Annotated in this window: 49 protein-coding genes, 3 tRNA genes and 1 pseudogene (1 of these 53 only partly in view); 28 read left to right on the top strand and 25 right to left on the bottom strand. The window is 68.0% G+C overall.

Going from position 1 to position 56,400, the window contains the following annotated elements; genetic code table 11:
- Positions 1 to 607, top strand: partial view of a DsbA family protein gene (locus BMW75_RS09025; RefSeq protein WP_092578724.1) — the 3' portion only. It extends 50 nt beyond the left edge of the window; 607 of the gene's 657 nt are visible here — the last part of the coding sequence; the start codon falls outside the window, past its left edge; the stop codon is at positions 605 to 607.
- A 16-nt stretch (positions 608 to 623) separates the two neighbouring features.
- On the opposite strand, the gene BMW75_RS09020 is transcribed toward BMW75_RS09025, so the two are convergent.
- The 3 genes from BMW75_RS09020 to BMW75_RS09010 all read right to left on the bottom strand — a co-directional run bounded on the left by BMW75_RS09020 (position 624) and on the right by BMW75_RS09010 (position 2,600).
- Positions 624 to 1,235, bottom strand: a complete 612-nt coding sequence (locus BMW75_RS09020) for a glutathione S-transferase family protein (protein ID WP_092578722.1) — start codon at positions 1,233 to 1,235, stop codon at positions 624 to 626.
- A gap of 106 nt (positions 1,236 to 1,341) precedes the next feature.
- On the bottom strand, positions 1,342 to 1,656 hold the full coding sequence (locus BMW75_RS09015; RefSeq protein WP_092578720.1) for a chaperone modulator CbpM: 315 nt from the start codon (positions 1,654 to 1,656) through the stop codon (positions 1,342 to 1,344).
- Between the two features lie 2 nt (positions 1,657 to 1,658).
- Positions 1,659 to 2,600, bottom strand: a complete 942-nt coding sequence (locus tag BMW75_RS09010) for a DnaJ C-terminal domain-containing protein (RefSeq protein ID WP_092578718.1) — start codon at positions 2,598 to 2,600, stop codon at positions 1,659 to 1,661.
- 215 nt (positions 2,601 to 2,815) lie between these two features.
- Between BMW75_RS09010 and BMW75_RS09005 the strand changes: the two genes are divergently transcribed.
- The 7 genes from BMW75_RS09005 to fabI all read left to right on the top strand — a co-directional run bounded on the left by BMW75_RS09005 (position 2,816) and on the right by fabI (position 10,116).
- On the top strand, positions 2,816 to 3,301 hold the full coding sequence (locus BMW75_RS09005) for a GNAT family N-acetyltransferase (RefSeq protein WP_092578716.1): 486 nt from the start codon (positions 2,816 to 2,818) through the stop codon (positions 3,299 to 3,301).
- 70 nt (positions 3,302 to 3,371) lie between these two features.
- Positions 3,372 to 3,701, top strand: coding sequence for a DHCW motif cupin fold protein (locus tag BMW75_RS09000; RefSeq protein ID WP_092578714.1), 330 nt, complete (start codon positions 3,372 to 3,374; stop codon positions 3,699 to 3,701).
- A 104-nt stretch (positions 3,702 to 3,805) separates the two neighbouring features.
- Positions 3,806 to 4,438: a glutathione transferase gene (gene yfcF / locus BMW75_RS08995; RefSeq protein ID WP_092578712.1), complete on the top strand. Its 633-nt coding sequence runs from the start codon at positions 3,806 to 3,808 to the stop codon at positions 4,436 to 4,438.
- A gap of 182 nt (positions 4,439 to 4,620) precedes the next feature.
- Positions 4,621 to 7,155: a DUF3141 domain-containing protein gene (locus BMW75_RS08990; RefSeq protein WP_092578710.1), complete on the top strand. Its 2,535-nt coding sequence runs from the start codon at positions 4,621 to 4,623 to the stop codon at positions 7,153 to 7,155.
- Entirely contained in the window at positions 7,152 to 8,096 is a 945-nt protein-coding gene (locus BMW75_RS08985) for a phosphate acetyltransferase (RefSeq protein ID WP_076516039.1), read from the top strand. The genes BMW75_RS08990 and BMW75_RS08985 overlap by 4 nt, the downstream gene beginning before the upstream one ends.
- Before the next feature lie 65 nt (positions 8,097 to 8,161).
- A complete protein-coding gene (locus BMW75_RS08980; RefSeq protein WP_092578708.1) occupies positions 8,162 to 9,346 on the top strand; it encodes an acetate/propionate family kinase in 1,185 nt (394 codons plus the stop codon).
- On the top strand, positions 9,343 to 10,116 hold the full coding sequence (fabI, locus tag BMW75_RS08975; RefSeq protein ID WP_092578706.1) for an enoyl-ACP reductase FabI: 774 nt from the start codon (positions 9,343 to 9,345) through the stop codon (positions 10,114 to 10,116). The genes BMW75_RS08980 and fabI overlap by 4 nt, the downstream gene beginning before the upstream one ends.
- A gap of 26 nt (positions 10,117 to 10,142) precedes the next feature.
- Here fabI and BMW75_RS08970 read toward each other — a convergent pair whose 3' ends face one another.
- The 4 genes from BMW75_RS08970 to tkt form a co-directional block, all read right to left on the bottom strand.
- On the bottom strand, positions 10,143 to 11,831 hold the full coding sequence (locus tag BMW75_RS08970; RefSeq protein ID WP_092578704.1) for a SulP family inorganic anion transporter: 1,689 nt from the start codon (positions 11,829 to 11,831) through the stop codon (positions 10,143 to 10,145).
- Positions 11,832 to 12,039: 208 nt separating this feature from the next.
- Positions 12,040 to 13,236, bottom strand: coding sequence for a phosphoglycerate kinase (locus BMW75_RS08965; protein WP_092578702.1), 1,197 nt, complete (start codon positions 13,234 to 13,236; stop codon positions 12,040 to 12,042).
- A gap of 93 nt (positions 13,237 to 13,329) precedes the next feature.
- On the bottom strand, positions 13,330 to 14,340 hold the full coding sequence (gap, locus tag BMW75_RS08960) for a type I glyceraldehyde-3-phosphate dehydrogenase (protein ID WP_076516049.1): 1,011 nt from the start codon (positions 14,338 to 14,340) through the stop codon (positions 13,330 to 13,332).
- Positions 14,341 to 14,355: 15 nt separating this feature from the next.
- Positions 14,356 to 16,392 carry a transketolase gene (tkt, locus tag BMW75_RS08955; RefSeq protein ID WP_092578700.1) on the bottom strand — a complete coding sequence of 679 codons (2,037 nt, stop codon included), beginning with the start codon at positions 16,390 to 16,392 and terminating at the stop codon, positions 14,356 to 14,358.
- Positions 16,393 to 16,598: 206 nt separating this feature from the next.
- Between tkt and BMW75_RS08950 the strand changes: the two genes are divergently transcribed.
- A complete protein-coding gene (locus BMW75_RS08950) occupies positions 16,599 to 17,357 on the top strand; it encodes a 16S rRNA (uracil(1498)-N(3))-methyltransferase (RefSeq protein ID WP_092578698.1) in 759 nt (252 codons plus the stop codon).
- Positions 17,358 to 17,373: 16 nt separating this feature from the next.
- Here the strand turns inward: BMW75_RS08950 and BMW75_RS08945 are convergent, their stop codons facing one another.
- The 4 genes from BMW75_RS08945 to BMW75_RS08930 all read right to left on the bottom strand — a co-directional run bounded on the left by BMW75_RS08945 (position 17,374) and on the right by BMW75_RS08930 (position 22,381).
- A complete protein-coding gene (locus BMW75_RS08945) occupies positions 17,374 to 17,841 on the bottom strand; it encodes a barstar family protein (RefSeq protein WP_076516055.1) in 468 nt (155 codons plus the stop codon).
- Positions 17,838 to 19,067: a patatin-like phospholipase family protein gene (locus BMW75_RS08940; RefSeq protein ID WP_175493128.1), complete on the bottom strand. Its 1,230-nt coding sequence runs from the start codon at positions 19,065 to 19,067 to the stop codon at positions 17,838 to 17,840. The genes BMW75_RS08945 and BMW75_RS08940 overlap by 4 nt, the downstream gene beginning before the upstream one ends.
- A complete protein-coding gene (locus BMW75_RS08935) occupies positions 19,048 to 21,336 on the bottom strand; it encodes an NADP-dependent malic enzyme (protein WP_092578696.1) in 2,289 nt (762 codons plus the stop codon). Before BMW75_RS08935 ends, BMW75_RS08940 begins: the two co-directional genes overlap by 20 nt.
- A gap of 133 nt (positions 21,337 to 21,469) precedes the next feature.
- Complete coding sequence (locus tag BMW75_RS08930) at positions 21,470 to 22,381, bottom strand: FAD-binding protein (RefSeq protein WP_092578694.1); 912 nt, start codon at positions 22,379 to 22,381, stop codon at positions 21,470 to 21,472.
- A 43-nt stretch (positions 22,382 to 22,424) separates the two neighbouring features.
- Between BMW75_RS08930 and BMW75_RS08925 the strand changes: the two genes are divergently transcribed.
- Positions 22,425 to 23,585 carry a pyridoxal phosphate-dependent aminotransferase gene (locus BMW75_RS08925; RefSeq protein ID WP_092578692.1) on the top strand — a complete coding sequence of 387 codons (1,161 nt, stop codon included), beginning with the start codon at positions 22,425 to 22,427 and terminating at the stop codon, positions 23,583 to 23,585.
- Between the two features lie 103 nt (positions 23,586 to 23,688).
- Here BMW75_RS08925 and BMW75_RS08920 read toward each other — a convergent pair whose 3' ends face one another.
- Positions 23,689 to 24,507 (bottom strand): lytic transglycosylase domain-containing protein, encoded by an 819-nt coding sequence (locus BMW75_RS08920; protein WP_092578690.1) that lies wholly within the window; start codon positions 24,505 to 24,507, stop codon positions 23,689 to 23,691.
- 81 nt (positions 24,508 to 24,588) lie between these two features.
- Here BMW75_RS08920 and ubiD point away from each other — a divergent pair, with 81 nt between their 5' ends.
- On the top strand, positions 24,589 to 26,133 hold the full coding sequence (gene ubiD / locus BMW75_RS08915; RefSeq protein WP_092578688.1) for a 4-hydroxy-3-polyprenylbenzoate decarboxylase: 1,545 nt from the start codon (positions 24,589 to 24,591) through the stop codon (positions 26,131 to 26,133).
- A gap of 128 nt (positions 26,134 to 26,261) precedes the next feature.
- Here the strand turns inward: ubiD and BMW75_RS08910 are convergent, their stop codons facing one another.
- The 9 genes and pseudogenes from BMW75_RS08910 to BMW75_RS08870 all read right to left on the bottom strand — a co-directional run bounded on the left by BMW75_RS08910 (position 26,262) and on the right by BMW75_RS08870 (position 35,311).
- On the bottom strand, positions 26,262 to 26,624 hold the full coding sequence (locus BMW75_RS08910) for a hypothetical protein (RefSeq protein WP_092578686.1): 363 nt from the start codon (positions 26,622 to 26,624) through the stop codon (positions 26,262 to 26,264).
- Positions 26,625 to 26,627: 3 nt separating this feature from the next.
- A complete protein-coding gene (locus tag BMW75_RS08905; protein ID WP_076516071.1) occupies positions 26,628 to 27,044 on the bottom strand; it encodes a phage holin family protein in 417 nt (138 codons plus the stop codon).
- Positions 27,045 to 27,112: 68 nt separating this feature from the next.
- Positions 27,113 to 27,430: an ElaB/YgaM/YqjD family protein gene (locus BMW75_RS08900; RefSeq protein ID WP_056326638.1), complete on the bottom strand. Its 318-nt coding sequence runs from the start codon at positions 27,428 to 27,430 to the stop codon at positions 27,113 to 27,115.
- Positions 27,431 to 27,514: 84 nt separating this feature from the next.
- Positions 27,515 to 28,240 (bottom strand): hypothetical protein, encoded by a 726-nt coding sequence (locus BMW75_RS08895; protein ID WP_092578684.1) that lies wholly within the window; start codon positions 28,238 to 28,240, stop codon positions 27,515 to 27,517.
- 66 nt (positions 28,241 to 28,306) lie between these two features.
- Entirely contained in the window at positions 28,307 to 31,045 is a 2,739-nt protein-coding gene (locus BMW75_RS08890) for a nitrate reductase (RefSeq protein ID WP_092578682.1), read from the bottom strand.
- Between the two features lie 6 nt (positions 31,046 to 31,051).
- Positions 31,052 to 32,269: pseudogene (locus BMW75_RS08885) on the bottom strand (NAD(P)/FAD-dependent oxidoreductase); the annotation flags it as partial.
- A 10-nt stretch (positions 32,270 to 32,279) separates the two neighbouring features.
- Positions 32,280 to 33,152, bottom strand: coding sequence for an ABC transporter ATP-binding protein (locus tag BMW75_RS08880; RefSeq protein ID WP_092578678.1), 873 nt, complete (start codon positions 33,150 to 33,152; stop codon positions 32,280 to 32,282).
- A gap of 4 nt (positions 33,153 to 33,156) precedes the next feature.
- Positions 33,157 to 33,987, bottom strand: coding sequence for a nitrate ABC transporter permease (ntrB, locus tag BMW75_RS08875; protein ID WP_076516081.1), 831 nt, complete (start codon positions 33,985 to 33,987; stop codon positions 33,157 to 33,159).
- 25 nt (positions 33,988 to 34,012) lie between these two features.
- Positions 34,013 to 35,311, bottom strand: coding sequence for a CmpA/NrtA family ABC transporter substrate-binding protein (locus BMW75_RS08870; protein ID WP_092578676.1), 1,299 nt, complete (start codon positions 35,309 to 35,311; stop codon positions 34,013 to 34,015).
- A 407-nt stretch (positions 35,312 to 35,718) separates the two neighbouring features.
- On the opposite strand from BMW75_RS08870, the gene BMW75_RS08865 reads away from it, so the two are divergent.
- Complete coding sequence (locus BMW75_RS08865) at positions 35,719 to 36,300, top strand: ANTAR domain-containing response regulator (protein WP_076516083.1); 582 nt, start codon at positions 35,719 to 35,721, stop codon at positions 36,298 to 36,300.
- A 115-nt stretch (positions 36,301 to 36,415) separates the two neighbouring features.
- Positions 36,416 to 37,825: a siroheme synthase CysG gene (gene cysG, locus BMW75_RS08860; RefSeq protein WP_092578674.1), complete on the top strand. Its 1,410-nt coding sequence runs from the start codon at positions 36,416 to 36,418 to the stop codon at positions 37,823 to 37,825.
- A 56-nt stretch (positions 37,826 to 37,881) separates the two neighbouring features.
- On the opposite strand, the gene upp is transcribed toward cysG, so the two are convergent.
- Positions 37,882 to 38,520 carry a uracil phosphoribosyltransferase gene (upp, locus tag BMW75_RS08855; protein ID WP_076516087.1) on the bottom strand — a complete coding sequence of 213 codons (639 nt, stop codon included), beginning with the start codon at positions 38,518 to 38,520 and terminating at the stop codon, positions 37,882 to 37,884.
- 121 nt (positions 38,521 to 38,641) lie between these two features.
- Entirely contained in the window at positions 38,642 to 40,090 is a 1,449-nt protein-coding gene (gene dacB / locus BMW75_RS08850; protein WP_076516089.1) for a D-alanyl-D-alanine carboxypeptidase/D-alanyl-D-alanine endopeptidase, read from the bottom strand.
- A gap of 265 nt (positions 40,091 to 40,355) precedes the next feature.
- On the opposite strand from dacB, the gene queA reads away from it, so the two are divergent.
- From queA to BMW75_RS08815, 7 genes are all read left to right on the top strand, one after another.
- Complete coding sequence (gene queA, locus BMW75_RS08845) at positions 40,356 to 41,414, top strand: tRNA preQ1(34) S-adenosylmethionine ribosyltransferase-isomerase QueA (protein ID WP_092578670.1); 1,059 nt, start codon at positions 40,356 to 40,358, stop codon at positions 41,412 to 41,414.
- A complete protein-coding gene (tgt, locus tag BMW75_RS08840; RefSeq protein WP_092578668.1) occupies positions 41,411 to 42,547 on the top strand; it encodes a tRNA guanosine(34) transglycosylase Tgt in 1,137 nt (378 codons plus the stop codon). The genes queA and tgt overlap by 4 nt, the downstream gene beginning before the upstream one ends.
- A gap of 231 nt (positions 42,548 to 42,778) precedes the next feature.
- Positions 42,779 to 43,123, top strand: a complete 345-nt coding sequence (yajC, locus tag BMW75_RS08835; protein WP_006221220.1) for a preprotein translocase subunit YajC — start codon at positions 42,779 to 42,781, stop codon at positions 43,121 to 43,123.
- A 120-nt stretch (positions 43,124 to 43,243) separates the two neighbouring features.
- Positions 43,244 to 45,124, top strand: coding sequence for a protein translocase subunit SecD (secD, locus tag BMW75_RS08830; RefSeq protein ID WP_092578666.1), 1,881 nt, complete (start codon positions 43,244 to 43,246; stop codon positions 45,122 to 45,124).
- A 54-nt stretch (positions 45,125 to 45,178) separates the two neighbouring features.
- Positions 45,179 to 46,114 (top strand): protein translocase subunit SecF, encoded by a 936-nt coding sequence (gene secF / locus BMW75_RS08825; protein WP_092578664.1) that lies wholly within the window; start codon positions 45,179 to 45,181, stop codon positions 46,112 to 46,114.
- A gap of 163 nt (positions 46,115 to 46,277) precedes the next feature.
- Positions 46,278 to 46,955: a VOC family protein gene (locus BMW75_RS08820; protein WP_092578662.1), complete on the top strand. Its 678-nt coding sequence runs from the start codon at positions 46,278 to 46,280 to the stop codon at positions 46,953 to 46,955.
- Positions 46,956 to 47,026: 71 nt separating this feature from the next.
- On the top strand, positions 47,027 to 47,737 hold the full coding sequence (locus tag BMW75_RS08815) for an alanyl-tRNA editing protein (RefSeq protein ID WP_076516107.1): 711 nt from the start codon (positions 47,027 to 47,029) through the stop codon (positions 47,735 to 47,737).
- Between the two features lie 88 nt (positions 47,738 to 47,825).
- Here BMW75_RS08815 and BMW75_RS08810 read toward each other — a convergent pair whose 3' ends face one another.
- Positions 47,826 to 48,593 (bottom strand): phosphatase PAP2 family protein, encoded by a 768-nt coding sequence (locus BMW75_RS08810; RefSeq protein WP_092578659.1) that lies wholly within the window; start codon positions 48,591 to 48,593, stop codon positions 47,826 to 47,828.
- A 171-nt stretch (positions 48,594 to 48,764) separates the two neighbouring features.
- On the opposite strand from BMW75_RS08810, the gene miaB reads away from it, so the two are divergent.
- The 5 genes from miaB to lnt all read left to right on the top strand — a co-directional run bounded on the left by miaB (position 48,765) and on the right by lnt (position 54,386).
- Positions 48,765 to 50,231 carry a tRNA (N6-isopentenyl adenosine(37)-C2)-methylthiotransferase MiaB gene (gene miaB, locus BMW75_RS08805; RefSeq protein ID WP_092578657.1) on the top strand — a complete coding sequence of 489 codons (1,467 nt, stop codon included), beginning with the start codon at positions 48,765 to 48,767 and terminating at the stop codon, positions 50,229 to 50,231.
- On the top strand, positions 50,228 to 51,253 hold the full coding sequence (locus BMW75_RS08800) for a PhoH family protein (RefSeq protein ID WP_076516111.1): 1,026 nt from the start codon (positions 50,228 to 50,230) through the stop codon (positions 51,251 to 51,253). The genes miaB and BMW75_RS08800 overlap by 4 nt, the downstream gene beginning before the upstream one ends.
- Positions 51,243 to 51,716: an rRNA maturation RNase YbeY gene (gene ybeY / locus BMW75_RS08795; protein ID WP_092578656.1), complete on the top strand. Its 474-nt coding sequence runs from the start codon at positions 51,243 to 51,245 to the stop codon at positions 51,714 to 51,716. Before BMW75_RS08800 ends, ybeY begins: the two co-directional genes overlap by 11 nt.
- Before the next feature lie 154 nt (positions 51,717 to 51,870).
- Positions 51,871 to 52,761 (top strand): HlyC/CorC family transporter, encoded by an 891-nt coding sequence (locus tag BMW75_RS08790; protein ID WP_092578654.1) that lies wholly within the window; start codon positions 51,871 to 51,873, stop codon positions 52,759 to 52,761.
- Entirely contained in the window at positions 52,758 to 54,386 is a 1,629-nt protein-coding gene (lnt, locus tag BMW75_RS08785) for an apolipoprotein N-acyltransferase (RefSeq protein WP_092578652.1), read from the top strand. Before BMW75_RS08790 ends, lnt begins: the two co-directional genes overlap by 4 nt.
- 6 nt (positions 54,387 to 54,392) lie before the next feature.
- Here lnt and BMW75_RS08780 read toward each other — a convergent pair whose 3' ends face one another.
- Positions 54,393 to 55,400, bottom strand: coding sequence for an aldo/keto reductase (locus tag BMW75_RS08780; protein ID WP_175493143.1), 1,008 nt, complete (start codon positions 55,398 to 55,400; stop codon positions 54,393 to 54,395).
- A 539-nt stretch (positions 55,401 to 55,939) separates the two neighbouring features.
- On the opposite strand from BMW75_RS08780, the gene BMW75_RS08775 reads away from it, so the two are divergent.
- The 3 genes from BMW75_RS08775 (at position 55,940) to BMW75_RS08765 (ending at position 56,279) form a co-directional block, all read left to right on the top strand.
- Positions 55,940 to 56,015, top strand: a tRNA-Ala gene (locus tag BMW75_RS08775).
- Positions 56,016 to 56,050: 35 nt separating this feature from the next.
- A tRNA-Glu gene (locus BMW75_RS08770) sits at positions 56,051 to 56,126 on the top strand.
- 76 nt (positions 56,127 to 56,202) lie between these two features.
- Positions 56,203 to 56,279, top strand: a tRNA-Asp gene (locus tag BMW75_RS08765).
- The last annotated feature ends 121 nt before the right edge of the window (positions 56,280 to 56,400 follow it).

Here is a 56,400-nt window from a genome sequence, read left to right as displayed (position 1 = left end):
CTGGTGCTATGGCGCCGCGCCGCTGGTGGAGGCCGCCCGCGGCATTGCGGGCCTGTCCATCGAGCCCCACGGCGGCGGCATGATGACCGGCGCCAACCGCCAGCCGGTCACCGAGGCCCTGCGCCGCTACGTCATGCCGCACGACGAGCGCATCGCCGGGCTGACGGGGCAGCCGTTCGGTCCGGGCTATTTCGACGGCCTGCTGCGTGACGGCGGGGCCGTGTTCGATTCCGAACCGCCCACCACGGCCATCCTGGCCGCGCAGACAATGGCGGGCCGCGGCCTGGACCTGCTGCGCCGGATGCAGCACGCGCACTATGTGGAAGGCCGGCGCATCGCCGACCCGGCGGTCCTCAGGACGCTGGCAACGGACATCGGCCTGGACGCCGGGGCCTTCGAAGCGGCGTATGCGGCCGCGCAGGGTGCCGAGACGGCCGCGCACATCGCCGCCAGCCGCCGGCTGCTGGCCCAGGTGGGCGGCACGGGCTTTCCCACGCTGGCGCTGGAGCAGGGCGGCGTCTACACCTTGCTGGAACCCAGCCGCTACCTGGGCCGTCCGGAACAATGGCGGGACCACCTGCAGGCGCGCATCGCGGGCCCGCGCTGACTTCGCGCGCCGGGCGTCAGGACTCTTCGATGTCGCCGTCGCGCTGCAACGCGCGGTGCATGGCCGGGCGGTCGCCCAGCCGCTCGACGTAGGCGGTGAAGACGGGCGTTTCGGGCACGACTTTCATCTGCATCATGTACTGCAGCGAGCCGCCCAGCACGATGTCGACGGCGGAAAACTTGTCGCCCAGGAAGAAGGGCCGCGCCTGCAGCACCCGGGCCAGCACCTGCTCGACCTCGTCCGCCGACCCCCACCCCAGCGCCGCCTGGTGCGGCGTCTTGTAGGCCCGCTCGACCATGGCCGGCTCGAACACGCCCGTGGAATAGGCCAGCCAGGTCAGGTAGGGGCCGCGCTGCCGGTCGCCGATGAGCGGCCCGAGGCCCGCCTCGGGGTGCAGGTCCGTCAGGTACAGCGCGATGGCCGGCGTCTCGAATACGGGCACCCCGTCATGCACCAGCGCCGGCACCTTGCGATGCGGATGGATGTCGATGTAATCGGCCGGCATGTGCCCCGTGCTGTCGTGGCCGCGGATCGACACCATTTCGGTGTCGTAAGGCACGCCCAGTTCCTCGAGCAGCCACAGTATCCGGAACGACCGCGATCGCGGCGCGTGATAGAGCGTAAGCATGGTCGGACTCCTTGGGGGGATCGGACCATTTTGCCTTGCGGATCGCTACGCCGCCAAGGCCAGCAATATCCCGTAGCCCGCCATGCCGGGCGTTGGCCGCGTGCCCTCAGGGCAGCCCCCCCAGCGCCCGCAATTGCGCCCTGAGGCGGCGCACCTCCTGGCTCAGGTCCAGGATGAGGGCCACGGCATCCAGCCCCGCGCCAAAGTCGCGTTCCAGCCGCCGCGCGTGCAGGGCGCGCTGCAGGTCCACGCTGTAGAAGCGCCATTCCGACGGGCCGCCGCCGCTGGCGTTGACGATGCCCACTTCCACCAGCCGGGCCACCCATTCCACTTCCGCCCCGCAGGCGCGGGCAAGGTCGTCGGCGCTGAGCGGTTGCGACTTGCCCACGACGGTGGCGCTGGCGATCACGATCTTCTTCATGGTCAGACCCCCAGGTTGCGGCGCGGGTTGAAGGGCAGGTCCTGCTGCAGCTTGCGGTAGGCGGCCTTGGCGGCGTCGCTGTCGGCCGGCGGCAGGACCAGGTCCAGGACCAGGTACAGGTCGCCGGGCGGATCGCCCGGGATGCCGCGCCCCCGCAGCCGGAGCTTGCGGCCGTTGCCGGACCCCGGCGGCACCGACACCTCGACCGTGCCTGCGGGCGTGGGCGCCTGGACATGCGCGCCCAGCGCGGCTTCCCAGGGCGCGACCGGCAGCGTCATGTAGAGATCGCGGCCATCGGCGCGATAGCGCGGGTGCGGCTTGAAGCGCACTTCCAGGTACAGGTCGCCGTTTTCGGCGCCGCCATAACCGGGCATGCCTTGTCCGACCAGCCGGATGTACTGGCCTTCGCGCACGCCAGCCGGGATCCTGACGCTGAGCGTGCGGCTCTGCATCTGCGGCCGGCCCTGGGCGTCCATCTGCATGGAGCGCAGGCTGATGTCGCGCGTTGCGCCCTTGAACGCGTCTTCCAGGTCGACTTCGATGGCGGCGTGGTGGTCTTCGCCGCGCGCGCGGAACTCCTGCTGCCGCGCCCCGCGCCGCCCGCCGTGGCCACCGAACAGCGACGAAAAGAATTCGCTGAATTGCGCTTCGTCGCCGGGCGCCGCGCCGCGGTGGAATTCGAAGCCCTCGTCCCAGCCCGGCGGCGGCTGGAAGCCCCCATCGGGTGATACGCCCGCCGCCAGGTTGTCATAGGCCTGGCGCTTTTCGGCGTCGCGCAGCACGTCATAGGCCTCGTTGACGTCGCGCATGCGCGACTCGGCATCGCTTTCCTTGCTGACGTCGGGGTGATATTTGCGGGCCAGCTTGCGGTAGGCCTTGCGGATGTCGTCGTCGGACGCGCCCTGTTCCACCCCGAGAATGCTGTAGTAGTCCTTGAACTCCATGTTCCAGCTCACGTAGAGGGTTGAGGCCGCGTCCGGCACAGCCGGATCCGGCCTTGAATAGCCAAAAGATAGGGGCTATGGACCGATTTTTCAATGCAATTTGCCAGGTTGGAAACGGCGCATAATGGTCGGTTTGGCGCGCGTCCGCCCCGGTCGCGCCGCTTCCCGACATCATCCATCGCGGGCCCCGCGTGCCCGCGCGAAGGAAACCGAACGTGCTGGACATCATCGACGTCAACTTCAACGACCCGGAACACGGCCGCCAGGTGCTGGCCATGCTGAACGAATACGCCAGCGGACCCATGGGCGGCAACACGCCCCTGCCCGCCCATGCGCAGGCCAACCTGATCGCGGAACTGGCCCGCCGCCCCACCGCCCACGCCCTGCTGGCCCGCGTCGATGGCCAGGCCGCCGGCGTGGCGATCTACCTCGAGGGATTCTCCACCTTTGCATGCCGTCCGCTGCTCAACCTGCACGATCTGGCGGTAGCGCCGGCGTTCCAGGGCCGCGGCGTGGGCAAGCAACTGCTGGCCGCGCTGGAGGACCGGGCGCGCCAGATGGGCTGCTGCAAGATCACGCTGGAAGTGCTGGAAGGCAACGCCGTCGCCCAGGGCCTGTACCGCAAGCAGGGCTTCGAGGGCTATGCGCTGGACGAGACCACCGGGCGCGCCATGTTCTGGCAGAAAAAGCTGGCCGCCTGAATGGCGTAGTATGTGTTTTCTGTTTTCGCCCCGGATGACCGGGGCCAGCACCCACACCGCAGGAATCACGATGAAGATGAGCAACATCCCCTTCGGCACCACCGACTGGTCCGAAGTGGAACGCACCGAACACGCCGGCGACACCGGAATGGCGTACTGGCGGACCCGCCATTTTGGCGATCTTCGGGTACGCATGGTGGAGTACACGGCCGGCTACCTGGCTGACCACTGGTGCACCAAGGGCCATATCCTGTTCTGCCTCGAAGGCGAACTGCACACCGAGCTGGAAGACGGCCGCCAGTTCGTGCTGACGCCGGGCATGAGCTACCAGGTGGCAGACCAGGCCGAACCGCACCGCTCATCCACCGCCACCGGCGCCAAGCTTTTCATCGTGGACTGACGCGCCGGCGCGACACGTCCGGGTTGCCGTTGCGTTACGCTTTGCAAACGCAGGCGCCCCGCGCAGCCTGACCATACGTTACCCGCCTGACCCGGAGACAAGCCTTGGGCGCCCCGATTACGCTATACGTCGACTCCCTGTTCCTCAGCCCCTTCGCCATGTCGGTCTATGTGGCGCTGACCGAAAAGCGCCTGCCGTTCGAAGTGCGTCCCATCGACCTGGACGCCGGCGAGCAGCGCATGCAGCCGTTCCAGTGCCGCGCGCTCACCTCGCGGGTGCCGGCCATGACGCACGCGGATTTCAACCTGACCGAATCGAGCGCCATCGCCGAATACCTGGACGAAGCCTTTCCCGCGCCCGACCACGCCGCCCTGTTTCCGGCCGGCCTGCGCGAGCGCGCCCGCGCCCGCCAGCTCCAGGCCTGGCTGCGCAGCGACCTCACGGCCCTGCGCCAGGAACGCCCCACCGAAACCGTGTTCTACGGAGAAGCCGGCCAGCCCCTGTCCGACGCCGGCCATGCCGCCGCGGCCAAGCTGATCCTGGTGGCCAGCCATCTGGTGGGCGTCCACCAGACCACGCTGTTCGACGAGTGGTGTATTGCCGACACGGACCTTGCGGCCATGCTCAAGCGCCTGGAGCAGGACGACCTGCCGGACACCCTGCGCGCCTACGTCGATGCCCAGTGGCAGCGGCCGGGCGTGCAGAAATGGCTGGAGCACAACGCCGCCGCCCGCTGACCCGATTGAAGCGGCTCAACCGGAAGCGGGCCGATCCGGCCCGGCTTGACGCCGCGCAAGCGATCGGATGTTGCACCGCAGCATCCATTGCGGTGTAATGGGGAGGTCAACTCCGCCGGTTCCACTGGGACCGGCTTGCCAGGCGGCGCTTTGCCGCCGGCAGCAATTTACAGGAGATCGCCATGGCCGGATCCGGCACCGATCACACACCCGTCCCGTCCTTCAACCCCTGGACGGCCGCTTATGAATATGCGGTGGACGCCTGGCAGCGCGGCGTGCTTTACGCTGACGTGATGCGCCAGCGCGGCAATCAGTACCACGATCACATGGCCAAGCGCGCGCCCAATGTGCTCAGCATGGAATTTGAGCTGGTGCTAGACGGCCGCGAGCTGCCGCGCCCCGTCAACTACGGCCTCTTGCGCATCACGCCCCCGGAGGGCGTGGAAGTGGACCCGATCAAGCGCCCCTTCCTGGTGGTGGACCCGCGGGCCGGCCACGGGCCGGGCATCGGCGGCTTCAAACCCGAAAGCGAAATCGGCGTCGCCGTGCGGGCGGGACACCCCTGCTACTTCGCGACGTTCCTGCCTCAGCCCATGCCCACGCAGACCGTCGAAGACGTGATGATGGCCGAGGCCCGCTTCCTGGAAGAAATCATCGCCCTGCACCCCGACGCGGAAGGCAAGCCGGTCGTCGTGGCCAATTGCCAGGCGGGCTGGCAGATCATGATGACCGCCGCCGTCCATCCCGAGCTCTTCGGCCCCATCATCGTGGCCGGCGCCCCCCTGTCGTATTGGGCGGGCTGGCGCGGTATGAACCCCATGCGCTATGCCGGCGGCCTGCTGGGCGGAAGCTGGCTCACCGCGCTGACCAGCGACCTGGGCAACGGCAAGTTCGACGGCGCCTGGCTGGTGCAGAATTTCGAGAACCTGAATCCGGCCAACACCTTGTGGTCCAAGCAGTACAACCTGTACTCCAAGGTCGACACCGAGGCCAGCCGCTACCTGAGCTTCGAAAAGTGGTGGGGCGGCCACGTCTTCCTGAATGGGCCCGAGATCCAGTACATCGTCGACAACCTGTTCGTGGGCAACCGCCTGGCCACCGCAGGTCTCGTGACCTCCGACGGCATCCGCATCGACCTGCGCAACATCCGCTCGCCCATCGTGGTGTTCTGCTCCAAGGGCGACAACATCACCCCGCCGCCCCAGGCGCTGGGCTGGATACCCGACCTGTATCAGAACGAGGCCGAAATCCTCGCGCACGGCCAGACCATCGTGTACGCCGTGCATGAAAGCATTGGCCACCTGGGCATCTTCGTGTCGGGCAGCGTGGCCCGCAAGGAACACCAGGAATTCACCTCCAACATCGACATGATCGATGTGCTTCCGCCGGGCATCTACGAAGCCGAAATCGTCGACAAGACGCCGGATACGCCCAACGCGGACCTCGCCTTCGGCAACTATGTCCTGTCCTTCGAACAGCGCAAACTGGACGACGTGCGCGCCATCGTCGACCGCAACGAAGAAGACGACCAGCGCTTTGCCGCCGTGGCCCGCATTTCCGACATCAATCTCGGCATGTACCGCAGCTTCGTGCAGCCGTGGCTGCGCGCCATGGTGACGCCGCAGTCGGCCGAATGGATGCAGCGCATGCATCCGCTGCGCCTGCCCTACGAACTGATCTCCGACCGCAATCCGCTGATCGCGCCGGTCGCCAAGGTGGCCGAACAGGTGCGCGAGAGCCGTCAGCAGGCCTCGCCCTCCAATCCCTTCCTGGTCGCGCAGGAGATGTTCTCGAACATGGTCGAGACCGGCCTGAACATCTGGCAGGAAATGCGCGACTCGGCCGACGAACGCGCCTTCATGGGCATCTACGGGTCGCCGGTGGTGCAGGATCTGGCCGGCCTGGGCGCCAAGTCCGGTCCGCCGCGCAAGCATCCCGGGGTGTCCCCGGAGCATCGCCGCTTCATGGAACAGCGCGCCGCGGAACTGCGTTCGATGCTGCAGGAAGGCGGCCTGCGCGTGGCCGCGATCCGCATGCTGCTGTATGTCTCGGGCGCCGAAGGCGGCCTGGACGAGCGCAGCTTCGCCCTGATCCGCAAGATGCGCGCCGAAGCCGACAACGCGCTGACCCTTGAACAGTTCAAGGACGTCATCCGCGAACAGGCCCTGATGATGACGCTGGATTCGACCGCCGCGATCCAGGCCATGCCGCACCTGCTGGAAGGATCGACGGCGGCGGAAATCCGCGCCGGCCTGGACGCCATGAAGAGCGTGCTGGAAGCCGCCGAGCCGCTCAGCGACGCGGCGCGTGAAAGCCTGAACGACATGGAGCGCATCTTCGAAGCGGCCGAGCGGCGCGCGCAGCGGCGCGAACAGCCCCAGCCGGTGGCCCGCCGGCGGACCGCCAAGGCGGCCGATGCGGGCAACGGCGCGCAGGATGCGGCCGAGACCGTGAACGGCAACGCGGTCGACGAACTGGTCCAGGCTGCCGCGCAGGTGCCGGCCAAGACGGCCAGACAGCACCCCGCCGCGGCCCGCAAGGCGGCTAACGGCGCCTCACCGGCCAAGGGCGCCGAGAAACCGGCGGCCAAGACCGCGGCCAAGAGCCGGTCTGGCAGCGCGGCCAAGACGTCCGCCAAGACGGCCGCCAGCACACCGGCGCGGCGCGCTGGCGGCAAGGCGGCTTCCCGCCAACCTTCGAAGGCCAAGACATCATGAGCCTGCCCACCTCCACGCACTACGACAAACTCATCGCGCGCGCCCAGACGCTGGAGGCGACGCCCTGCGCCATCGCCCATCCCTGCGACGAACCCTCGTTGTCGGCGGCGCTGGAGGCGCGCGACCTGGGCCTGCTCAAGCCCATCCTGGTCGGCCCCGAAGGCAAGATCCGCGACACCGCCGCGCAGTTCAAGCTGAACCTGGGCGATGCGCGCATCGTCGATGTGCCGCACAGCCACGCGGCCGCCGAAGCCGCCGTGGCGCTGGTGCGCAGCGGCGAGGCCGCGCTGCTGATGAAGGGCAGCCTGCACACGGACGAACTGATGCACGAGGTGGTGGCGCGCACCACCGGCCTGCGCAGCGGCCGCCGCATCAGCCACGTGTTCATCATGGAAGTGCCGACCTACCCGGAACCGCTCTTCATCACCGACGCGGCCATCAACATCTTTCCCGACCTGGAAACCAAGGCTGACATCATCCGCAACGTGATCGACCTGCATCGGGGATTGGGGCTGGGCGAGCCGCGGGTGGCGATCCTGTCGGCGGTGGAACAGGTCACCCCCAGCATCCCCAGCACCATCGAGGCCGCAGCGCTGTGCAAGATGGCCGACCGCGGCCAGATCTCGGGCGGCGTGCTGGACGGCCCGCTGGCGCTGGACAACGCCATCAGCCCGGACGCGGCGCGCATCAAGGGCATCCGGTCGCCCGTGGCCGGGGTGGCGCAGGTGCTGGTGGTGCCCGACCTGGAGGCCGGCAACATGCTGGCCAAGAACCTGACCTTCCTGGCGAACGCCGAGGCCGCCGGCATCGTGCTGGGCGCGCGCGTGCCCATCATCCTGACCAGCCGCGCCGACAGCCCGCGTTCGCGCCTGGCCTCGTGCGCGGTGGCGGCGATCTACGCCCACCACCTTGCCCAGGAGCAGGCCAAGCCCCTGGCCTGACAGCAGGCCCCCTGCCCGCTCGCGCGGGCTCCGAGCGACTTGTCTCAACGTGGAAGCACACCGCCATGAGCGACACCATCCTCGTCATCAACGCCGGCAGTTCCAGCATCAAGTTCTACCTGTACGACATCGACGACAAGCACGCGCTCGCGCCCAGGCTGGGCGGCCAGCTGGAGGGCATCGGCACCACGCATCCCCGGCTGCGGGTGCGCGACGCGGCGGGGCAGGCGCTGGTGGAGCGCGACATCGCGCCCAGCCATGCCCCCGACGTGCCCAACGCGCAGGAAGTCGTGGGCACCTGGCTGAGCGGCCATCTGGGCGGCGCGCCCCTGGCCGTGGGGCATCGCGTGGTCCACGGCGGGCCCGACCTGTCCGAGCCCGTGCTGGTCGATGACGACATCCTGACCAGGCTGGCCGCCTTCACGCCGCTCGCGCCGCTGCACCAGCCCAACAACCTGGCGCCGATCCGCGTCATCCGCGAGCGCCGGCCGTGGATTCCGCAGGTCGCCTGCTTCGACACGGCGTTCCACCGCAGCCACTCGGACGTCGCCGACCGCTACGCGCTGCCCGAGCGCCTGTACCTGGAAGGCGTGCGCCGCTACGGCTTTCACGGCCTGTCGTACGAGTACATCGCGCAGCGCCTGAAGCAGGCGTTGCCGGACATCGCCATGGGCAAGATCATCGTCGCCCACCTGGGCTCCGGCGTGTCGGCCTGCGCCATGCACCAGGGCAAGAGCGTGGACAGCACCATGGGCTTCACGGCGCTGGAGGGCCTGCCCATGGGCACCCGGCCGGGGCGCCTGGACCCCGGCGTGGTGCTCTGGATGATGGAACAAGGCATGAGCCACGATGAGATCGAGCACATGCTGTATTACGACTGCGGCTTGAAGGGCCTGTCCGGCATCAGCAACGACATGCGCGAGCTGCTGGCCAGCGATGCGCCATCGGCCAAGCGGGCGCTCGAATACTTCGCCTGGCGCGTGGCCGAAGGCATGATCGGCCTGGGCTGCGCCATGAACGGCATCGACGGCATCGTCTTCACGGCGGGCGTCGGCGAAAACTCCGCCGAGATCCGCCAGGCGATCAGCCAGCACTGGGGCTGGCTGGGCATCAAGCTGGACCCGGAACGCAATGCCCGGCACGGACCGCGCATTTCCAGCGACGACAGCCGCATCGGCGTGTACGTGGTGCGCACCAACGAAGAACTCATCATCGCGCAACACACCCTTGCCCTCGTGAGGCAGCAATGAGCGCGCACCTGCCGCTCGCGGGCAAGCGCGGCCTGGTGACGGGCATCGCCAATGCCGATTCCATCGCGTGGGGCTGCGCCAAGGCGTTTCGCGCGATGGGCGCGGAACTGGCCGTGACCTACCTGAACGACAAGGCGCTGCCCCACGTGGCGCCGCTGGCGCAGCAGGTGGACGCCCCCTTGCTGATGCCGATGAACCTGCTGAACGACGGCGAGCTGGAAGCCGTGTTCGACCGGATCGCGGCCGACTGGGGCGCGCTGGATTTCGTGCTGCACTCCGTGGCCTACGCGCCGCGCGACGACCTGCACGGCCGCGTCACGGATTGTTCGCGCGCGGGCTTTCTGCAGGCGATGGACGTGTCGTGCTGGTCCTTCATCCGCATGGCCCACCTGGCCGAGCCGCTGATGGCCCGCGGCGGCACGCTCTTCTGCATGAGCTATTACGGCTCGCAGATGGTCGTGGAGCACTACAACATGATGGGGCCGGTGAAAGCGGCGCTGGAATCGGCCACGCGCTATCTCGCGGCGGAGCTGGGGCCGCAAGGCATTCGAGTGCATGCGATTTCGCCGGGACCGCTCAAGACGCGCGCCGCCTCCGGCATCGCGGAATTCGACACCATGCTGGACCGCGCCCAGGCCAAGGCGCCCGCGCGCAGCCTGGTGTCCATCGACGACGTGGGCGAAGCCACCGCGTGGCTGGCCACCGATGCGGCGCGTTTGATGACGGGACAGACGCTGTATATCGACGGCGGCTATCACATCATTGACTGACCGCCCGGCCCGTCCTGGCCCGCCGATCAGGCCAGCGTGTCGGGCGCATCCTGGCGCCATCGTTCGATGGCTTCGACCGCCTGCTCGGGACTGCCGAAGATCTTGTTCTGGCCGATCTTGTTGACCAGGCCCGAGCGCTGCAGCGCCTCGCGGAACTTGCCATGCCCGCCCGCCACCACCAGCGTGATGCCGCGCTCGTCCAGCACGCGCTTGAGTTCGTACAGCGCCTCGACCGCGTCGGCGTCGGCCTGGGTCATGGCTTCGGCATCCAGCACGAACCAGCGCACGGCGCCCGCCTGCTCGATGACCTCGCGCGCCCGCCGGCGGAAGGCGTCGGCGTTGAAGAACCACACCGAGGACTCGAACAGCCAGATCACCACGCCGGGCACGGGCCGGGCCTCGGGGTTCAGGTGCAGCTTGCCCAGCACGGTTTCACCGGGCAGGCGGCCCAGCAGCGCATCGCGGGGATTGCCCGACACGTACATGGCGTACAGCAGCGTCGCCCCCACCGATACGGCCACGCCCTGCAGCACGCCGAACCCCACCACGCCCACCGCCGCCAGCACGCCGAAGGCCAATTCGATCCGGGATATCCGGGCCAGCCGCTTGAAGGCCTGCCAGTCGAACAGGCTGGCCGCGGCCAGCAACAGAATGGCCGACAACGCGAACTGCGGCAGCCAGTACAGCGGCGCGCTCAGCAGGCCCACCACGACCGCCAGCGCGGCGGCGGCGCTGATGCTGACCAGCGGCGACGAACCGCCGGCCACCAGTCCCACCGCCGTGCGCGAATCGGCGCCCGTCACGACGTAGCCCTGGAACAGGCCGGCCGCGACGTTGGCCGCCCCGAAGCCCACCAGTTCACGGTTCGGGTCCACGTGTTCGCCCGTGCGGGCCGCAAAGCTGCGCGCCGTCACGATGCCGCTGGAAAAGCTGACGACCAGCACGCCCGCGGCCCCCAGCAGGACCCCGTCCACGTTGTCCAGACGCACCGGCAGGCTGAGCGCCGGCAGCCCGGCCGGCACGTCGCCCACCACGGCAATGCCCAGCGCCGGAAAATTGAATAGCCACGACAGCAGGCAGGTCGCGACCACCAGCAGGATGGGGGCAGGCCACGCGGGGCGCCAGCGTTTGACGGCCACCAGGAATACGCACGACGCCACGCCGAGGAACAGTGTGGGCAGCCGGATCTCGGACAGCCGCTGCGACAGCTCCAGGAAGGGATTGATCAGGCCGCTGTTGCGCAGTCCCACGCCGGTCAGACCGCTGAGCTGCGACGTGGCCAGCGTGATCGCCACGCCCGCCATGTAGCCAATGAGCACGGGCCGCGACAGCAGGTTGGCCAGCACGCCCAGGCGCAGGACGCGCGCGATCAGGCAGCCCACGCCCACGGTCAGCGCGATGGCGGTGGCGCCCAGCAGGCGGTCTTCGGGCGTGGTCAGCGCCATGCCGGTCAGGGTGGCGGCGATCAGGGTGCAGGTGGCGGTGTCGGGGCCCACGATGAGGGTGCGCGACGACCCGAAGAAGGCGTAGGCGAGCATGCCCGCGATGGCGGCCCACAGGCCGGCGACGGGCGGCACGCCCATCATGGCGGAATAGGCCAGGCCGACGGGCAGCGCCACGGCGGCCACGCTCAGGCCCGCGGCGACGTCGCGACGCGCCGACTCACGGGAAATGCCCTGGAAGTTGGCCAGGCCGGGAATAAAACGGAAGTTCATGGTGCTGCGGGACGACCGGAAGAAGGGACTCCCGCAAGGCGCGGGTCGACCGCCTAGCCTACACCAACCCGATCGCACGGCGTGCGCGGGAAATCAAGACAATGGCATTGCAAGGGTGTCTGACACCCGTTCCGGTGTCTGACACCCTTGCGCGGGCCCCGGCATCACGCCGGCATCCCGGGGGTGTCAGACACCTTCCGCGGGCAGATCAGCCCGCGGCGCGGGCTTCCAGCACGGCCACGGCCGGCAGGGTCTTGCCTTCCAGGAATTCCAGGAACGCGCCGCCGCCGGTCGAGATGTAGCCGACCTGCTCGCCGATCTTGTACTTGGCGATGGCGGCCAGCGTGTCGCCGCCGCCCGCGATCGAAAAGCCTTCGGAATCCGCGATGGCGCGCGCCACCACTTCCGTGCCGTGGGCGAACTGGTCGAACTCGAACACGCCCACGGGGCCGTTCCAGACGATGGTGCCGGCCTGCTTCAGGATCTCGGCCAGCTGCGCCGCGGTCTGCGGGCCGATGTCCAGGATCATGTCGTCGTCGGCCACGTCGGTCGCCGCCTTGACGGTGGCCTCGGCGTCGGCGCCGAAGGACTTGGCGCACACCACGTCCACCGGGATCGGCACGGCCGCGCCGCGCTTTTTCATGATGTCGATGACGGCGCGGGCCTGGTCGACCTGGTCGGGCTCGGCCAGCGACTTGCCGATGGACAGGCCGGCGGCCAGCATGAAGGTGTTGGCGATGCCGCCGCCCACCACCAACTGGTCGACCTTGTCGGCCAGCGATTGCAGGATGGACAGCTTGGTCGACACCTTGGAGCCGCCCACGATGGCGACCAGCGGACGCTTGGGCTCGTGCAGCGCGCGGCCCAGGGCTTCCAGTTCGGCTTCCAGCAGCGGGCCGGCGCAGGCCACGGGCGCGAAGCGCGCGATGCCGTGGGTGGTGGCCTCGGCGCGGTGCGCGGTGCCGAAGGCGTCGTTGACGTAGACGTCGCACAGCGCCGCCATTTTCTTGGCCAGCGTTTCGTCGTCTTTCTTTTCGCCGACGTTCACGCGGCAGTTTTCCAGCAGCACGACCTGGCCGTGGTCGACCTGCACGCCGTCGACCCAGTCGCGCACCAGGTGCACGGGCATGCCCAGCAGTTCGGACAGGCGCTGGCCGACCTTGGCGAGCGAATCGGCCTCGGTCAGCACGCCTTCCTTGGGCCGGCCCAGGTGGGACGTGACCATCACGGCGGCGCCGGCGTCCAGCGCCAGGCGGATGCCGGGCACGGAGGCGCGGATGCGGGTGTCTTCGCTGATGCGGCCGGCGTCATCAAACGGGACGTTCAGGTCGGCGCGGATGAACACACGCTTGCCGGACAGGGCGCCGGCCTTGGCCAGCGCGGACAAAGTTTTGACCTTGGACATATTTGGATTCCTTCGGTAGGCGAACAAAGGGGACGAACCCATTTTCCGCAACGGCGGAAAACAAATCCGTCCCCTTATGGACTGGCGGCGTGCTTACTTGGCCGACATCAGCGCGACGGTGGTGTCGAGCATGCGGTTCGAGAAGCCCCACTCGTTGTCGTACCAGGACGAGACCTTGACCAGGCGGCCCGAGACCTTGGTCAGCGACGCGTCAACGGTGCTGGAGGCCGGGTTGTGGTTGTAGTCCACCGAGACCAGGGGTTCGGTGTTGTAGTCCAGGATGCCCTTCAGTTCGCCTTCGGAGGCGGCCTTCAGGATGCTGTTCACTTCTTCGACGGTCGTGTCGCGGCTGGCCACGAAGGACAGGTCGACGATCGACACGTTGATGGTCGGAACGCGGATGGCGTAGCCGTCCAGCTTGCCGTTCAGTTCCGGCAGCACCAGGCCCACGGCGGCGGCAGCGCCGGTCTTGGTGGGGATCATGCTCATCGTGGCCGAACGCGCGCGGCGCAGGTCTTCGTGGTAGACGTCGGTCAGGACCTGGTCGTTGGTGTAGGCGTGCACGGTGGTCATCAGGCCGTTTTCCAGGCCCAGCTTGTCGTTCAGCGGCTTGACCAGCGGGGCCAGGCAGTTGGTGGTGCACGAGGCGTTGGAGATGACGGTGTCCGTCGCCTTCAGCACGCCGTGGTTGACGCCGTAGACGATGGTGGCGTCGACGTCCTTGCCGCCGGGGGCCGAGATGATGACCTTCTTGGCGCCGCCCTTGATGTGCGCGCCGGCCTTTTCCTTGGTGGTGAAAAAGCCCGTGCATTCCAGCACGACGTCGACCTTCAGGTCGCCCCAGGGCAGTTCAGCCGGGTTGCGGTTGGCCAGGACGCGGATCTTGTCGCCGTTGACGACCATGAAATCGCCGTCGACTTCGACGGTGCCCGGGAACTTGCCGTGGGCGGTGTCGTAGCGCGTCAGGTGCGCGTTCGTCTTGGGATCGCCCAGGTCGTTGATGGCGACGATTTCGATATCGTGCTTCTTGCCACCTTCATAGTGGGCACGCAGGATGTTGCGGCCGATGCGACCGTAACCGTTGATGGCGACGCGAATGGTCATGACTAAGCTCCTTTTTTACAAAACTTGCTTGACGGTCTCGGCCACCTTGTCGGCGGTCAGCCCGAAGAACTTGAACAGGGCGCCGGCCGGCGCGGATTCACCGTAGCGGTCGATGCCGACCACGGCGCCTTCCAGGCCGACGTACTTGTGCCAGAAGGCGGTGACGCCGGCTTCGACGGCCACGCGCGGCAGGCCCTTGGGCAGCACGGATTGCTTCCAGGCGGCGTCCTGCTTGTCGAAGACGTCGGTGCTGGGCATGGAGACCACGCGCACAGCGATGCCTTCCTTGGCAAGCTGGGCCTGCGCGTCCAGCGCGATGGCGACTTCAGAGCCGGTGGCGATGATGACGGCGCGGGCGCCGTCGGCGTCGCGCAGCACGTAGCCGCCGCGCGCGATGGCGTCCACGGTGGCCGCGTCGCGCTGCACGAAGGGCAGGTTCTGGCGCGACAGCAACAGGGCCGTGGGGCCGCCGTCATGCACGTCCATGCCGATGCTGGCCGGACGCGTCACGGCGGCGTTCCACGCCACGGCGGTCTCGGCGGTATCGCAGGGGCGCCACAGCGACAGGTTGGGAATCAGGCGCAGGCTGGCCGCGTGTTCGATGGACTGGTGGGTCGGGCCGTCTTCGCCCAGGCCGATCGAGTCGTGCGTGAACACGTGGACGACGCGCTGCTTCATCAGCGCAGCCATGCGGATGGCGTTGCGCGAGTAGTCGGAGAACGTCAGGAACGTGCCGCCGAACGGCAGGTAGCCGCCGTGCAGGGCGATGCCGTTCATGATGGCGGCCATGCCGAATTCGCGCACGCCGTAGTTGATGTGGCGGCCGAACTGGATGCCCTGGTCGCCGGCGCGGACGGCGGCGACGCCCTTCCAGTCGGTGAAGTTGGAGCCGGTCAGGTCGGCCGAGCCGCCCAGCATTTCCGGCAGCAGCGGCGCCAGCGCGGCGATCGCGAATTGCGAGGCCTTGCGGGTGGCGACGGTTTCGCCCTTTTCGAGGGTGGCGGCCAGGAAGGCCTTGAACTGGTCGGCGTAGCCGGCGGGCATTTCGCCCTTCATGCGGCGGGCGAATTCAGCGGCTTCGGCGGGGAATTCGGCGGCGTAGGCGTCAAAGCGCGACTGCCATTCGGCCTGGGCTTGCTCGCCCTGCTTGCGGCCGTCCCAGCCGTCGTAGATGTCCTGCGGAATCTGGAAGGGTTCCGACGACCAGCCCAGCGCGGCGCGCGTGGCGGCGATTTCGTCCTTGCCCAGCGGGGCGCCGTGCACGTTGTGCGTGCCGGCCATGTTGGGCGAGCCCTTGCCGATCACGGTACGGCAGACGATGAGCGTGGGCTTTTCCGATTGCGAACGCGCGGCCTTGATGGCGGCGTCCACGGCGGCGACGTCATGGCCGTCCACGCCGCGGATGACGTTCCAGCCGTAGCCTTCGAAGCGCTTGGCGGTGTCGTCGGCGAACCAGTGCTCGACGTGGCCGTCGATGGAGATGCCGTTGTCGTCGTACAGCACGACCAGTTTGCCCAGCTTGAGCGTGCCGGCCAGCGAGCACACCTCGTGCGAGATGCCTTCCATCAGGCAACCGTCGCCCGTGAAGGCGTAGGTGTGATGGTCGACCAGCGTGTGGCCCGGCTTGTTGAATTCAGCGGCCAGCAGCGCTTCGGCCAGCGCCATGCCCACGGCATTGCCCAGGCCCTGGCCCAGCGGGCCCGTGGTGGTTTCCACGCCCGGGGTGATGCCCACTTCGGGGTGGCCCGGCGTCTTGGAATGGAGCTGGCGGAAATTCTTGAGTTCTTCGATGGGCAGGTCGTAGCCCGTCAGGTGCAGCAGGGCGTAGATCAGCATCGAGCCGTGGCCGTTGGACAGCACGAAGCGGTCGCGGTTGGCCCAGGCGGGATCCTTGGGATTGTGGCGCAGGTTGCAGGCCCACAAGGCTTGGGCGATTTCCGCCATGCCCATGGGAGCACCCGGATGCCCGGAGTTCGCTTGTTGCACGGCATCCATCGCGAGGGCGCGGATGGCATCCGCCAAGGCAAGTTTAGGGGCGGTCGGATTGCTCATTCGGAAGGCTCTTTGAAACTGGCGCGCCTACGTTGGAAATAGGGCCAGTTGAGTAGGTTGCGAAGCAGGAGATTTTAGCATCAGGGGATTTCCCGGACGCCATCGCCCGGATGCCCTATGTAATCGGGGGTTTCCAAGGGAAAGGGGCGAGCGGTGGTAGGCTACGCGTACTCGTCAGAACGCCCCGTTTCCCGCTACTTGCCCCCATGCCCGCCCCCCGTTTCTACTGCGACGTTCCCCTGGCCGCCGGCGCCCGCATCGCCCTTCCCGACGCCCTTGCCCATCATGCCGTGCGCGTGCTGCGCCTGCGCGCCGGCGAGGCCATCACGCTGTTCAACGGCCTGGGCGGCGAATTTCCCGCGGTGCTGGAAATCGACGGCAAGGCGGGCTACGCCCAGCTTGGCGAGTTCAATCCCCGCGAGGCCGAACTGGGCGGACGCATCACGCTGGCGCAGGGCCTGCCCTCCGGCGACAAGATGGACTGGGTGGTGGAAAAGGCGGTGGAACTGGGCGCGGCGCGCGTCTGCCCCATCGCCGCGCAGCGCAGCGTGCTGCAACTGTCCGGCGCCCGGCTGGAAAAGCGCGTGGCGCACTGGCAGCGCATCGCGCAATCGGCCGCCGAGCAATGCGGCCGCAACCGCCTCATGCCCGTGGATGCGCCGCAGGCGCTGGCCGACTGGCTGGCCCAGCCCGCCGACGGATTGCGGCTGCTCTGCCACCCCGAGGCCGACCAAGACCTGGCCGGCCTGCTGCAAGGCGCATCGGGCGGATCGGAGGCATCGGGGGCATCGGGCGCGCAGGCCCTGACCCTGCTGGTCGGCCCGGAAGGCGGATGGACGGATAAGGAATTGGACGCGGCGCGCCAGGCGGGCGTGCAGGCCGTGCGCTTCGGCCCGCGCGTGCTGCGCACCGAGACGGCCGGACTGGCGCTGATTTCGGCGGTCAGCGCGCTGCAGGGCTGGTAGTCCCGGCCCGGCCGGATCAGTCGTTTTCGCCGTAGGGGGCCGCGGCCACGCCAGGCTCCGGATCGGGATGCTTGCCCGCGTGTTCGATCACGTAGGCGAAGACACGGCCGTTTTCGTGCGCGAAATCCGCAACGTCGGAACAGACGGTTTCGATGCGGACCGCGTCTTCTTCCAGCGCCGGATCGCCGGAATGCAGTCGGTACAGCCACAGCACCACGCCGGACTTGTGGTCCAGCACCGTGTCGCACAGGCAGTCGTACAGGGCATCCAGGTTGCCGCCGAAGTACTCGGGGAAATCCACGGCCTTGACGATGGCGCGCAATACCGCCGAGCGGCTGCGGCAGGGGTCGCAATTGGCGACAAACAAGGACAGGCCAAGTTCGTGCGCGGCGTCCACCACGGCCTTCTTGTCCAGCCCGTCGTGAGCCAGCGCTCCGCCGCGCATGAGCTGCCGCTGCAAAGTAGATTGGCCATTGCGCGTCATGCCTGTGCCTCCCTGAAAAAGGCGATCACTTCGTCGTTACGCTGCATCGTATCGGCATAACCCAGTTCAATCAATCGCTTGGTGTAGCTGGCTTCGAAGAGGAGATAGGACATCAGCGCCCCTCCCCCCGGACGGCCTGGATCGGACGATACACCGAGTACGCGGAAAAGCGCACGCGCCTGGGCGGGCATGTCCTGCAAATGCTCGAGCGCCATCAAGTCCAGCGACTGGCTGGGCGTGAGGGTCAGCACCTCGACGCGGCGCACGGCTGGCGGCGCGCCATTGGGGCCGGCGTGCTCCATCAGGTAGTTGATGCGCTCCAGGCGCTCGACGTCCGCCGACAGGCTGTCCAGGAAGATGCTCGACAGCGCGTGCCCGCCCACCTGGGCCAGCGACGGATACGGCGGCGAATCGGCGCGCGCCTCGGGGTGGGTGTCGTCGCGGTAACCCGTGCCGATCACCATCACCCGGTGCGCGCCCAGGTGGATGGCCGGGCTGATCGGCGCGAGCTGGCGCATCGAGCCGTCGCCGCACCATTCGCCCTTGCCGTGCACGTGCACCTGGCGGGCGGGAAAGACAAAGGGAATGGCCGACGACGCCATCAGGTGGTCGATATTGATGGGCGTGGGTATCGCCAGCCGCAGATAGCGGTGCCAGGGCTCGATCCGGGTGTGCGCCTGGTAGAAGGTCAGATGCTCGCCGCTGGTGTAGCCCGAGGCCGTGATGGCCAGCGCCGACAGCGCGCCGCCTTCCAGGTTGGATTGCAGGTTGCGAAAGTCCAGCACCCGCTCCAGCAGCGCCTGCATGGGGGCATTGTCCAGCAGGGAGTGCGGGCGCTTGCGCGTCAGGCCGGAGTACATCCAGCCCAGCGACAGCAGGCCCAGCCAGCGCACGCCCGTGCGGATCAGGCCGGGCGCGTCGGCCCGGTAGATCATGTCGGTGTTCAGCGACGACCACAGGCGACGGATGCGGCGCACGCCCAGGTGGGGCCGGTCGGCGCGGCAGGCCAGCGCCGCGGCGTTGATGGCGCCGGCGGATGTGCCGCAGATGATGTCAAAGGGGTTCTGGAAATGGGAATGCCAGTCCGGGTCCAGCAGCTCCATGATGGCGCTGAGCACACCGACCTGGTAGGCGGCGCGCGCGCCGCCGCCCATCAGCACCAGGCCGGTGGGCGTGCGCGGGCACGCCCTGCCGGCCGGCGTCACTTCAACGCGGTGTATTGACATCGACCACCGTCATCGCGGTCATGTTGACGATGCGGCGCACGGTGGAACTGGAGGTCAGGATATGCACCGGCGCATTGCAGCCGAGCAGGAACGGGCCCACGGCCACGTTGCCGCCCGCCGCCGTCTTGAGCAGGTTGTAGGCGATGTTGCCGGCATCCACGTTCGGGCACACCAGCAGGTTGGCCTCGCCCTTGAGCGTGGACGAAGGCAGGATGCGCATGCGCAGGGCCTCGTCCAGCGCGCAGTCGCCGTGCATTTCGCCGTCGATCTCAAGCTCGGGATCGATCTGCCGGATCAGCTCCAACGCGCGGCGCATCTTGGCCCCCGAGGCCGAGCTGCCCGAGCCGAAGTTCGACCGCGACAGCAGCGCTGCCTTGGGCGCAAGGTACAGCCGGCGCATTTCGCGCGCGGCGGCCACGGTGAACTCGGCGATCTGTTCGGCCGAGGGCTCGTCGTTCACGTGCGTGTCCACCAGCACCACCGTGCGCTCGTTGAGCAGCAGGATGTTCATGGCGGCATAGACGTTGTGGCCCGGGCGGCGGCCGATGACTTCGTCCACGAAACGCAGATGGTCGTGGTAGGCGCCGACGGACCCGCAGACCATGCCGTCGGCATCGCCCAGGTGAACCATCATCGCGCCGATCAGCGTCATGCGGCGGCGCATTTCCACGCGCGCCATTTCCTTGGTGATGCCGCGGCGGCACATGCGCTCCCAGTAGGTGGTCCAGTACTGATGGAAGCGTTCGTCGTATTCCGGGTTGGTGACTTCGACGTCTTCGCCCAGGCGCAGGCGCAGGCCCAGCTTTTCGATGCGGGTCAGCAGCACCGACGGGCGGCCCACCAGGATGGGGCGGGCCAGGCCCTCGTCGACCACCACCTGCACGGCGCGCAGCACGCGCTCGTCCTCGCCTTCCGCGAACACGATGCGGGCGGGACCGCCCTCGCGCACGATGCGCTTGGCCGCCGAGAACAGCGGCTTCATGAACGCGCCCGAGTGGTACACGAACTGCTGGAGCTGCTCTTCGTAGGCTTCCAGGTCAGCCAGCGGGCGCGTCGCCACGCCGCCTTCCATCGCGGCCTTGGCCACGGCCGGGGCGATGCGCACGATCAGGCGCGGGTCGAAAGGCTTGGGAATCAGGTATTCGGGGCCGAACGAGATGTCGAACGTGCCGTAGGCCGCGGCCACGACTTCGTTCTGTTCTTCCTCGGCCAGTTCGGCAATGGCGTACACCGCCGCCTTTTCCATCTCGCGCGTGATGGTCGTGGCGCCCACGTCCAGCGCGCCACGGAAGATGTAGGGAAAGCACAGCACGTTGTTGACCTGGTTCGGATAGTCCGACCGGCCCGTGGCCATGACCACGTCGTCGCGCACGCCGTGCGCCACTTCCGGCAGGATTTCCGGCGTGGGATTGGCCAGCGCCAGGATCAGCGGACGCGACCCCATGGCGGCCACCATTTCCGGCTTGAGCACGCCGCCGGCCGACAGGCCCAGGAACACGTCGGCGTCCTGGATCACCTCGGCCAGCTTGCGCGCGTCGGTCTTTTGCGCAAAGCGCGCCTTGTCCGGGTCCATCAGCGTGGTGCGGCCCTCATAGACCACGCCCTCGATGTCGGTCACCCAGATGTTTTCCAGCGGCAGGCCCAGGTCCACCATCAGGTCCAGACAGGCCAGCGCCGCGGCGCCCGCGCCCGACGTGACCACTTTGACCGTCTTGATGTCCTTGCCCACGACCTTCAGGCCGTTGATGAAGGCGGCCGACACCGTAATGGCGGTGCCATGCTGGTCGTCGTGGAAAACGGGAATCTTCATGCGCTCGCGCAGCTTGCGCTCCACCGTGAAGCACTCCGGCGCCTTGATGTCCTCAAGGTTGATGCCGCCGAAGGTGGCTTCCAGGCCGGCGATGATCTCGACCAGCTTGTCCGGATCGGTTTCGTTGATTTCGATGTCGAAAACATCCAGGCCGGCGAACTTCTTGAACAGCACCGCCTTGCCTTCCATGACCGGCTTGGAGGCCAGCGCGCCGATGTTGCCCAGGCCCAGCACCGCGGTGCCGTTGGTGATGACGCCCACCAGGTTGCCGCGCGCGGTGTAGCGGAACACATTGGCCGGATCGGCCACGATTTCCTCGCAGGCCGCCGCCACGCCGGGCGAGTACGCCAGCGCCAGGTCGCGCTGGTTCGTCAACTGCTTGGTGGGCGTGACAGAGATTTTGCCGGGGCGCCCGTGCTCGTGATATTCAAGGGCGGCTTTGCGAAGGTTGGCATCCATAGGGCGGCTTCTGGCTAGAGTGTGTGACACGGAAAGAGGAGGAATTCTATTCCCATGACGCGCCACGCGATACGGCACGCCTTCCTCGTTCTTGGGATCGAGCGCCGAAATCTTACAGCAAGCTGAATGTTTTTCAGACTTCAGGCCACAGGATTTCGGGGAAGCAGCCCTCGGGATCGAACAGGCTCTTGACGCGTCCGTCCAGGCGGACGGTTGCCAGGCCAGGGGCGTCGGGCGCGGATCGGGCCGACGCGCCGCCGTCGGCATCGGCGCCATTCCAGGCCGGCACATCGGCCAGCAACGCGCCATGCAGCCAGGCCAGCGTGCCGCCGTGGCCCAGCAGCAACTGCGCCAGGTTGACGGTGGCTGGCGCCTCGGGCTTGAGCGCGTCCAGGCGGTAGCGGCCCAGCCAGTGATAGCCGTCGTGGGTCGCGAAGGCGTCGCCGCCGGACGCAAGCTGGAACAAGGCGGGCACCAGGCGCTGAACCGTGGCCGAGCGCAGCGGCTGGACGTCCGATTCGCCGAATGCCCCCAGCGTCTCTTCGACGCCATCGGCCAACAGCACGTCCGCCGCCAGCAGGCCCGACGCCGCGCAGCGTCCGGCCGGCCAGGGCGCCGGCGCCGCCACCCATTGGGCGAGCGTCATGTCGCCCGGCAGTCCGGCGAATTGCCGCAACCCGGCGCGGGCCAACTCGGCCAGCGTCACGCCCGGCTGCGCGCGCCAGCGCGGCGCGGGGCCATCGAGCCGGGTCAAGCCGGTCAACAAGGCGGGATCCACCCGCAGGCGCGGCCGGGCCGAGGGCGCGAACGGCCCGGCCGCGCCCTCCAGCTCCACGACCACGCGGTATTCGGCGCACAGCTTGCGCGCTTGCGCGGCGTCGGCGTCGCGAGCGGGCGTGAGGATGGCGCACGCGCCCTCCGGCCCGCCCTCGCCCAGGTCGCGGACCTGGCCCTGGCACACCAGCGCCAGGCGTTGCAGGAAGGCCGCCCAGGGCGTCTGGACCGGGCGACGGCCAAGGAGAAAGGCGCGCCGGGATGGCTGCATGACTACAATTCCTTTTTTGCTAGATGACGCTTTCGAGATTCCAATGCCCCGCCTCGCCGACCGCACCCATGATTTCCTGACGTTCCAGGTAATGGAACTGTTCAAGCAGGCGCAGGCGCTGCAGGCGGCGGGAAAGGACATTATCAGCCTGGGCATCGGCGAACCGGACTTTACCGCGCCCCCCCAGGTCGTGGAAGCGCTGGACCGCGCCGCCCGCGCCGGGCTCAGCGGCTACAGCCCGGGCGCGGGGATCGCCCCGCTGCGCGAGGCCATCGCCCGCTTCTACCAGGAGCAGTTCGGCGCCACGATCGACCCGCGCCGCGTGATCGTCACGGCAGGCGCCTCCGGCGCCCTGACGCTGGCCTGCGCGGCGCTGGTGAACCCGGGCGGCGAGGTGCTGATGCCCGACCCCTCCTACCCCGCCAACAGCAATTTCGTGCTGGCCGCGGGCGGCAGGCCGCGCCTGATTCCCAGCACGGCGGAAAAGCGCTTCCAGTTGTCCGCCGCCGACGTGGCCCGGCACTGGACGCCCGCCACGCAGGGCGTGATGGTGGCCTCGCCCAGCAACCCCACCGGCACCTCCATCGCCCACGGTGAACTGGCCCAACTGCTGGCGCAGGTGCGCGAGCGCGACGGCTTTGCCATCGTCGACGAACTCTACCTCGGCCTGTCCTATGACGGCCAGCCGCGCTCGGCGCTGACGCTGGACGACGACGTCATCGTGATCAACAGCTTCTCCAAGTATTTCCACATGACGGGCTGGCGCCTGGGCTGGATGATCGTGCCCGACGGCATGGTCGCGGCGGTGGAAAAGATCGCCTCCAGCCTGGCCATCTGCGCCCCCACGCTGGCGCAGCATGCCGCGCTGGCCTGCTTCACGCCCGCCGCGCTGAAGATCTTCGAACACCGCCGCGAAGCCTTCAAGCAGCGCCGCGACTACCTGCTGCCGGAATTCGAGCGCCTGGGCATCGACGTGCCGGTCAAGCCGGACGGGGCGTTCTATATCTATGCCGACATCAGCAGCCTGGGCATGGACAGCGCCACGTTCTCGCAGCGGCTGCTGCTGGAAGCCGGCGTGGCCGCCGTCCCGGGCCTGGACTTCGGCCCGGCGCATGCGGCGCACACCATGCGGTTCTCGTATGCCACCGGGCTGGACCGCCTGGAAGAGGCGGTGGCCCGGATGGGCGTGCTGCTGCAACGCTGACCTCCAAAGCCAAAGCGCGCCTGCGAGGGCGCGCTTTGTAGAGCCGGTCATGGAACCGGCCATGGAACCGGGCACGGAGCGGGGCACGAACCCGGGCGAAGACTCAGTCGCGCGCGATGGCGATGCCGGACGCCAGCGCCAGGCGGCGGCGTTCCGCCTGCACCTTGGCGCCGTAGCCGTTGTCGTCCGGTCCGGTGGAACCCACGTAACACGCCAGGCCGCCGTCCACGGACCCGCGCCGGTTGATGCAGTCGCGCAGGATGGTGGCGCCCACGCGGATGTTGGCCGCGGGGTCCAGCGGATTCTTGCCGACCGCGTCGAACTTGTCCTGGTGGACGCTGGTCATGACCTGCATCAGGCCCTGCGCGCCGACGTGGCTTTCCGCCAGCGGGTTGTAGCGCGACTCGATGGCGATCACGGCCAGCACCAGCAAGGGATCGAGCTGCTTTTCGCGGCTGACCTTGTACACGGTGTTCAGGAGCGGGCCGGTCGCGTCATAGGCAACCTTGTACTTGCGCGAGATATAGTTGCGCAATGCTTCCGCCTGCGGCCCCGTGGCCGCCGAGGCGGGCGTCTTGGGCGCGGGCGGCGCGATACGGGCCGGCCCCAGCATGCCGGTGGCGTTGCTGGCGGGTGCGGCGGGAACGGCCATGGCAATGGCCGACGACGAATCGACACCCAGTTCGGAGCCGGCTTCGGAATCGGAGCTGGCCTGCATGGACGAAGGCGCGAGGGCGGTCAACAAGGCTTTGTGCACTTGCAATGCCTGGTCGCGCAAACCAGGCAGGGCGAATCCCATGCTTACCGTCACAATGACCGCAATGCCCAGGTAAACAGAGCAAATGCGCAGGGACTCGGCAAGATATTGGTGCACTCCTTGGGCCATGTGCCTGAACAGGCTGGCCACTGACGCATCGGGCATGGAACCTCCTGCGTAAAAAAGAGGGAGTCAATGTTAACCTCTCTTTGAACCTGAAATGTAACCAAATAGCAGGGATCTGTAGTGAAATACCGCGACCTTAGAGACTTCATCGCCCAACTCGAACGGATGGGCGAGCTCAAACGCATTGGCGCCCCGGTCTCCACGCAACTGGAAATGACCGAAATTTCCGACCGCGTGCTGCGCGCCGAAGGGCCCGCCCTGCTGTTCGAAAACGCCCGCCACAATGGCCAGCCCGCGCAGATGCCGGTGCTGGCCAACCTGTTCGGCACCCCGGCCCGCGTGGCGCGGGGCATGGGCGCCGACAACGTCAGCGCCCTGCGCGACATCGGCGAGCTGCTGGCCTCCCTGCGCGAACCCGAAGCGCCCAAGGGCCTGCGCGATGCGCTGGCCAAGGTGTCGATGCTGAAATCCGCGCTGTGGGACATGAGCCCCAAGAACGTCAAAAGCCCCGCCTGCCAGGAGATCGTCTGGGAAGGCAAGGACGTGGACCTGACCCGCCTGCCGATCCAGACCTGCTGGCCGGGCGACGTTGCGCCGCTTCTGACGTGGGGCCTGGTCATCACGCGCGGACCCAACGCCAAGCGGCAGAACCTGGGCATCTACCGCCAGCAGTTGCTGGGGCCGAACAAATTGATCATGCGCTGGCTGTCGCACCGCGGCGGCGCGCTGGACTTCCGCGACCACGCCATCGCGAACCCCGGCACGCCATTTCCGATCGCGGTCGCCCTGGGCGCCGATCCGGCCACGACGCTGGGCGCGGTCACGCCCGTGCCTGACAGCCTGTCCGAATACCAGTTCGCCGGGCTCTTGCGCGGCTCGCGCACCGAGGTCGCGCAGGCGCTGGGCAGCAATCTGTCGGTGCCGGCCTGGGCCGAGATCGTGCTGGAGGGTCACCTGCTACCGTCCTCGGATCCGCGCGCCATCAAGCCCGTGGTCCCCGAGGGCGTCAATCCGCCGCCGGACAGCGGCTACGAGATGGCGCTGGAAGGTCCCTACGGCGACCACACCGGGTACTACAACGAGCAGGACTGGTTCCCGGTCTTCACCGTCGAGCGGATCACGATGCGGCGCAACCCCATCTATCACTCGACCTACACGGGCAAGCCGCCCGACGAGCCGGCCGTGCTGGGCGTCGCGCTGAACGAAGTCTTCGTGCCGCTGCTGCGCCGCCAGCTTCCGGAAATCGTGGATTTCTACCTGCCGCCCGAAGGCTGCAGCTACCGCCTGGCCGTGGTGTCGATCCGCAAGCAGTACGCCGGGCACGCCAAGCGCGTCATGTTCGGCTTGTGGAGCATCCTGCGCCAGTTCATGTACACCAAGTTCATCGTGGTCGTGGACGAGGACATCAATCCGCGCGACTGGAAGGAAGTGGTCTGGGCCATGACCACCCGCATGGACCCGGTGCGCGACACGCTGCTGGTCGAGAACACGCCGATCGACTACCTGGACTTTGCCTCGCCGGTGTCCGGCCTGGGCGGCAAGATGGGCCTGGACGCCACCAACAAGTGGCCGGGAGAAACCAGCCGCGAATGGGGCACGCCCATCACGATGGACGCCAACGTCAAGAAGCGCGTGGACGATATGTGGGGGCAGTTGGGCTTGTAGGCGCCCGGCTCGCGGCAGCGGGCACAAAAAGACCCCGCCGCTGAATGCTCCCCGAAGGCCCGACGGAGGTCAGGCTGGCGGGGAGGCATTCAGCGGCGGGGTCGTTTTTTGCTTCGTGCGGACTGGCGTCAGCCGCGCTCCCTGTCGTCGTCCTGCCGCATGCCGCGCCAGGCCTTGAACAGTTGCCAGCCCACGAAGGCGCCGCCGGCCAGCTTCAGGAGCTTGCCGCGCTTGCCCCCGCGCATGAACATGGCGGACAGGGACGAACTGATGATGGGATAGCGCCGCGCCAGGGTGATCGCCTGCAAGGCCCAGCGCGAGGCGCCACCCGACGCAAGGCCGGGCAGCATGCCGCGGATGAGCGCGCCGGGCTCGAGCTTGCGCCCGGCCGAGACGATGCTCTGCGCCAATGATTCGCGCTCGATCGCGGCGCGGGCGCGCAGCAGTTCGATGCGCACGGCGCGGTCGACGGTGGGAGATCTCTTGTGCATGGCTCAGGGCTCCTCGCGCCGGCGTACCGCCGGCTCGTCGTCGGCATGCGCCTCGCGCACCCGGTCCAGCAATTCCGCATCGCGACCCAGCTCTTCGAGCGTGGCCGAGAACGGCGCCGGTCCGTACACGAGCCCGTGGCGCACCACGAGCAGCAGCACCACGCCGGCCACACCATAGAAGGCCGCCAGCAGACCCAGCGCCAGATAGCGGTCTTCCGTGGGCCAGAACGCCACGGCGATGGTGATGGTGGCCACCAGCACCGCCAGCGTCAGGAATAGCAAGGCCGCAAACGCCAGGCCCAGCAGCTTGAGCAGGCGCGCCTTTTCGTCCGCGGCTTCCAGAGCCAGCAGCTCCAGCCGCGTGCGCATCAGCCCGACCAGGCTGGAGGCAACACCGAAAACAGTTTTTCGTAGACCCATGGCTGAAAGAACGCCGGGCGGCAGGCGCCGGCATGTCGCCGCGCCTGCCGCCCGGACGTCCTGCCCTGTCAGCGGCGGCTGATCAGCAAGCCGAGCAGCAGGCCGGTCACGCCTGCCACCCCGATGGCTTGCCAGGGATTGTCATGCACGTAGTCGTCCGTCGCGCGGGCGGCCTTGCGACCGCGTTCGAGGACGGCATCCTGCGCTTCGTACAGCGCCTCGCGCGTGCGCCGCAGCGACGTCAGGGCGCGGTCGCGCAGTTCATTGGCCTTGTCGCCGGTGCTGCTGGCTGCTTCGCGCAGCAGGCTTTCGGCGTCATTCAGGCTGGTCTTGACACTGTCGATGAGTTTTTCTTTTGCGACGTCTTCGGATTTTCTCGTTGCCATTTTCTTGAGCTCCTGTTGTGTGTCCATGACGAATCGATGATACCAGCCGCCACGCCGGCGCAATCGCCCGCGTGCTACCGGGTGCTACTTGATCTGCGTAATCTCAACCGCGGACTTCACGCCGCCCTGGTCGATGTCCTGCTTCATCACCAGATTCACGGCGGGGCAATACCAATCGGTGACGGTCGTGTTCATGCCGGGAATGGGAATCGTCAGGCCCTGGAACGTGGCCATGGTGGGATCCGAATTGCGGGTGTAGGTAATCGGGTGGCAGGACTGCTGGCCCAGGGCGGTGTCGAGCGAGGCCTTGGGCCCCACCTTCTTTTCGCCGATGCGCACGGTGGTGCTGGGCTGTCCGCCCACGGGCGCTTCCTTGCCGATCTTGAGGCGGAACGACGAGCCCGGCAGCTTCTGGCCGGCGTTGAGCTTGCCGTCATAGGCAAAGAGGCCAAGCATCCGCAGGTCGAACTGGCCCTCGGACGGCTTGGGCGCTTCGCCGGCGCTCGCGTAGCGCAGGAAGGTCGCCTGGCCGCCCTTGACCGTCATCAGGTAATCGAGCTTGGATTTGCCGGGGGGCAGGCCCGCGTAGCTGAACCGGGCGACGCCCTGCACGCGCGCGCGGCAGTTGTCGCCATTGCTTTTTGTAACCTCGGCGAACGTCAGGTCGGCGCCCAGCGCCAGATTGCCCGAGCCGGTCAGTTGCACCGCGCCGCCATCATGCATGAACTGCGCGTCGCACACGCCGGCCTGCGCCATGCCGGCCGCGCCCATCGCGCCCGCCGCGATCACCAGGGATGCCACTTTTCGCATCGTCGTCACAAGCCACTCCAGAAAACCGAAAACGCCGTCAGCGCCTGGCTGACAGTTGGCTTGATACTACACCGGTTGCCGCGCGCGGCGTATGTCCGAACGTGTCGGGCGGCGCGCCATCAGTGACTGTATCTCCGGCACGCAGGAGCCGCAACCGGTCCCGCAGCCCAGCGTTTCCTTCAGCGCCGCCAGGTCGCAGCCGCGCGCGATGCCGCCCAGGATCGCCGCCTCGCTCACGCCATGGCAGACGCAGACGGTGCGCGACCGCGCCGGTCCGGCCACCCGGCCCATCAGAAGCGCGGCGATGCTCGCGGGCGCCTCGCCGCCTCCCGCCCAGGCCAGCAGCGCGTCCTGCGCGCGCAGGTCGCCGGTCAGCAGGAAGGCGCGCAGCCCGCCCTGCCCGGCCGCGACCCGGCGCAGCGTGCCGCGCGCGGGATCGTCGTACGCCACGTCCGGGCGCCGCAGGTCCAGCGCCTCGGCCAATTCGTGCAGCAGCGCGGGATCCGGCGCCGCGCGGCTCGCGAGCCGCAACCGGACCCCGCCGGCGCCGGTCGGCAGCACGACGGCGTAGTCGAAGCGGCGCAGCCACGGCGCGAGGTCCGCGCGCAGCGCCGCGCCATCGCCCTGCCGCCAGGCGCCGGCCTGCCAGGGCAGGCCGGCGGGTTCGGCGCGCACTGCGCTGAACTTCAGTTCGGGCTGCCGCGATACGGGATCGGTCGCGGGATTGGTCAGCGCATTCACCCCCAGTCCGGCCATGAAGGCGCTGCCCCAGTGCATCGGCACGAAAGCCTGGCCGGGACGCACCGCGTCGTCCGGCTGCGCCGGCAGCACCAGGCTGCCTCGCCGCGAATGCAGCCGGGCCAGCGCGCCGGGCTCCAGGTCCAGGCGGCGCATGTCATCGGGATGCAGCGACACCCACGGTTCCTCGACATGCTGCGTCAGCGCCCGGGCCAGCGACGTGCGCGCCATGGTGTGCCAGTGGTCGCGCAGCCTGCCGGTGGTCAGCTGCAGCGGGAATTTCTCGGACGTCGTTTCGGCGGTCGGCCGCCACGACACATCACAGAAACGGGCGCGGCCACTGGGCGTGGGAAAGACGCCGTCGGCGTACAGGCGCGCCGTGCCCTGCCCCTGCCGGTACGGCCACTGCTGCGGTCCGCGCTGCGCCAGGGTGCCGTAGTCCAGTGCGCTGTAGTCCAGGTCCCGGCCGGCCGTCATGCGGGCATGTTCGGCAAAGACTTCGCCCTCGTCACGGTAGGCGAACAGGTCCGCCTTGGCCGGCGCCATGCGTGCGGCAAGGCGGCGGGCCACCGCCTGCGCCAGCCGCCAGTCGGGCTGCGCGTCGCCGGGCGGCGCGATCGCGGCGCGGACCCGGCTGATGCGGCGCTCGGAATTGGTGACCGTGCCGGACTTCTCGGGCCAGGTCGCCGCGGGCAGGATCAGGTCAGCGTAGGCCAGCGTCTCGGTGCCGGCGTAGGCCTCCTGCACGATCACGAACTCGGCGCGTTCCAGCGCCGCCCGCACGCGCGCCTGGTCCGGCAGCGACTGGGCCGGATTGGTCGCCGCGATCCAGAGCACCTTGATGCGCCCTTCCAGCACCGCGTCGAACATGTCCATCGCCGTCGCGCCCGGCGCGTCGGGCAGGCTGTCCACGCCCCACAGGCGCGCCACCTCGGCGCGGTCGGCGGCCGAAGCGGGATCGCGATGGCCCGGCAGCAGCGTCGCCATGCCGCCGGCCTCGCGGCCGCCCATGGCGTTGGGCTGTCCGGTCAGCGAAAACGGTCCCGCGCCGGGACGCCCGATCTGCCCGGTCGCCAGATGCAGGTGGATCAGCGCGGCATTCTTGTCGGTGCCCGCCACCGACTGGTTCAGACCCATGGTGTAGAGCGACAGCGCCGCGCCCGCCTGCCCGAACCAGCGCGCCGCCTGCACGATATCGCGCGCAGGCACGCCGCACAGGCGCTGCGCCGCCTCGGGCGTGACCGCCTGCACGCGCGCCCGCAGCGTGTCGAAGCCCTCTGTGTGACGCCGGATGTATTCCTCGTCGACCAGGCCTTCGCGCAGCATCACGTTGAGCATGGCGTTAAAGAGCGCGACATCGGACCCCGGCGCCAGCGGCAGGTGCAGATCGGCGAAGGCGGCGGTATCCGTGCGCCGCGGATCGACCGCGATCACTTTCATGCCCGGCCGGCTGGCGCGCGCGGCTTCCAGCCGCCGGAACAGCACCGGGTGCGCATAGGCCATGTTGGACCCGGCGATCAGCACCGTGTCCGCCAGCTCCAGGTCCTCGTAGCAGGCCGGCGGCGCGTCCGCGCCCAGGGTGCGCTTGTAGCCCGACACCGCGCTGGACATGCACAGCCGCGAATTGGTGTCGATGTTGTTCGTGCCCGCCAGCGCGCGCGCCAGCTTGTTGAAGACGGCGTAGTCCTCCGTCAGCAACTGGCCCGACAGATAAAAGCCGACCGAATCCGGCCCATGCCGGGCGATGGCGCCGGCCAACCTGTCCGCTGCCAGGTCCAGCGCGTGCGCCAGGGCGATGTCCTGCATGGGCTGCCCGCGCGCCTCGCGCGCACGCGCCGACAGCACGCGGGCGCCATCGCGTCGGACGGTATCGGCCAGGGCCAGGCCCTTGCTGCACAGGCGGCCCCGGTTGGCCGGATGCGACGCATCGCCGCGCACGCCCACGACCGCGTCGCCACGCACCTGCACGCGCACCCCGCAGCCGGTGCCGCAATAACAGCAGATGGACGCGACTTCACGCGTGTCCTCGCTGATGATGTCAATCCGGCGCGCCATCGGCATGTCCATCGTTTACTCCCCCGCCGCGCTTTCACCGAGCATGAGCCGGTCGCGCAGGGCGCCCAGTCCCGCCCCTTCGCGGATCAGCCGCACGTACCAGGCGCTGTCCGCCGTGTCGCCGTACAGGCAGGCGCCCACCAGCCGGTCGTCGCGGATCACCAGTTTCTTGTAGACGCCGCCCGGCATGTCGGCCAGCGTGATGGTTTCGGTCTGCGCGCCGCCCGCGAAGTCCCCGGCCGAAAACAGGTCGATGCCGGTGACCTTCAGCTTGGTCGACGTGACGCTGCCCACGTAGCGGCCGATGCCGTGCAACGCCAGATGATTGGCCGCCACCTTGGCCTGCTCGAACAGCGGCGCGACCAGGCCGTAGGCCGTGCCGCGGTGGCTGACGCATTCGCCCACCGCGTAGATGCGCGGATCGAAGGTCTGCAGGGTGTCGCTGACCACCACGCCGCGGTCCACATGCAGGCCGCAGCGTTGCGCCAGCTCGGTGTTCGGCCGCACGCCCGCCGCCATCACCACCAGGTCCGCGGGGACCTCTTCACCATCCGCGAAGCGCACCGCCCGCACGCGTCCGTCCGCCCCACCCAGGATGGCCGCCGTCTGGCGCTGGAGCAGAAAGGTCAGGCCCCGCGCCTCCAGGCTCGCGCGCAGCAGCGCGGCAGCCTCGCCGTCCAGTTGGCGGTCCAGCAGCGCCGCGCCCAGGTGCACCACCGACACCTGCATGCCCCGCGCGGCCAGGCCATTGGCGGCCTCCAGCCCCAGCAGGCCGCCGCCGATCACCACCGCATGGCGGTAGCGCGAGGCGGCGTCGATCATGAGATTCACGTCGCCGATATCGCGAAAGGCGACCACCCCTTCCAGATCATGGCCCGGCACGGGAAGCCGGTACGGCGTGGACCCGGTCGCCAGCAGCAGCCGGTCATACGGCGTGCGCGTGCCGTCGTCGGCCAGCACCGCGCGCCGCGCGCGGTCGATGCCCGTCACCTTGCGGCCCCGCAGCAACCGGATGCCGTGGCGGGCGTACCAATCCTCGTCGTTCAGCACGATGTCCTGCAGCGTGCGCTCGCCGGTCAGCACCGGCGACAGCAGAATGCGGTTGTAGTTGGTGTGGGGCTCGGCGCCGAACACCGTGATGTCGTAAAGGTCCGGCGCCAGTTTCAGCAATTCCTCCACCGTGCGGATGCCGGCCATTCCGTTGCCGACCACGACCAGCTTCTGCCTTTCTTGCATGGCCGGGCTCCTAGGCGGCGGCGCGCGTCGCGCCGGCCTCCTCCAGCGGGGGCACGACGGCAAGGGTGGCAGGGGCCGGCGCAGCGGGCTGCGAGCGCTCCGGATTGCCGTACCTGCGATGCAGGAAGTCCACCACCCCCGCGCGGCACGCCAGGTACGTCGGATCGTTGGCCAGCCGCACGCGGTCGCGCGGCCGCGCCAGCGGCACCGGCAGGATCTCGCCAATGGTGGCGGCCGGTCCGTTGGTCAGCATCACGATGCGGTCCGACAGCAGCACGGCCTCATCCACGTCGTGGGTGACCATGATGGTGGTCGTGCGCGTCTTGCCCACGATCTTGAGCAGCTCGTCCTGCAGGTGCGAACGGGTCAGCGCGTCGAGCGCGCCAAAGGGTTCATCCATCAGCAGCACGCCCGGCTCGATCGCCAGCGCGCGCGCGATGCCCACGCGCTGCTTCATGCCGCCGGAAATCTCGCGCGGCAGCTTGTTCTGCGCGGGCAAGAGGCCCACCAGGTCCAGCGCGGCGCGGGTGCGCTCGGCCAATTGCGCGCGCTTCTCCGTGGCGCCGAAGACGCGCTCGACTGCCAGGTGCACGTTCTGAAAACACGTCAGCCACGGCAGCAGCGAATGGTTCTGGAACACGACGGCGCGATCCGGACCCGGGCCGGTGATCTCGCGTTCGGCGCACAGCAGCACGCCGCTGGTCGGGCGGGTCAGGCCGGCGATCAGGTTGAGCAAGGTCGACTTGCCGCAACCGGAATGGCCGATCAGCGTGATGAACTCGCCCTGCTCGACCGTCAGGTCGATGTCGCGCAGCGCGACGAAGGGGCCCTTGCGGGTGTCGAAGGTCTGGCCCACTTGTTCGATGCGTACGAATTTCTTCATGGCGCTATTCCTCGGTATAGGTGAAACGGCGGGCCAGCGCGACCAGCAGGGTCTCCAGCAACAGCCCCACGATGCCGATCACGAAAATGGCGATGACGATGTGCTCGACCTTCAGGTTGTTCCACTCGTCCCACAGCCAGAAGCCGATGCCGGTGCCGCCCGTAAGCATCTCGGCGGCCACGATCACCAGCCACGCGGTGCCGATGGACAGCCGCACGCCGGTCAGCATGTAGGGCAGCACGGCGGGCAGCAGCACCTTGGTCGTGACCTTCCATTCGGACAGGTTCAGCACGCGCGCCACGTTCAGGTAATCCTGCGGCACGCGCGACACGCCGACCGCGGTATTGATGATCATCGGCCAGATCGAACAGATGAAGATCGCCCAGATCGCGGCGGGATTGGCCGCCTTGAAGAGCAGCAGCCCCAGCGGCAGCCAGGCCAGCGGCGACACCGGACGCAGCAGGCTGACAATGGGCGAGAACATGGAACGCACGGCCGCGTAGCGGCCGATCGCGAAGCCCACGGGGATGCCCACCACCGCCGCCAGGCCAAACCCGGCCGCCACGCGCTCCAGCGAGGCCAGCAGGTTCCAGCCGATGCCCTTGTCGTTCGGGCCGTTGTCATAGAACGGGTCCGCAAACAGCTCGACCGCCGCGTGCCAGGTGACGCCAGGCGTCGGGATTTCCGTGATGCGCATGGCCACCACTTGCCAGACCAGCACGAAGAGGGCAAAGCCGGCGACCGGCCCCACGACCGCCTTCAGCGCGGATTCCAGGCGTTCCCGCCACAAGGCGGCGAAGTCGTCGCCACGGCGCGTAATCGTTACGGTAGACATGGAGAGTCCCCTTGTTGACAGGCCCTCAGGCCTTGACCTTGAAACCGTCGGCATAGGCCGCGGGATTGCTGCCGTCCCAGACCACGCCGTCGATCAGCTTGGACGTGCGCGTTTCGCTCGCGGGCAGCGACACGCCCGCGGCCTGCGCAGCCTGCTTGTAGAGCTCGATGCGATTGATCTGCGTGGCGATGGCCAGGTAGTCCGGATGGTCCTTCAGCAGGCCCCAGCGCTTGTGCTGCGTCAGGAACCACATGCCGTCGCTCAGATACGGGAAGTTGGCGGCGCCATCGGCGTAAAAGCGCATGGCGTGCTGGTCCGTCCATTTCTTGCCCAGCCCATCTTCATACTGGCCCAGCATGCGGTCCACGATGCCGCTGGCGTCCGTGTTCACGTAGGACTTGGCGGCGATGGTCTCAGCGGTCTTGCGGCGGTTCTCCGGCGACGCGTCGATCCACTTGCCGGCCTCCAGGATCGCGGCGGTGACCGCGCGCGCCGTATTCGGATTGCGGTTCACGAAATCGGCGCTGGTGCCCAGCACCTTCTCGGGGTGGTCCGTCCAGATGCCTTGCGACGTGACGGTGGTGAAACCGATCTTGTCCATGATGGCGCGCGCGCCCCAGGGCTCGCCCACGCAGTAGCCGTCCATGTTGCCCACGCGCATGTTGGCCACCATCTGCGGCGGCGGAACGGTGATGACCTTGGCGTCCTTCATCGGATTGATGCCGTACGCCGCCAGCCAGTAGTACAGCCACATGGCGTGCGTACCGGTGGGGAACGTCTGCGCGAAGGTGTATTCGCGCTTTTCGGCGGCCATCAGCTTGGCGAGGGATTCACCGTCGCGCGCGCCCGAATCCAGCAGCTTCTTCGAGAGCGTGATTCCCTGGCCGTTCTGGTTCAGGCTCATCAGGACGGCCATGTCCTTTTTCGGACCGCCGATGCCCATGTGCACGCCATAGACCAGGCCGTACAGCACGTGCGCCATGTCCAGCTCGCCATTCATGAGCTTGTCGCGCACGGCGGCCCACGACGCTTCCTTGGAAGGCGTGATCTTCACGCCGTACTTCTTGTCGATGCCCAGCACCGACGCCATCACGACGGACGCGCAGTCGGTCAGCGGGATGAAACCGATCTTCACCTCGGTCTTTTCCGGGGCGTCGGTGCCGGCGGCCCAGGCGCCGGCGCGCACCAGCGGGTCGACCAGGGAAAGCAGGCCGGCGCCGGCGACCGCGCGCGCCGTGCCGCCCAGCCATTTGCGGCGTCCGGCGTTGGCGGTCATGTCGGCGCGGGCGGCGTCGGGCGAGGGGCTGCGGGTCAAAGGCGTCATGCAAGGCTCCTGGAAGGTAGCGGCAAAAAAAAACGTCCCGCGCGCCACGGATTTCCATCCGATGGCGCTGCGGAACGTCGTTGTCCCTGGCCGCGTTACGCGGCGCTTTGCGTCGGGCGACCGCCGTTGGCCGCCCCGATTTCACTCAAGCAATCGCCGTGCCAGTTTTTGCAAATCTGGCCTTGACGGCGCTGCAGCCCGCGCGGGCGCTTGCTCTGGCCGTACCGCGGGTGTCCGGGCTGGAGCCTGCGTCAATCAGGGGCGGAGCCAAGTTGGTGCGCGATCCGATGCCGCAGCGCACCATTCCTGTGCGGCGCGCGCCCCGTGGCCGTGCGCGCCCGTCGCACGCCGCGCGCGACGGCGATGGCATGGAACTTGCATCAACCAGAACACCAGGGGGGTGTCTCATGTTGAAGGTCATGCTGCTGAACGATGGCGAGGGACGCGCGGCGTCCCTGCGGCAAACGCTTGCCGCGGCGGGCGTGCACGTCGTCGCCGAAGTGGCACCTGGCGCGGACCTGGCCGCCAGCATCGCCCAGTCCGCCGCCGACGTGGTGCTGATCGACAGCGACGCCCCCGGCCGCGACACGCTGGAGAACATCTGTGTGGCCAGCTCGCACAGCGACCGCCCGGTCGTGATGTTCACCGACAACGGCAACCGCGAGACCATACGCGACGCCCTGCGCGCCGGCGTCGCGGCCTATGTGGTCGGCGATGTGCCCGCCGCCCGCATCGAACCGCTGCTGACGGTGGCGATCGAGCGCTTTGCGATGGAGAAATCCCGTCGCGAGGAACTGCGCGAGGCCCAGCTCCGGCTCGCCGACCGCCAGTGGGTGGAAAAGGCCAAGGGTATCCTGATGAAGACCCGCGCCATTTCCGAGGACGAAGCCCACCGGCTCTTGCGCGAACGCGCCATGCAAAGCCAGAAGCGCCTGGGCGAAGTCGCCCGCGAGGTCGTGGAGATGAGCCAATGGCTCGGCAATGCCTGACGGCCAGCCAAATAAGTTATGGCTATATCAAATAAAGAAATCAAAAGTTGTGGGGATGAAAGCCCGTCCCTATGATCGACCCACATTGAGCCGGGTACGCCCGAGGCTGGCATTCATGAAGCTTTTCCCGATTTTTGCCGATCTGAAAGACCGGCTGGTACTGGTTGTCGGCGGCGGCGCGGTCGCCGAACGCAAGACGCTCGCCCTGCTGGAAGCCGGCGCCGACGTGGTCGTCGGCGCCCCCGAACTGACCCCCGCGCTCGCGTCGCTGGCGGCCGAGGGCCGCGTCCGGCGCCTGCCGGGGCTGTTCGACCCCACCTGGCTGGAAGACGTGTGGCTGGTGGTGGCCGCCACCGACGACCGCGACGTCAACAGCGCGGTCTCCACAGCCGCCCAGGCGCGCCGCCTGTTCTGCAACGTGGTGGACGACCCCGAACTGTCCTCCTTCCAGGTGCCGTCCATCGTCGACCGGTCGCCCGTCATCGTGGCCATCTCCTCGTCGGGGGTGGCCCCGGTGCTGGCGCGCCGCATCCGCGAACGCATCGAATCGCTCTTTGACCACACACTGGGCCAACTGGCCGGACTGGCCGCCACGTATCGCAAGCGCATCCGCGCCAGCCACCCCGACCTGGGCGCGCGCCGGCGCTTCTACGACTGGCTGCTGGACGGCCCGGTGGCCGGCTTTCTGCGCCAGCAGCAGCCGGCGCAGGCCGAGGCCGCGCTGGCTGACGCCCTGGCGGCCCCGATCGCCCCCGCCGAAGGCAGCGTGGTGCTGGTGGGCGCCGGCCCCGGCGACCCCGGCCTGTTGACGCTCAAGGCCCTGCGCGCCCTGAACGAGGCCGACGTGATCCTCTACGACCGCCTGGTCAGCGACGAAGTCATGTCGCTCGCCCGGCGCGACGCCGAACGCGTGTCCGTGGGCAAGCTGCCCGGCGAAAACCATCACGCCACCCAGGCCCGCATCCATGCGCTGCTGGTGGAACACGCGCGCGCCGGCCGCCGCGTGGTGCGGCTGAAAGGCGGCGACGCCTTCATCTTTGGCCGGGGCGGCGAGGAACTGGAATTTCTGCGGGCGCACGGCGTGCGCTATGAAGTGGTGCCCGGCATCACGGCGGCGCTGGCCTGTGCGGCCTTTGCCGGCATTCCGCTCACGCATCGCGAACACGCCCAATCCGTGCGACTCATCACCGCGCACTGCCGCGAAGACGAGGACAACCTGGACTGGCCCGCGCTTGCGCGCGAAAAGCAGACGCTGGCGTTCTACATGGGGGTGGGACAGCTCGACCTGCTGACGCAGCGCCTGCTGCGCCATGGCCGCTCGCCGCGCACGCCGTTCGCGCTGATCGAGAACGGCAGCCGGCCGGAACAGCGCGTGGTGTCCGGCCCGCTTGAGCAACTGCCGCAACTGGCCCTGGAACATGGGGTGCGCTCCCCCGCCCTGCTGATCGTGGGCGAAGTCGCGGGACTGGCGCCGCGCCTGCATTGGTTTGGCCGGCACCTTGGCGTGCCGGAGCTGGCGGCGTAGGCCCGCCGCCAGGACTTGCGGCCGGTCCCGGCGCGCCAGGACCGGGCCGGGAGTTCCTACTCGGCCTTCTGCTTGGTGCCGAAGATGCGGTCGCCGGCGTCGCCCAGGCCCGGCATGATGTAGCCGTGCTCGTTCAGGCCGTCGTCGATGGACGCCGTGTAGATGTGCACGTCCGGGTGCTTGGCCAGCACGGCATCAATGCCCACGGGCGCCGCCACCAGCACCAGCGCGCGGATTTCCTTGCAGCCGGCGCGCTTGAGCAGGTCGATGGCGGCGACCATCGACCCGCCGGTCGCCAGCATCGGATCGACGATCAGCGCCAGGCGCTGGTCCAGCTCGCCCACCAGGCGTTCCAGATAGGTGTGGGCCTCCAGCGTCTCTTCGTTGCGGGCCACGCCCACGACGCTGACCTTGGCGCCCGGAATCAGGCTCAGCACGCCGTCCAGCATGCCGATGCCGGCGCGCAGGATGGGCACCACGGTGACTTTCTTGCCGGCGATCTTCTCGACCTCGACCGGGCCGCACCAGCCCTCGACGGTGGCGGGCGCCAGGGGCAGGTCCTTGGACGCTTCATAGGTCAGCAGCGCGCCCACTTCCTGCGACAGTTCACGAAAGCTCTTGGTGCTGAGGTCGACGCGTCGCATGATCCCGAGCTTGTGGCGGATCAGCGGATGGCGGATTTCGTGCACGGGCATGTGCGTAACTCTCCAGAGTATTTGTTGGTCAGAATCTTTTGGCCTCAGGCGGACCCGGAGCGGCACGGCGCGCCTGCGCCGACCCGTGGCGGGTCACACGGAAGGATCGTAATCGGTTTAGCTATTGTTCGGCGAGCCAGGAAATCAAGGCGTCGTCGAAGGCGCGGACGGCGCCCGCCTGCTCGTGGTTGACGATGCTGACGACCACATAGCGCTTGCCGCTCGCGCCCAGCACGTAACCTGCGATCGAGCGCACGTCGCGCAGCGAGCCGGTCTTCAGATGGGCCATGCCGAGCGTGCCGTTGCCCTTCAGGCGGCGGCGCACGGTGCCGTCCACCCCGGCGATGGCGAACGAAGAGATGTACTCCGGCATCACCGGGGAATTCCAGGCCACGGTCAGCATCGACGCCAGGCTGTCGGCCGACACGCGGGCGTCGCGCGACAGGCCCGCGCCGTTGTCGATGACCAGCTCGGGCATGTCCAGCCCCTGCTTGGCCAGCAGATCCTTGGCGACCACCTCGCTGCTGCCGACGGTTGCCGGGCGCCGGCCGCGTTCCGCGCCCAGCGTCAGCAACAGGGTCCGCGCCATCACATTGTTGCTGCGCTTGTTGATCTGGCGGATCGCCTCGGCCAGCGTGGGCGAATCATGCGAGGCCAGCACCACCGCGTCCGGCGGCGTCATGCCGGAACGAACCTGTCCCTTGAACGTGCCGCCCAGCTCCTTCCACAGCATGCGGAAGACTTCGGTCGCGTAGTCGGGCTGGGACAGCGCCAGGCGATACAGGCTGAACTCGCCGCACGAGCCCGCCACCTTGCCATTCACCCGGATGGTGACGCCCTGCTGCGTGATGACGGGATCGGTCGTGACCACCGGCGGGCCGGGGCAGCGGATGTCGCTCCATTCCACATGGCCTTCGATCTTCAGCCCGGGCAGCGGCGGATCGATCAGCGGCACCCATTTGTTGGCCACCGGGTCCGGCGTGAACAACAGGCGCAAGGCGCCAAAACCCACCATCAGCGCGTCCGGGCTGGCGTTGTAGGCCCGGTCGGGCGCGCCGTCGAACGCGCCGGGGTCGATCGACACCTGCCCGAATATGCTGCGATCGATCACCAGGTCATTGATCTGCTTGACGCCGCGCAGCCGCAGCTCGCGCAACAGCGCCCACAGGTCCTGCAGCAGGAATTGCGGATCGCCGCCGGCCCGCAGGTACAGCGGTCCGTTCAGCGCGCCCTTGGCATCGGGCCGCACGCCCGGCGCCGTCATGAACTCCGTGCGCCAGACGTAATTGGGGCCCAGTTCGGACAGCGCCGCCCAGGTCGTGACCAGTTTCATCACCGACGCGGGGTTGCGGGCTTCCTTGGCGTTGAGCGCCACCAGGCGAGGACCGCCGACTTCCTGCACCACCAGCGACAGGGCGCTCTCGGGCAGCTTGGACGCCTTCCACGCCTTGACCACGTCGGGCGGCAGCCCGGGAACCTGCGCAAAGACGGCGCCCGTGGCCAGGGCCAGGACACCGCCCGCCAGCCATCGCTTCAGTCCGCCCACACGCTTGATCATTTGTCCCGTCATGCCACGCCCACCCGGTTGCTCGTCCCGCAAAACCGAGAGCATACAAAACCTGGACGAGTTGCGGGCGGCACACGACGGCCCAACGCGCCTGGCGGGCATCGTCATGCGGCCGCCAGGCCCGGGCGGGTGGCCGTTCACGCCCCCCGTGCGCAGCCTTTGTTCCGCCCCTATTAACCGTCCCTTTACAATACGCGGCTGCCCCGAGCCCGCCTTCCGGGCCGGCTCGTCCTGTGCAGGGCCCGATTCCACTGATCCCGATACCCGCGTGACCCAGTCTTTCACCGTTTCCGATTTCGATTACGAGCTGCCCCCCGAGCTCATTGCGCAGACGCCCGCCGCCGAGCGCACGGGCAGCCGCCTGCTGCACCTGGATGCCGCCAGCCGCCTTCACGACCGCCATTTCGCGGACCTGACGGCGCTGCTGCGCCCGCACGACCTGCTGGTGTTCAACGACACGCGCGTCATCAAGGCGCGCCTGGCGGGCCACAAGATCACCGGCGGCAAGATCGAGGTGCTGGTCGAGCGCATCACCGAACCCGACCGCGTCCTGGCCCACGTGCGCGCCAGCAAGTCGCCCGGCGCCGGCATGGTCCTGCGCCTGGCCGACGCCTTCGAGGCCACGGTGCTGGGCCGCGAGGGCGAACTCTTCGACATCCGCTTCCCCGGCCCCGTGCTGGACCTGCTGGATGCCCACGGCGCCACGCCCCTGCCCCCCTACATCACGCACGCCGCCGACGCCGGCGACGACGACCGCTACCAGACCGTCTACGCCCGCGAACCCGGCGCGGTGGCCGCCCCCACGGCCGGCCTGCATTTCGACCAGCCCACGCTGGACCGCCTGGCCGATCTGGGCGTGGCGCGCGCCTTCGTCACCCTGCACGTGGGCGCCGGCACCTTCCAGCCGGTGCGCGTGGACAACCTGGCCGACCACGTCATGCACGCCGAGTGGTTCACGGTGCCCCAGGCCGCCGTGGACGCGATCGCCGCGGCCCGCGCGCGGGGCGGCCGCGTCATCGCCGTCGGCACCACCAGCGTGCGCGCGCTGGAATCGGCCGCCGCGCAGACCGAGGGCCGCACGGCCCCCGGCGTTCCGCTGGCCCCCGCCCAGGGCGACACGCGCCTGTTCATCACCCCGGGCTACCAGTACCGCGTCGTCGACGCCCTGGTCACCAACTTCCACCTGCCCCAGTCGACCCTGCTGATGCTGGTGTCGGCGCTGGCCGGCGTCGAGCCCATCCGCCGCGCCTACGCCCACGCCGTCGCCGCGCGCTACCGCTTCTTCAGCTACGGCGACGCCATGTTCATCGAAACCCCTGCCCCATGACCGGACTGAACTTCGAACTGCTCGCCACCGATGGCGGCGCCCGCCGCGGCCGCATCACGCTCAACCACGGCGTGGTCGAGACCCCCATCTTCATGCCGGTCGGCACCTATGGCAGCGTCAAGGCCATGATGCCGCACGAGCTCAAGGAAATCGGCTCGCAGATCGTGCTGGGCAACACGTTCCACCTGTGGCTGCGCCCCGGCACCGAGATCATGGAAAAGCATGGCGGCCTGCATGGCTTCATGAACTGGGACAAGCCCATCCTGACCGACTCGGGCGGATTCCAGGTGTTCAGCCTGCAGGGCATGCGCAAGATCACCGAGGAAGGCGTGAAATTCGCCTCCCCGATCGACGGCGCGCGCCTGTTCCTCACGCCGGAAGAGTCCATGCGCATCCAGCGCTCGCTCAATTCCGACATCGTGATGGTGTTCGACGAATGCACGCCCTATGAAATCGACGGCCGTCCCGCCACCGTCGAGGAAGCCGCGCGCTCCATGCGCATGTCGCTGCGCTGGGCGCGGCGCTCGCGCGAGGAATTCGACCGCCTGGGCAATCCGAATGCGCTCTTTGGCATCGTGCAGGGCGGCATGTACGAGTCGCTGCGCGACGAATCCCTGGCCGGACTGCAGGACATCGGCTTTCACGGCTACGCCATCGGCGGCCTGTCGGTGGGCGAGCCCAAGGAAGACATGATGCGCATCCTGGCGCACGTGACGCCCAAGCTGCCCGCCCAGGCCCCGCGCTACCTGATGGGCGTGGGCACCCCCGAAGATCTGGTCGAGGGCGTGAGCCGCGGGGTGGACATGTTCGACTGCGTCATGCCCACCCGCAACGCCCGCAATGGCTGGCTGTTCACGCGATTTGGGGACGTCAAGATCCGCAACGCCAAATACCGCGACGACACCCGGCCGCTGGACCCGAGCTGCAGCTGCCACACCTGCGGCAATTTCTCGCGCGCCTACCTGCACCACCTGCAGCGCGCCAACGAGATCACCGGCGCGCGCCTGAACACGCTGCACAACCTGCACTTCTATCTGACTATCATGAAGGAAATGCGCGAGGCCATCGCCGAAGGCCGTTTCGACGCCTGGCGCGCCCAGTTTGCCGCGGACCGCGCCCGCGGGGTGGAGTAGCCGGGGTAAAAAAGCCGCCGCCGGGGACTTTTCCCGGCGTGTTTCGCCCCCATTTGACCGGCAGGCCCCCAGGTAAGCGGGAGCCGCCTGATGCAAGGGATGGCGTCCCAGTTAAAGGCTGGCTATAACCTATATACAATAGTCGGCTTGCCCTATCCATGGCTCGCGCGGGGATGGGCGCATCAAAAACATAGCGATAAACCCAAACAGACTCAAACGCAGGAGAATTCAATGTCCGTTATCGATACCGCCAGCCTCGTCGTGGCCCAGGCCGCCGCCCCCGAAGGCAATGCGCTGATGGGCATGCTGCCCATCGTCCTGATGTTCGTGATCCTCTACTTCCTGATGATCCGTCCTCAGATGAAGCGCCAGAAGGAACACCGCAACCTGATCGCCGCGCTGGCCAAGGGCGACGAAGTCGTCACCGCCGGCGGCATGCTCGGCAAGGTCACCAAGGTCAACGACAGCTACGTCACCGTCGAAGTCTCCGAACTGGCCGACAAGCCCGTCGAAGTCATCATGCAGAAGTCGTCGGTGTCGACCGTTCTGCCCAAGGGAACCATCAAGGCCCTGTAAGCGTCCCACAAAGAGCCCCATCGGGGCTCTTGTCCTAGACGACGCCCTCCGCCTACCGCCGCCCGCAGCGACCGATCGCGCGGGCGGCCCTTTCATCTCTTTCACATGAAGTAGCCGGCAATGAACCGCTATCCCCTCTGGAAGTACATTACGGTCCTGGTCGCGGTCCTCATTGGCCTGCTGTACACGCTTCCCAATTTCTACGGCGAGTCCCCCGCCGTACAGGTTTCCAGCGCCAAGGCCACGATCAAGGTCGACCCGACCGTGCTGGCCCGCGTGGAGCAGATCCTGGCCGACGCCAAGATCCCCAACGAAGGCGCCTATTTCGAAATGAACGGCACGCTCGGCACCGTGCGCGCCCGCTTCCCGTCCACCGACGTGCAGCTGCAGGCCCGCGACCTGCTCGAGAAATCGCTCAATACCGTTCCCGGCGACCCGCACTACACCGTCGCGCTGAACCTGCTGCCCGCCTCGCCGCCCTGGATGCGCGCGCTGGGCTGGTTCGCGCCCAAGCCCATGTACCTGGGCCTGGACCTGCGCGGCGGCGTGCACTTCCTGCTGCAAGTCGACATGCAAGGCGCGCTGACCGCCCGCTATGACTCGCTGGCCGGCGACGTGCGCTCCGTGCTGCGCGACCAGAAGATCAACGTGACGGGCGTCGAACGCTCGGGCATGAGCGTCGCCGCCACCTTCGCCAACACCGACGACCGCGACCGCGCCATCGCCGCGCTGCGCACGCGCCTGCCGGACCTGGAATTCACCGAACGCGAAGAAGGCGGCAAGCAGCTCCTGCTGGCCGCCCTGAACCCCGCCGCCGTCACCCGCGTGCAGGACTCCGCGCTCAAGCAGAACATCAACACGCTGCACAACCGGATCAACGAGCTGGGCGTGGCCGAGCCGGTCATCCAGCAGCAGGGCTCGGACCGCATCGTGGTGCAGCTGCCCGGCGTGCAGGACGTGGCCAAGGCCAAGGAACTGCTGGGCCGCACCGCCACCCTCGAAATCCGCATGGTCGACGACTCCCCCGCCGCGCAGGCCGCGCTGCTGGGCGGCACCGTCCCGTTCGGCCTCGAACGCTACAACGACCGCGACGGCCGTCCCATCCTGGTCCGCCGCCAGGTCATCCTGACCGGTGAAAACCTGCAGGACGCCCAGCCCGGCCGCGATTCGCAGACCCAGCAGGCCGCCGTGCACCTGACGCTGGACTCCAAGGGCGCCCGCATCTTCCGCGACGTGACCCGCGACAACATCAACAAGCGCATGGCCATCCTGCTGTTCGAAAACGGCAAGGGCGAAGTGGTCACCGCGCCCGTGATCCGCGGCGAAATCGCCGGCGGCCAGGTGCAGATCTCCGGCAGCATGACCTCCGAAGAAGCCGCCGACACCGCGTTGCTGCTGCGCGCCGGCGCGCTGGCCGCGCCGATGTCCATCATCGAGGAACGCACCATCGGCCCGAGCCTGGGTGCGGACAACATCTCGAAGGGCTTCAACTCCACGCTGTACGGCTTCCTGGCCATCGCCGCGTTCATCATCATCTACTACCACCTGTTCGGCGTGTTTTCCACGATCGGCCTGACGTTCAACGTGCTGTTGCTGCTGGCCCTGCTGTCCATGCTGCAGGCCACGCTGACGCTGCCCGGCATCGCGGCCATCGCGCTGACGCTGGGCATGGCCATCGACTCGAACGTGCTGATCAACGAGCGCATACGGGAAGAACTGCGCGCGGGCGCCACGCCTCAGCAGGCCATCCATCAGGGCTTCGAACGCGCCTGGGGCACCATTCTTGACTCGAACCTCACCACGCTGATCGTGGGCCTGGCGCTACTGGCGTTCGGTTCGGGTCCGATCCGGGGCTTCGCGGTGGTTCACTGCCTGGGCATCCTGACCTCGATGTTCTCGTCGGTCGTGGGCGTGCGCGCGCTGGCCAACCTGTACTACGGCCGCAAGAAGAAGCTCACCTCGATCTCCATCGGCGACGTCTGGAAGCCGAAGGCAAACTGAAAATAGGGCGGACGGCCCAAGCCGTCCGCCACAGCAAAGAACCGAAGGCGAAAAATGGAATTTTTCCGGATTCACCGCACCATCCCGTTCATGCGCCACGCCCTGGTGCTGAACATCATCAGTCTCGTCACCTTCATCCTGGCGGTGTTCTTCATCGTCACGCGCGGCTTTCACCTGTCGATCGAATTCACCGGCGGCACGGTCATGGAAGTCAACTACGCCCAGACGGCGCAGCTTGAAAACGTGCGCGGCGTGGTGTCCAAGCTGGGCTACACCGACTTCCAGGTCCAGAATTTCGGCACCTCGCACGACGTCATGATCCGCCTGCCCCTGCAGGAAGGGCAGACCTCGGCCACCCAGAGCGACACCGTCATGGCCGCGCTCAAGGCCGCGGACTCCGGCGTTGAGCTGCGCCGCGTCGAATTCGTGGGTCCGCAGGTCGGCCAGGAACTCCTGCACAACGGCCTGATGGCCCTGCTCGTGGTCGTGATCGGCATCATGATCTACCTGGCCTTCCGCTTCGAATGGAAGTTCGCGGTGGCCGGCGTGATCGCCAACCTGCACGACGTGGTCATCATCCTGGGCTTCTTCGCATTCTTCCAGTGGGAGTTCTCGCTCGCGGTGCTGGCTGGCGTGCTGGCCGTGCTGGGTTACTCGGTGAACGAATCCGTGGTCATCATGGACCGGATCCGCGAGAACTTCCGCAAGTACCGCAAAGCGGACGTGCACGAAGTCATCAACAGCGCCATCACCCAGACCATCTCGCGGACCATCATCACCCACGGTTCGACCCAGATGATGGTGCTGGCCATGCTGTTCTTCGGCGGCCCCACCCTGCACTACTTCGCCATGGCCCTGACCATCGGCATCTGGTTCGGCATCTACTCGTCGGTATTCGTCGCCGCCGCGCTGGCCATGTGGATGGGCGTCAAGCGCGAAGACCTGATCAAGCCGGTCAAGAAGGAAGGCGAGGAAGGCGAAGTCGCCTGATTCCCTGGCCTTGACATGTAAAACCCGTCACGCGTGACGGGTTTTTTCTTTTTGAGGCGCGGCCGCCGGTATCTCCGTCGCAGCCTGACCCCAACACTGTACCGACGGTTTCCCCCGGCGCTGTACGGATACAGGCGCGCGCCTATTCGTTACCATGCCCCTTATGAAACTCACCATCGACCACCTCGTCATCGCCGCCGCGGATCTTGCCAGCGGCTCCGACTATGTCGCCGGCATTCTGGGCATCGCGCCGCAGGGCGGCGGCGCGCATCCGCGCATGGGCACCCATAACCGGCTGCTGGGCATGGCGGACGGCGTCTACCTGGAAGTCATCGCGATCGACCCCGACGCTCCCGCGCCGTCGCGCCCCCGCTGGTTCGGGCTGGACCAGGGCGACGTGCGCGCGCGTCTCGAACAAGGGCCGTTCCTGGCCCACTGGGCTGCCCGCGTGGAGTCGCCCATGGACCTGACGCACATGCAGGCCGAACACCCGGACCGCCTGCCGCCGGTCATCCCCATGACGCGCGGCGACCTGCGCTGGCGCCTGACGGTGCCGGACGACGGCAGCCTGCCGGCCTGGCGCGAAGCGGGCTACGAAGCCGGCGAAGGCCTGCTGCCCACGCTCATCCAATGGGACGTCGACCAGCCGCCCGGCACGACGCTGCCGCGCCAGCCCCTGCGCCTGCACAGACTCGTTGGCTGCCATCCCCGCGCCTCGCTGCTGCGCCAGGGTCTTGCCTGGATGGGCGCGGACAGCCTGATCGACATCGAGCAGGCCGATGGCCCGCCGCGGCTCAGTGCGCACATCGAGACACCGTCCGGCATCAAAGTGCTGACGTGACGCCGTCCGCGCCTCTCACCCTCTGACCCACTGACCCTATAACCCTATAACCCTCTAACCCGGAGCCCCCCATGCCCGCCACCCGCAAGCGCTTCGACGACGAACCCTATCTGGACCATTGCGAAGCCACGGTGATCGCGGTCCATCCCGACGGCGTCGAGCTGGACGAAACCGTCTGCTATGCCCGCAGCGGCGGCCAGGCGGGGGACAGCGGAACCCTCACCCTCGCCGACGGGCGCGTGCTGCCGCTGACGGACACGGTCTACGCCGACGACCGCCAGCGCATCCTGCACGTCATCCAGGGCGACGCGGCCCCGCAGGTGGGCGAACGCGTCCTCGTTGCCATCGACTGGCCGCGCCGCCACCGCCTGATGCGCCTGCACACCTGTCTGCACCTTCTGGGCGCGCTCGTGCCCGCGCCCGTCACCGGTTGCAGCATTTCGCCCGATTCCGCCCGCATCGACTTCGACCTGCCCGAGTCCACGCTCGACAAGGCCGACCTGACCGAGCGCCTGAACGCCCTGATCAACACGCGCGCGGACGTCGCCATCAACGGCATCACCCCGGAAGAACTGGCGGCGCAACCGGACCTGGTGCGCACCGTGGGCGCCGCGCCGCCCGCCGGCACGGCCGTGATCCGCATCGTCGAGGTGCCGGGCGTGGACCGCCAGCCCTGCGGGGGCACGCATGTGGCCAACACCGGCGAGATCGGCGCGGTGGTCGTCACCAAGATCGAGAAAAAGAGCCGGACCAACCGGCGCGTCGTCGTCGGCTTCGCCTGAGCCGGCCGGCCCGGTCACGACGGGGCCAGGCGACGGGACGAAAAAAAGGCCGCGATGACGCGGCCTTGTCCGATGCGCGGGCGCGGGCTCAGCCCTTTTTCCACCAGCGCCACGGCGCGCGCAGCGGCCATTGGTACGCGCTGCCCAGTACGCGCGGCGCCAGGACATGCCCCACCAGCACGGCGATCCCGGCCGCGGTCATCACGTCCGACAGATAGTGGTCCAGGTTGACCAGCCGGCTGATCGCCACCAGCGACGCCAGCAGCAGGAACACCCAGCGCCAGCGCGGCGCCAGGATGCCCAGCACCACGGCCACGGAAAACGCCGCATAGGTGTGGCTGGACGGGAAGGAATTGAACTGCTGGGCGCGCGAGAAGGCCTCGCCCAGCCCGTAAATGCCTTTTTCGAAGAACAGCTCGGGGCGCGCGCGCGCCACGGTCCGCTTGAGCAGCAGCACAACCAGCCCGCCGACCGCCATCGTGGACAGCATCAGCAGGCTGCCGCGCGCCATGGCGGCATAGCTCACGCGCAGCGGATTGCGCCAGCCGCGCGCCAATCCCACCAGACCCACCACATAGAACGCGAGCGCCATGACGATGTAATGGCCGCTTTCGCCCAGTTCGCCCACCCATTCGAACGACTGGTCGACCCCTTCCGACACCGATTTTTGAATCCAGACCGCCAGCGGCAGGTCGATCCACAGCGCGCAGGCGGCGGCCGCAAGCGCCAGCGCGGCGCCCAGCAGCGCCCAGACGGACGCCGGATAGGGATTGCGGAATTTGTCCTGGACAGCGGAACCGGACCCGCCATCGAGGGACGGAGCGGCTACCGGAGGCGTGAAGTGATTGGGATTCATCGGTGCCGCTCGGGAGAAAAAAAGAAATTTTACCGGCGCTGGGCGGGGCGCGGACCGCTATCGTAACGGCCAATGCGCACCGGGCCAAGAAACAATTTCCGGCCAAGGGTTAAAATTCGCGCTTTCCCATCCTTCCAGCCCCCGGGATCTACACCCGTCACGGCGACCACCATGCAAGAAACCTCCCTCAAGCGCGCGGGCAACGTCCCGGGCAACGTCCCAGGCAACCCCCGCGACGGCGGCTCCCCCGCCCTGCCTTCGGCCACTCCCGGCGCCGGCTCCCCCCGCAAGCTGTATATCCGCACCTTCGGCTGCCAGATGAACGAGTACGACTCGGACAAGATGGCCGACGTGCTGCGCGAGGACCAGGGCGGGCTCGAGCTCACCGACAACCCCGAAGAGGCGGACGTCATCCTGTTCAACACCTGTTCTGTGCGCGAAAAGGCGCAGGAAAAGGTGTTCTCGGACCTGGGGCGCGTGCAGCACCTGAAGAAGACCAACCCCAATCTCGTGATCGGCGTGGGCGGATGCGTCGCCAGCCAGGAAGGCGAAGCCATCGTCAAGCGCGCGCCCTACGTCGACGTGGTGTTCGGACCGCAGACGCTGCACCGCCTGCCCGACCTGATCAAGCGCCGCCGCGACGAAGGGCGCTCGCAGGTGGACATCAGCTTCCCCGAGATCGAAAAGTTCGACAACATGCCGCCCCCGCGCGTCGAGGGCGCCACGGCGTTCGTGTCCATCATGGAAGGCTGCAGCAAGTACTGCAGCTTCTGTGTGGTGCCCTACACGCGCGGCGAGGAAGTCTCGCGCCCGTTCGACGATGTGCTCATCGAGGTGGCGGACCTGGCCGACCAGGGCGTCAAGGAAGTGACGCTGCTCGGCCAGAACGTAAACGCCTACCGCGGCCGCATGACCGACAGCGACGAGATCGCCGACTTCGCGATGCTGCTCGAATACGTGCACGAGATCCCCGGCATCGAGCGCATCCGCTACACCACGTCGCATCCCAAGGAAATGACCCAGCGCATGGTGGACGCCTATGCGCGCCTGCCCAAGCTGGTGTCCTTCCTGCATTTGCCCGTGCAGGCCGGCAGTGACCGCGTGCTGGCCGCCATGAAGCGCGGCTACACCACGCTCGAATTCAAGTCCGTCGTGCGCCGCCTGCGCGCCGCGCGACCCAACCTGACGCTGTCGTCGGACTTCATCGTGGGCTTTCCCGGCGAAACCGAGGAAGACTTCGAAAAGACGATGAAACTGATCCAGGACGTCGGCTTCGACACCTCGTTCTCGTTTGTCTACTCGCGGCGTCCGGGCACGCCCGCCGCGGACCTCGCCGACGACACCCCGCAGGACGTCAAGCTGCGCCGCCTGCAGCGCCTGCAGGCCCTCATCAACGAGCAAGCCGCCACCATCGCCCGCAACATGGTCGGCACGCGCCAGCGCCTGCTGGTGGAAGGCCCCTCGCGCCGCGACCCGAACGAACTCATGGGCCGCACCGAGAACAACCGCATCGTGAACTTCCCCGCCCCCGCGCGGCTCATCGGACAAATGGTCGACGTCATCATCACCGAGGCGCACACGAATTCGCTGCGCGCCCGCGTGGCCGACATCGACCGCACTTCGCAAGAGGCTGAATGACCACACCCCGTTCCCGCGCGCGTCGCAGCATGCCCGTCATCGTCACCCTGGACGGCGACAATACCCACCTGGCCAATCTCTGCGGCCCGCTGGACGAAAACCTGCGGCAACTTGCCGATGGCATGAACGTCAAGCTGTCGCGCCGCGGCAGCCGCGTCACGATCGAAGGCGAACTGGCCGAACTGGCCGGGCGCATCCTGCGGCGCTTTCACGAACAGGCCGTGCACCGCTCGCTGTCCATCGACGACATCCAGTTGGGTCTGGTCGAAATCGGCGTGGGCCGCCAGGAAGAAAAGCTCAAGGAAGAACAGGCCCAGGAACTGGACGCCCTGCCCGCCCTGGACGACGAAAGCGACGGCATCGCGCTGCGCACCAAGCGCAGCGACCTGCGCCCGCGCACCCCGCGCCAGCGCGACTACCTGAACAACATCCTCAAGCACGACATCACGTTCGGCGTCGGCCCCGCCGGCACGGGCAAGACCTGGCTGGCGGTGGCCTGCGCCATCGACGCGATGGAACGCGACACGGTGCAACGCCTGGTGCTGACCCGCCCCGCCGTCGAGGCCGGCGAGCGCCTGGGCTTCCTGCCGGGCGACCTGGCGCAGAAGGTCGATCCGTACCTGCGTCCGCTCTATGACGCGCTGTACGACCTGATGGGCTTCGAAAAGGTCCAGCGCCTCTTCGAAAAGCAGACCATCGAGATCGCCCCGCTGGCCTACATGCGCGGCCGCACGCTGAACCACGCCTTCGTCATCCTGGACGAGGCGCAGAACACCACGCCCGAGCAGATGAAGATGTTCCTGACCCGGATCGGCTTCGGCAGCAAGGCGGTCATCACCGGCGACCCGTCGCAGGTCGACCTTCCGCGCGGGCAGGACAGCGGCCTGGCGCACGCGGTGAAGGTGCTGCATGACGTACAGGGCATCGCCACCACCCGTTTCACCAGCCGCGATGTCGTGCGCCACCCGCTGGTCGCTCGCATCGTCGACGCCTACGACCGCGCCGCCGAAGATGAAGCCTGAGCTGTCCCTGTCCGTCCAGTATGGGGTCGAGGAAGCCCGCCTGCCCCGCTGGCGCCTGCGGCGCTGGGCCGAACGCGCGCTGGCCGGCGCCTTCGAGGACGGCCTGATCGATTTCAAGGCCGCCGAGCTCAGCCTGCGGCTGGTCGGCGCGGCCGAAGGCCGGCGCCTGAACCGCGACTTCCGCGGCCGCGACTACGCCACCAATGTGCTCACGTTCGAGTACGGCGTGGACCCGCTGGGCGTGGCCCGTGGCGACATTGTCATGTGCGTGCCCGTGCTGGTGCGCGAGGCGCGCGAACAGCGCAAGGCGCTCCTTGACCACGCCGCCCACCTGACCCTGCACGGGGTCCTGCATTCGCTGGGCTACGACCACATCAAGGCGCGCGACGCCAAGCGCATGGAAGCCCTGGAAACCGCGATCCTGGCCCAGATGGGCATCGCCGACCCCTACCTGGCGGCCTGACGCCGGGCCCTCGGGTCAACCCTGAGAAATTACCGGAAAATGGCGTGCAGCAAGGCGCAGATCGCGTCCATTGCACCCATTTTCGGCGGTGGCGTTACAAATTGCAGGCCAGTTTCGGTTATGCTGGCTCCTCCACAACTTGTCCTCCCGGACGATGTCTGACCCTTACCCTGCTCCTGAAGCGACGCCCGGTCGCTCTGCCAAACCCGCCACCAAATCCCTCCTAGACCGCCTGCTTTCCCTTGTGCGCCGAGAGCCCGAGGACCGCGAAGGCATCAAGGCCATTCTGGAAGCCGCGCACGAACGCGACCTGCTCGACGCGGAGTCGTACAAGATGATCAAGGGCGCGCTGGCCGTGTCCGAGGGCACCGTCGGCGACATCATGGTTCCGCGCTCGCGCATGGACCTGCTCGATGTCACGCAGCCCATCCCCTACCTGGTGGCCACGGTGATCGAGACCGCGCATTCGCGGTTCCCCGTGTACGAAGGCGACCGCGACAACATCATCGGCATCCTGCTCGCCAAGGACCTGCTGCGCTGCATGCTGGAGCCCAACATCGAGTTGCGCACGCTGGTCCGTCCCGCCGTCTTCATCCCCGAATCCAAGCGCCTGAACGTGCTGCTGCACGAGTTCCGCGCCAGCCGCAACCACCAGGCCATCGTCATCGACGAGCACGGCGGCATTTCCGGCCTGGTCACGATGGAAGACGTGCTGGAGCAGATCGTCGGCGACATCGAAGACGAATTCGACGAAACCGAGGAAGACTCCATCTTCCCGGAAGGCGACAACCAGTGGCGCGTGCTGGCGGCCACCGACATCTCGCACTTTAATGACGTGTTCGGCTGCCAACTGCCTGACGACGAATACGACAGCGTCGGCGGCTGGATGGGCGGCCAGCTCGGCCGCATCCCGCGCCGCGGCGACCATGCCGATGTCGAAGGCCTGCGCCTCGAAGTGGCCCGCGGCGACGCCCGCCGGGCCATCTGGCTGCGCGTCAAGCGCATCGCCGCCCCCCAATCCGCAGCATCCGCCCCCGACGCATGACCCAACCCCCGCGCGGCCGACTCCTGCGCGGCGCCGCCGGCCTCGTGCTGGCGGGCGCCGTCCACGCCCTCACGTTTGCCCCCGGCCCGCTGCCCGGCTGGGCGCTGGCGTTCACCCAGGTCGTGGCGCTGGCCATCCTGGCCCGGGTCACGCTGTACGCGCCCTCGGCCAGGCAGGCCTGGCTGCGCGGCTGGCTGTTCAGCTTTGCCAGCTACGCGCTGGGCCTGTACTGGATCTTCATCAGCCTGCACCGCTACGGCGACCTGGCCGCCCCGCTGGCGGTAGCCGCGGTGCTGGCGCTGTCCGCGTTTCTCGCGCTCTTTCCCGCCACGGCCAACGCGCTGGCGCGCCGCTACGCCCCGCTGGCCGCCGAATCGGCGCCATCCCGCATCCTGTCCGCCACGCTCGCCTGGGCGGCCATGTGGGCCGCGTTCGAATGGCTGCGCGCGGTGCTCCTGACCGGATTCCCGTGGCTGAACATCGGCTACGCGCAGGTCGACAGCCCCATCGCGGGCTGGGCGCCGCTGCTCGGCGTGCACGGCATGGCGTTCCTGGCCGCGTTCGTCGCGGCGGCCATCGCCAGCCTGTGGCAGCCCGCTCGCAAGGCCGGCACGGGTCCGCGCCACGCGCTGGCTGCCGGCGTCGCCGTCGCGCTGGCGGCGGCGGGCTGGCCCCTGTCGCGCATCGACTGGTCGGCGCCCGTCGGCGACCCGCTCAACGTGCGGCTGGTCCAGGGCAACATCGGGCAGTCCCAGAAATTCGATCCCGCGCTGCTCGAGCAGAGCGTGCGGCGGCACCTGGAGCTGACGGCCATGCCGCCCGCGCCCGGCGTGCCCGCGCCCCAGTTGGTGATCCTGCCGGAAACCGTGCTGCCCATCTTCCAGGACCAGCTCGACCCGCGCGTCTGGGAAGTCTGGCGCGACCTGGCGCGGCAACGCAACACGGTCATCGCCATGGGCGTGCCGCTGCACGATCGGGTCGACGGCCGCGAACGCTACACCAACAGCGTCATCGGCTTCGATGGCGCAACGCCCATCGAACAACTCGTGGCCGGCAACACCGCCATGCGCTACGACAAGCGCCACCTGGTGCCGTGGGGCGAATACGTGCCGCCGGGCTTTCACTGGTTCGTCGACATGCTGAACATCCCGCTGGGCGACTTCGACCGCGGCCGCGAGCGCCAGACGCCCTTTGCCGTGGGCGGCCAGCACATCGCGTTCAACATCTGCTACGAAGACCTCTTCGGCCCTGACCTGCTGCCCGCGCTGCAACCCGGGCCCAATGGCGAGCCCGGCGCGACCATCCTGGTCAACGTCAGCAACCTGGGCTGGTTCGGCGATAGCTGGGCCCTGCGCCAGCATCTGCAGATCGGGCGCCTGCGCACCATGGAAACCGCGCGTCCCATGCTGACCGCCACCAACACGGGCGTCACCGCCGCGATCGACGCCAAGGGCCGCGTCGCCGCGCAGCTCGCCACGCACCAGGCGGGCGTGCTGCCCGTGTCCGTGCAGGGCATGACGGGGCTCACGCCCTATGCGCGTTTCGGCGACAAGACCGCGCTGGCCTTGATCGGCCTGGCGCTCATCGCCGCGGTGGGCAGCGCCCGCCGGCCGCGCCGCGGCTGATCGCGCTCACGCAAACAGGTTCGCGGGCAGCGAGCCTGTTTCGTCGGGCGGCCGCAGCGGTCCGCTGCCCGCCCCGGTCAGCTCGATGGCGTCCGCGATGGCCTGCATGTCGTCGGCATCCAGTTCCAGTTCCGCCGCGCCAATCAACCCGTCCACCTGCGATGCGCTGCGCGCGCCCAGAATGGCGCCCGTCACGCCCGGCCACGCCAGCGTCCACGCCGCCGCGGCGGCCGCCACGGTCGCGCCATGCCGCTCGGCAATGGGCTTGAAGGCGTCGGCCAGCGCCAGATTGCGCTCCAGGTCCGGCGACCGGAAATCCGGGTGGCGCGCCCGCCAGTCGTCCGGCGGCAAGGCCCGCGCGCGCTGCACGCTGAACGTGCCGGTCAACAGGCCGGAATGCATCGGGCTGTAGACGATCACGCCGGTGCCGTTCGCCGCGCACCAGGGAATCAGATCGCTGGCGGCGGTCCGCTGGATGGCGGAAAACGGCGGCTGCAGCGTGTCCACGTGCCCCAGGTATTCGGCAGCCCGCAACTGCGCCAGGTTGTGGTTCGACAGCCCGATCGCCCTCACCTTCCCGGCCTGCTTCAGGTCCAGCAACTCCTGCCAATACGCCTCCAGCGGCGTGCCGTCGCCCGCTGGCCAATGCATCTGGTAGAGGTCGATGCGCTCGACGCCCAGCCGCCGCAGCGACCCTTCAAGCTCGCGGCGGATGCTGGACGGCGCGCCGGTACGCCGCGGTGGCGCCAGCGGTTGCTCCGGCGACCAGGTCAGCCCGCACTTGGTGAAGACATAAGGCCGATCACCCCGCGGCATCTGCGCCAGCGCCTGGCGCACGATGTCCTCGGCGTGGCCCAACCCATACACCGCCGCCGTATCGATCCAGTTGATGCCGCGGTCGACCGCGTGCCGGATCGCCTCGATGGATTCGCTATCGTCCTGCGCGCCCCACCCCATCGCCCAGCCGTTGCCGCCCATGGCCCAGGCGCCCAGGCCGATACGCGTGATCGCCATGCCCGTGCGGCCCAGGGGCACGGTCGGAAAGGACGTGCTGCTCATGTGGAGGTGCTCATGTGGACGGTGCTCGTGAAGAAATGCTCATGAAGAAGTGCTGATGAAGAGATGCTCAAGAGGTTCCTCGCCAGGCGCGGCCCATCTCCCGCGCAGGCGTCTCGCGCAGAGGCCGCGGGCACACCCAAGTACAAAGCCCCAAGTACAAAACCCCGAGTGCAAAAACCCGACGAACCCACAAAATTTTTCCACTCACGATAGCACTCGCACAAGCCTTTGATTTTGTTGATTTCTGCACCAATGCGCCGCCGCAATCAGCGCCCGCCGCGCTCGTAAAACGGCTCCAAAATGCCCATCGAACCCTCTTTTTTCACAACTTTTTTGCTTTTTGCCGCGAAGCGACTTGCACACCAAATTTAGTTCGTGCATAATCTCGTTTCTTCGCCAACGGCACTAAACAAAACCGGCAACGAAACAGCAAGAAACGCCCTGGAAACAGCGCATTTTTCGCCAAAATCGTTGAACGGATTGATTAGAGAAACGGGGGTATAGCTCAGCTGGGAGAGCGCTTGCATGGCATGCAAGAGGTCAGCGGTTCGATCCCGCTTACCTCCACCAGCCCACCGCGAAGAACGCAGTACAGAAAGTCCGCAGTCCCCTTCGTCTAGAGGCCTAGGACATCACCCTTTCACGGTGAGTACAGGGGTTCGAATCCCCTAGGGGACGCCAGTTTTCTGGCACGCTAGTCGTGTTGTAGTAGCAGTGATGCAGTTGAAGTGACAATGTAGTTGAGTTAAGCCGCTGCGGAGCGGTAGTTCAGTTGGTTAGAATACCGGCCTGTCACGCCGGGGGTCGCGGGTTCGAGCCCCGTCCGCTCCGCCAAAAGCTCTCTCGCTCAGGGTCTTTCAAGAGCTCCGTTTTCGGGGCTTTTTTGTTTTATAAGTGTGAGACCTTGTTGTCTGAAGGTTGGGACAGCAGGACATGCTGGGGGTATAGCTCAGCT

The organism is Achromobacter sp. NFACC18-2 (assembly GCF_900108985.1).
In the GTDB taxonomy this organism is placed as follows: Bacteria; Pseudomonadota; Gammaproteobacteria; order Burkholderiales; family Burkholderiaceae_B; genus Achromobacter.
The sequence above is the reverse complement of the archived record's forward strand: the minus strand, read 5'-3'. Positions and strand labels throughout refer to the sequence as shown.

Bases quoted from the DNA above. Each gene is read 5' to 3' on its own strand.
- BMW75_RS09020 (WP_092578722.1), bottom strand. From the start codon at position 1,235: ATGCTTACGCTCTATCACGCGCCGCGATCGCGGTCGTTCCGGATACTG.
- BMW75_RS09015 (WP_092578720.1), bottom strand. From the start codon at position 1,656: ATGAAGAAGATCGTGATCGCCAGCGCCACCGTCGTGGGCAAGTCGCAA.
- BMW75_RS09010 (WP_092578718.1), bottom strand. From the start codon at position 2,600: ATGGAGTTCAAGGACTACTACAGCATTCTCGGGGTGGAACAGGGCGCG.
- BMW75_RS09000 (WP_092578714.1), top strand. From the start codon at position 3,372: ATGAAGATGAGCAACATCCCCTTCGGCACCACCGACTGGTCCGAAGTG.
- BMW75_RS08990 (WP_092578710.1), top strand. From the start codon at position 4,621: ATGGCCGGATCCGGCACCGATCACACACCCGTCCCGTCCTTCAACCCC.
- BMW75_RS08985 (WP_076516039.1), top strand. From the start codon at position 7,152: ATGAGCCTGCCCACCTCCACGCACTACGACAAACTCATCGCGCGCGCC.
- BMW75_RS08980 (WP_092578708.1), top strand. From the start codon at position 8,162: ATGAGCGACACCATCCTCGTCATCAACGCCGGCAGTTCCAGCATCAAG.
- fabI (WP_092578706.1), top strand. From the start codon at position 9,343: ATGAGCGCGCACCTGCCGCTCGCGGGCAAGCGCGGCCTGGTGACGGGC.
- BMW75_RS08970 (WP_092578704.1), bottom strand. From the start codon at position 11,831: ATGAACTTCCGTTTTATTCCCGGCCTGGCCAACTTCCAGGGCATTTCC.
- BMW75_RS08965 (WP_092578702.1), bottom strand. From the start codon at position 13,236: ATGTCCAAGGTCAAAACTTTGTCCGCGCTGGCCAAGGCCGGCGCCCTG.
- gap (WP_076516049.1), bottom strand. From the start codon at position 14,340: ATGACCATTCGCGTCGCCATCAACGGTTACGGTCGCATCGGCCGCAAC.
- tkt (WP_092578700.1), bottom strand. From the start codon at position 16,392: ATGAGCAATCCGACCGCCCCTAAACTTGCCTTGGCGGATGCCATCCGC.
- BMW75_RS08950 (WP_092578698.1), top strand. From the start codon at position 16,599: ATGCCCGCCCCCCGTTTCTACTGCGACGTTCCCCTGGCCGCCGGCGCC.
- BMW75_RS08945 (WP_076516055.1), bottom strand. From the start codon at position 17,841: ATGACGCGCAATGGCCAATCTACTTTGCAGCGGCAGCTCATGCGCGGC.
- BMW75_RS08940 (WP_175493128.1), bottom strand. From the start codon at position 19,067: ATGTCAATACACCGCGTTGAAGTGACGCCGGCCGGCAGGGCGTGCCCG.
- BMW75_RS08935 (WP_092578696.1), bottom strand. From the start codon at position 21,336: ATGGATGCCAACCTTCGCAAAGCCGCCCTTGAATATCACGAGCACGGG.
- BMW75_RS08930 (WP_092578694.1), bottom strand. From the start codon at position 22,381: ATGCAGCCATCCCGGCGCGCCTTTCTCCTTGGCCGTCGCCCGGTCCAG.
- BMW75_RS08925 (WP_092578692.1), top strand. From the start codon at position 22,425: ATGCCCCGCCTCGCCGACCGCACCCATGATTTCCTGACGTTCCAGGTA.
- BMW75_RS08920 (WP_092578690.1), bottom strand. From the start codon at position 24,507: ATGCCCGATGCGTCAGTGGCCAGCCTGTTCAGGCACATGGCCCAAGGA.
- BMW75_RS08910 (WP_092578686.1), bottom strand. From the start codon at position 26,624: ATGCACAAGAGATCTCCCACCGTCGACCGCGCCGTGCGCATCGAACTG.
- BMW75_RS08905 (WP_076516071.1), bottom strand. From the start codon at position 27,044: ATGGGTCTACGAAAAACTGTTTTCGGTGTTGCCTCCAGCCTGGTCGGG.
- BMW75_RS08900 (WP_056326638.1), bottom strand. From the start codon at position 27,430: ATGGCAACGAGAAAATCCGAAGACGTCGCAAAAGAAAAACTCATCGAC.
- BMW75_RS08895 (WP_092578684.1), bottom strand. From the start codon at position 28,240: ATGCGAAAAGTGGCATCCCTGGTGATCGCGGCGGGCGCGATGGGCGCG.
- BMW75_RS08890 (WP_092578682.1), bottom strand. From the start codon at position 31,045: ATGGACATGCCGATGGCGCGCCGGATTGACATCATCAGCGAGGACACG.
- BMW75_RS08880 (WP_092578678.1), bottom strand. From the start codon at position 33,152: ATGAAGAAATTCGTACGCATCGAACAAGTGGGCCAGACCTTCGACACC.
- ntrB (WP_076516081.1), bottom strand. From the start codon at position 33,987: ATGTCTACCGTAACGATTACGCGCCGTGGCGACGACTTCGCCGCCTTG.
- BMW75_RS08870 (WP_092578676.1), bottom strand. From the start codon at position 35,311: ATGACGCCTTTGACCCGCAGCCCCTCGCCCGACGCCGCCCGCGCCGAC.
- BMW75_RS08865 (WP_076516083.1), top strand. From the start codon at position 35,719: ATGTTGAAGGTCATGCTGCTGAACGATGGCGAGGGACGCGCGGCGTCC.
- cysG (WP_092578674.1), top strand. From the start codon at position 36,416: ATGAAGCTTTTCCCGATTTTTGCCGATCTGAAAGACCGGCTGGTACTG.
- upp (WP_076516087.1), bottom strand. From the start codon at position 38,520: ATGCCCGTGCACGAAATCCGCCATCCGCTGATCCGCCACAAGCTCGGG.
- dacB (WP_076516089.1), bottom strand. From the start codon at position 40,090: ATGACGGGACAAATGATCAAGCGTGTGGGCGGACTGAAGCGATGGCTG.
- tgt (WP_092578668.1), top strand. From the start codon at position 41,411: ATGACCGGACTGAACTTCGAACTGCTCGCCACCGATGGCGGCGCCCGC.
- yajC (WP_006221220.1), top strand. From the start codon at position 42,779: ATGTCCGTTATCGATACCGCCAGCCTCGTCGTGGCCCAGGCCGCCGCC.
- secD (WP_092578666.1), top strand. From the start codon at position 43,244: ATGAACCGCTATCCCCTCTGGAAGTACATTACGGTCCTGGTCGCGGTC.
- secF (WP_092578664.1), top strand. From the start codon at position 45,179: ATGGAATTTTTCCGGATTCACCGCACCATCCCGTTCATGCGCCACGCC.
- BMW75_RS08820 (WP_092578662.1), top strand. From the start codon at position 46,278: ATGAAACTCACCATCGACCACCTCGTCATCGCCGCCGCGGATCTTGCC.
- BMW75_RS08815 (WP_076516107.1), top strand. From the start codon at position 47,027: ATGCCCGCCACCCGCAAGCGCTTCGACGACGAACCCTATCTGGACCAT.
- BMW75_RS08810 (WP_092578659.1), bottom strand. From the start codon at position 48,593: ATGAATCCCAATCACTTCACGCCTCCGGTAGCCGCTCCGTCCCTCGAT.
- miaB (WP_092578657.1), top strand. From the start codon at position 48,765: ATGCAAGAAACCTCCCTCAAGCGCGCGGGCAACGTCCCGGGCAACGTC.
- BMW75_RS08800 (WP_076516111.1), top strand. From the start codon at position 50,228: ATGACCACACCCCGTTCCCGCGCGCGTCGCAGCATGCCCGTCATCGTC.
- ybeY (WP_092578656.1), top strand. From the start codon at position 51,243: ATGAAGCCTGAGCTGTCCCTGTCCGTCCAGTATGGGGTCGAGGAAGCC.
- BMW75_RS08790 (WP_092578654.1), top strand. From the start codon at position 51,871: ATGTCTGACCCTTACCCTGCTCCTGAAGCGACGCCCGGTCGCTCTGCC.
- lnt (WP_092578652.1), top strand. From the start codon at position 52,758: ATGACCCAACCCCCGCGCGGCCGACTCCTGCGCGGCGCCGCCGGCCTC.
- BMW75_RS08780 (WP_175493143.1), bottom strand. From the start codon at position 55,400: ATGGCGATCACGCGTATCGGCCTGGGCGCCTGGGCCATGGGCGGCAAC.